Origin of the sequence: Streptomyces sp. NPDC053367 (genome assembly GCF_044545925.1) — a bacterium.
Classification (GTDB): Bacteria; Actinomycetota; Actinomycetes; order Streptomycetales; family Streptomycetaceae; genus Streptomyces.
In genome coordinates this window covers 167,662-222,885 of sequence record NZ_JBITYN010000005.1, presented here as the reverse complement: position 1 = coordinate 222,885, position 55,224 = coordinate 167,662, and the positions used below count along the sequence as shown (strand labels likewise).

Annotated in this window: 51 protein-coding genes, 1 tRNA gene, 1 pseudogene and 1 riboswitch (2 of these 54 cut by a window edge); of the genes and pseudogenes, 30 read left to right on the top strand and 23 right to left on the bottom strand. The window is 71.8% G+C overall.

The genetic code is table 11. From position 1 onward, the window contains the following. Both ACIGXJ_RS16415 and ACIGXJ_RS16410 read left to right on the top strand, forming a co-directional pair. On the top strand, positions 1-1,736 hold the 3' portion of the coding sequence (locus ACIGXJ_RS16415; RefSeq protein ID WP_399645259.1) for a tetratricopeptide repeat protein. It extends 163 nt beyond the left edge of the window; the window shows 1,736 of its 1,899 coding nt (coding positions 164-1,899); its start codon lies beyond the left edge, outside the window; the stop codon is at positions 1,734-1,736. 447 nt (positions 1,737-2,183) lie between these two features. Then, positions 2,184-2,257: transfer RNA gene (locus tag ACIGXJ_RS16410), tRNA-Met, on the top strand. Between the two features lie 128 nt (positions 2,258-2,385). Here ACIGXJ_RS16410 and ACIGXJ_RS16405 read toward each other — a convergent pair. After that, positions 2,386-2,802, bottom strand: coding sequence for a Fur family transcriptional regulator (locus ACIGXJ_RS16405; protein ID WP_399645257.1), 417 nt, complete (start codon positions 2,800-2,802; stop codon positions 2,386-2,388). Between the two features lie 144 nt (positions 2,803-2,946). Here ACIGXJ_RS16405 and ACIGXJ_RS16400 point away from each other — a divergent pair, with 144 nt between their 5' ends. Continuing rightward, complete coding sequence (locus tag ACIGXJ_RS16400) at positions 2,947-4,398, top strand: catalase (protein WP_399645255.1); 1,452 nt, start codon at positions 2,947-2,949, stop codon at positions 4,396-4,398. Between the two features lie 82 nt (positions 4,399-4,480). Here the strand turns inward: ACIGXJ_RS16400 and ACIGXJ_RS16395 are convergent, their stop codons facing one another. Next, positions 4,481-4,873 (bottom strand): cyclic nucleotide-binding/CBS domain-containing protein, encoded by a 393-nt coding sequence (locus ACIGXJ_RS16395; RefSeq protein WP_399645253.1) that lies wholly within the window; start codon positions 4,871-4,873, stop codon positions 4,481-4,483. Between the two features lie 152 nt (positions 4,874-5,025). Continuing rightward, positions 5,026-5,826, bottom strand: coding sequence for a histidinol-phosphatase (gene hisN / locus ACIGXJ_RS16390; protein ID WP_399645251.1), 801 nt, complete (start codon positions 5,824-5,826; stop codon positions 5,026-5,028). Between the two features lie 285 nt (positions 5,827-6,111). On the opposite strand from hisN, the gene ACIGXJ_RS16385 reads away from it, so the two are divergent. After that, entirely contained in the window at positions 6,112-6,753 is a 642-nt protein-coding gene (locus tag ACIGXJ_RS16385; protein WP_399645249.1) for a TetR/AcrR family transcriptional regulator, read from the top strand. Here the strand turns inward: ACIGXJ_RS16385 and ACIGXJ_RS16380 are convergent. From ACIGXJ_RS16380 to ACIGXJ_RS16365, 4 genes are all read right to left on the bottom strand, one after another. After that, complete coding sequence (locus tag ACIGXJ_RS16380) at positions 6,719-7,042, bottom strand: DMT family transporter (protein WP_399645247.1); 324 nt, start codon at positions 7,040-7,042, stop codon at positions 6,719-6,721. The two genes, ACIGXJ_RS16385 and ACIGXJ_RS16380, sit on opposite strands and share 35 nt — an antisense overlap. A 130-nt stretch (positions 7,043-7,172) precedes the next feature. After that, positions 7,173-8,183 (bottom strand): ribosome small subunit-dependent GTPase A, encoded by a 1,011-nt coding sequence (gene rsgA, locus ACIGXJ_RS16375; protein WP_399645245.1) that lies wholly within the window; start codon positions 8,181-8,183, stop codon positions 7,173-7,175. A 17-nt stretch (positions 8,184-8,200) separates the two neighbouring features. Then, a complete protein-coding gene (gene aroA / locus ACIGXJ_RS16370; protein ID WP_399645243.1) occupies positions 8,201-9,517 on the bottom strand; it encodes a 3-phosphoshikimate 1-carboxyvinyltransferase in 1,317 nt (438 codons plus the stop codon). Between the two features lie 103 nt (positions 9,518-9,620). After that, complete coding sequence (locus ACIGXJ_RS16365) at positions 9,621-10,328, bottom strand: M50 family metallopeptidase (protein WP_399645241.1); 708 nt, start codon at positions 10,326-10,328, stop codon at positions 9,621-9,623. Between the two features lie 50 nt (positions 10,329-10,378). Between ACIGXJ_RS16365 and ACIGXJ_RS16360 the strand changes: the two genes are divergently transcribed. The 10 genes from ACIGXJ_RS16360 (at position 10,379) to ACIGXJ_RS16315 (ending at position 20,335) form a co-directional block, all read left to right on the top strand. Next, positions 10,379-11,194 carry an SOS response-associated peptidase gene (locus ACIGXJ_RS16360; protein WP_399645239.1) on the top strand — a complete coding sequence of 272 codons (816 nt, stop codon included), beginning with the start codon at positions 10,379-10,381 and terminating at the stop codon, positions 11,192-11,194. Between the two features lies 1 nt (position 11,195). Next, positions 11,196-11,837, top strand: coding sequence for an alpha/beta family hydrolase (locus tag ACIGXJ_RS16355; RefSeq protein ID WP_399645237.1), 642 nt, complete (start codon positions 11,196-11,198; stop codon positions 11,835-11,837). 262 nt (positions 11,838-12,099) lie between these two features. Further along, a complete protein-coding gene (gene sigR / locus ACIGXJ_RS16350) occupies positions 12,100-12,795 on the top strand; it encodes an RNA polymerase sigma factor SigR (RefSeq protein WP_399645235.1) in 696 nt (231 codons plus the stop codon). After that, complete coding sequence (gene rsrA / locus ACIGXJ_RS16345) at positions 12,792-13,094, top strand: mycothiol system anti-sigma-R factor (protein WP_399645233.1); 303 nt, start codon at positions 12,792-12,794, stop codon at positions 13,092-13,094. Before sigR ends, rsrA begins: the two co-directional genes overlap by 4 nt. Before the next feature lie 126 nt (positions 13,095-13,220). Continuing rightward, positions 13,221-14,525, top strand: a complete 1,305-nt coding sequence (locus tag ACIGXJ_RS16340; protein WP_399645230.1) for an HD-GYP domain-containing protein — start codon at positions 13,221-13,223, stop codon at positions 14,523-14,525. Beyond that, positions 14,522-15,778 (top strand): HD-GYP domain-containing protein, encoded by a 1,257-nt coding sequence (locus ACIGXJ_RS16335; protein ID WP_399645228.1) that lies wholly within the window; start codon positions 14,522-14,524, stop codon positions 15,776-15,778. Before ACIGXJ_RS16340 ends, ACIGXJ_RS16335 begins: the two co-directional genes overlap by 4 nt. Positions 15,779-15,885: 107 nt before the next feature. Further along, on the top strand, positions 15,886-16,866 hold the full coding sequence (locus ACIGXJ_RS16330) for a tetratricopeptide repeat protein (protein ID WP_399645974.1): 981 nt from the start codon (positions 15,886-15,888) through the stop codon (positions 16,864-16,866). A 71-nt stretch (positions 16,867-16,937) separates the two neighbouring features. Continuing rightward, positions 16,938-17,588 carry a peptide deformylase gene (gene def, locus ACIGXJ_RS16325; protein ID WP_399645226.1) on the top strand — a complete coding sequence of 217 codons (651 nt, stop codon included), beginning with the start codon at positions 16,938-16,940 and terminating at the stop codon, positions 17,586-17,588. 294 nt (positions 17,589-17,882) lie between these two features. After that, positions 17,883-18,965: an epi-isozizaene synthase gene (cyc1, locus tag ACIGXJ_RS16320; RefSeq protein ID WP_399645224.1), complete on the top strand. Its 1,083-nt coding sequence runs from the start codon at positions 17,883-17,885 to the stop codon at positions 18,963-18,965. After that, positions 18,962-20,335: a cytochrome P450 gene (locus tag ACIGXJ_RS16315; protein ID WP_399645221.1), complete on the top strand. Its 1,374-nt coding sequence runs from the start codon at positions 18,962-18,964 to the stop codon at positions 20,333-20,335. The genes cyc1 and ACIGXJ_RS16315 overlap by 4 nt, the downstream gene beginning before the upstream one ends. A 12-nt stretch (positions 20,336-20,347) precedes the next feature. Here the strand turns inward: ACIGXJ_RS16315 and ACIGXJ_RS16310 are convergent, their stop codons facing one another. From ACIGXJ_RS16310 to ACIGXJ_RS16295, 4 genes and pseudogenes are all read right to left on the bottom strand, one after another. Beyond that, complete coding sequence (locus tag ACIGXJ_RS16310; RefSeq protein WP_399645219.1) at positions 20,348-21,313, bottom strand: GlxA family transcriptional regulator; 966 nt, start codon at positions 21,311-21,313, stop codon at positions 20,348-20,350. A gap of 226 nt (positions 21,314-21,539) precedes the next feature. Beyond that, on the bottom strand, positions 21,540-22,553 hold the full coding sequence (locus ACIGXJ_RS16305; protein ID WP_399645217.1) for a ribonucleotide-diphosphate reductase subunit beta: 1,014 nt from the start codon (positions 22,551-22,553) through the stop codon (positions 21,540-21,542). Then, positions 22,553-24,904, bottom strand: coding sequence for a ribonucleoside-diphosphate reductase subunit alpha (locus ACIGXJ_RS16300; RefSeq protein WP_399645215.1), 2,352 nt, complete (start codon positions 24,902-24,904; stop codon positions 22,553-22,555). Before ACIGXJ_RS16300 ends, ACIGXJ_RS16305 begins: the two co-directional genes overlap by 1 nt. Before the next feature lie 121 nt (positions 24,905-25,025). Then, positions 25,026-25,182: riboswitch (cobalamin riboswitch) on the bottom strand. Positions 25,183-25,206: 24 nt separating this feature from the next. Continuing rightward, positions 25,207-25,734, bottom strand: a pseudogene (locus tag ACIGXJ_RS16295) (GNAT family N-acetyltransferase). A gap of 126 nt (positions 25,735-25,860) precedes the next feature. On the opposite strand from ACIGXJ_RS16295, the gene ACIGXJ_RS16290 reads away from it, so the two are divergent. After that, positions 25,861-29,481: an NACHT domain-containing protein gene (locus tag ACIGXJ_RS16290; RefSeq protein WP_399645213.1), complete on the top strand. Its 3,621-nt coding sequence runs from the start codon at positions 25,861-25,863 to the stop codon at positions 29,479-29,481. 110 nt (positions 29,482-29,591) lie between these two features. Here the strand turns inward: ACIGXJ_RS16290 and mctP are convergent, their stop codons facing one another. From mctP to ACIGXJ_RS16275, 3 genes are all read right to left on the bottom strand, one after another. Further along, positions 29,592-31,208 (bottom strand): monocarboxylate uptake permease MctP, encoded by a 1,617-nt coding sequence (gene mctP / locus ACIGXJ_RS16285; protein WP_399645211.1) that lies wholly within the window; start codon positions 31,206-31,208, stop codon positions 29,592-29,594. Beyond that, complete coding sequence (locus ACIGXJ_RS16280) at positions 31,205-31,459, bottom strand: DUF3311 domain-containing protein (RefSeq protein WP_399645209.1); 255 nt, start codon at positions 31,457-31,459, stop codon at positions 31,205-31,207. The genes mctP and ACIGXJ_RS16280 overlap by 4 nt, the downstream gene beginning before the upstream one ends. A gap of 136 nt (positions 31,460-31,595) precedes the next feature. Continuing rightward, positions 31,596-32,360, bottom strand: coding sequence for a GntR family transcriptional regulator (locus ACIGXJ_RS16275; RefSeq protein WP_399645207.1), 765 nt, complete (start codon positions 32,358-32,360; stop codon positions 31,596-31,598). Positions 32,361-32,783: 423 nt separating this feature from the next. On the opposite strand from ACIGXJ_RS16275, the gene ACIGXJ_RS16270 reads away from it, so the two are divergent. From ACIGXJ_RS16270 to ACIGXJ_RS16255, 4 genes are all read left to right on the top strand, one after another. Beyond that, positions 32,784-34,070: an extracellular solute-binding protein gene (locus ACIGXJ_RS16270; RefSeq protein WP_399645205.1), complete on the top strand. Its 1,287-nt coding sequence runs from the start codon at positions 32,784-32,786 to the stop codon at positions 34,068-34,070. Positions 34,071-34,210: 140 nt separating this feature from the next. Next, the gene (locus ACIGXJ_RS16265) at positions 34,211-35,194 is read left to right on the top strand and encodes a carbohydrate ABC transporter permease (RefSeq protein ID WP_399645203.1); all 984 of its coding nucleotides are present in this window, start codon (positions 34,211-34,213) and stop codon (positions 35,192-35,194) included. Beyond that, positions 35,191-36,057, top strand: a complete 867-nt coding sequence (locus ACIGXJ_RS16260) for a carbohydrate ABC transporter permease (RefSeq protein WP_399645201.1) — start codon at positions 35,191-35,193, stop codon at positions 36,055-36,057. Before ACIGXJ_RS16265 ends, ACIGXJ_RS16260 begins: the two co-directional genes overlap by 4 nt. A gap of 9 nt (positions 36,058-36,066) precedes the next feature. Then, entirely contained in the window at positions 36,067-37,569 is a 1,503-nt protein-coding gene (locus ACIGXJ_RS16255) for a glycoside hydrolase family 3 protein (RefSeq protein ID WP_399645198.1), read from the top strand. A 76-nt stretch (positions 37,570-37,645) separates the two neighbouring features. Here the strand turns inward: ACIGXJ_RS16255 and nagB are convergent, their stop codons facing one another. Together nagB and ACIGXJ_RS16245 are read right to left on the bottom strand one after the other, a co-directional pair. Beyond that, a complete protein-coding gene (gene nagB, locus ACIGXJ_RS16250; RefSeq protein WP_399645196.1) occupies positions 37,646-38,431 on the bottom strand; it encodes a glucosamine-6-phosphate deaminase in 786 nt (261 codons plus the stop codon). A 168-nt stretch (positions 38,432-38,599) separates the two neighbouring features. After that, positions 38,600-39,352, bottom strand: coding sequence for an SDR family oxidoreductase (locus tag ACIGXJ_RS16245; RefSeq protein WP_399645194.1), 753 nt, complete (start codon positions 39,350-39,352; stop codon positions 38,600-38,602). Between the two features lie 104 nt (positions 39,353-39,456). Between ACIGXJ_RS16245 and ACIGXJ_RS16240 the strand changes: the two genes are divergently transcribed. Then, complete coding sequence (locus tag ACIGXJ_RS16240; RefSeq protein ID WP_399645192.1) at positions 39,457-40,077, top strand: TetR/AcrR family transcriptional regulator; 621 nt, start codon at positions 39,457-39,459, stop codon at positions 40,075-40,077. A gap of 334 nt (positions 40,078-40,411) precedes the next feature. Next, on the top strand, positions 40,412-41,887 hold the full coding sequence (locus ACIGXJ_RS16235) for a PAS domain-containing sensor histidine kinase (RefSeq protein ID WP_399645190.1): 1,476 nt from the start codon (positions 40,412-40,414) through the stop codon (positions 41,885-41,887). Positions 41,888-42,066: 179 nt separating this feature from the next. Here ACIGXJ_RS16235 and ACIGXJ_RS16230 read toward each other — a convergent pair whose 3' ends face one another. Then, complete coding sequence (locus tag ACIGXJ_RS16230) at positions 42,067-42,324, bottom strand: WhiB family transcriptional regulator (protein ID WP_003992873.1); 258 nt, start codon at positions 42,322-42,324, stop codon at positions 42,067-42,069. Positions 42,325-42,643: 319 nt separating this feature from the next. After that, the gene (locus ACIGXJ_RS16225) at positions 42,644-43,612 is read right to left on the bottom strand and encodes a diacylglycerol/lipid kinase family protein (RefSeq protein ID WP_399645972.1); all 969 of its coding nucleotides are present in this window, start codon (positions 43,610-43,612) and stop codon (positions 42,644-42,646) included. A gap of 195 nt (positions 43,613-43,807) precedes the next feature. On the opposite strand from ACIGXJ_RS16225, the gene ACIGXJ_RS16220 reads away from it, so the two are divergent. Then, a complete protein-coding gene (locus tag ACIGXJ_RS16220) occupies positions 43,808-44,245 on the top strand; it encodes a hypothetical protein (RefSeq protein ID WP_399645188.1) in 438 nt (145 codons plus the stop codon). A gap of 39 nt (positions 44,246-44,284) precedes the next feature. Here the strand turns inward: ACIGXJ_RS16220 and ACIGXJ_RS16215 are convergent, their stop codons facing one another. The 3 genes from ACIGXJ_RS16215 to ACIGXJ_RS16205 all read right to left on the bottom strand — a co-directional run bounded on the left by ACIGXJ_RS16215 (position 44,285) and on the right by ACIGXJ_RS16205 (position 46,503). Next, entirely contained in the window at positions 44,285-45,541 is a 1,257-nt protein-coding gene (locus ACIGXJ_RS16215) for an RNA polymerase sigma factor SigF (protein ID WP_399645970.1), read from the bottom strand. A gap of 17 nt (positions 45,542-45,558) precedes the next feature. Further along, complete coding sequence (locus tag ACIGXJ_RS16210; protein ID WP_006136266.1) at positions 45,559-45,972, bottom strand: anti-sigma factor; 414 nt, start codon at positions 45,970-45,972, stop codon at positions 45,559-45,561. A gap of 270 nt (positions 45,973-46,242) precedes the next feature. Beyond that, entirely contained in the window at positions 46,243-46,503 is a 261-nt protein-coding gene (locus tag ACIGXJ_RS16205) for a UBP-type zinc finger domain-containing protein (protein WP_399645186.1), read from the bottom strand. Between the two features lie 57 nt (positions 46,504-46,560). Here ACIGXJ_RS16205 and ACIGXJ_RS16200 point away from each other — a divergent pair, with 57 nt between their 5' ends. Beyond that, positions 46,561-48,156: a Na+/H+ antiporter gene (locus tag ACIGXJ_RS16200; RefSeq protein WP_399645184.1), complete on the top strand. Its 1,596-nt coding sequence runs from the start codon at positions 46,561-46,563 to the stop codon at positions 48,154-48,156. A gap of 21 nt (positions 48,157-48,177) precedes the next feature. Here the strand turns inward: ACIGXJ_RS16200 and ACIGXJ_RS16195 are convergent, their stop codons facing one another. Then, positions 48,178-49,077 (bottom strand): 1-aminocyclopropane-1-carboxylate deaminase/D-cysteine desulfhydrase, encoded by a 900-nt coding sequence (locus tag ACIGXJ_RS16195; RefSeq protein WP_399645182.1) that lies wholly within the window; start codon positions 49,075-49,077, stop codon positions 48,178-48,180. Between the two features lie 195 nt (positions 49,078-49,272). On the opposite strand from ACIGXJ_RS16195, the gene ACIGXJ_RS16190 reads away from it, so the two are divergent. The 7 genes from ACIGXJ_RS16190 (at position 49,273) to ACIGXJ_RS16160 (ending at position 54,686) form a co-directional block, all read left to right on the top strand. After that, on the top strand, positions 49,273-50,679 hold the full coding sequence (locus ACIGXJ_RS16190) for a family 2B encapsulin nanocompartment shell protein (protein WP_399645180.1): 1,407 nt from the start codon (positions 49,273-49,275) through the stop codon (positions 50,677-50,679). 97 nt (positions 50,680-50,776) lie between these two features. Continuing rightward, positions 50,777-52,126: a family 2 encapsulin nanocompartment cargo protein polyprenyl transferase gene (locus ACIGXJ_RS16185; protein WP_399645968.1), complete on the top strand. Its 1,350-nt coding sequence runs from the start codon at positions 50,777-50,779 to the stop codon at positions 52,124-52,126. A gap of 289 nt (positions 52,127-52,415) precedes the next feature. Beyond that, on the top strand, positions 52,416-53,024 hold the full coding sequence (locus ACIGXJ_RS16180; RefSeq protein WP_399645178.1) for a GNAT family N-acetyltransferase: 609 nt from the start codon (positions 52,416-52,418) through the stop codon (positions 53,022-53,024). 86 nt (positions 53,025-53,110) lie between these two features. Further along, positions 53,111-53,695, top strand: coding sequence for a dihydrofolate reductase family protein (locus ACIGXJ_RS16175; RefSeq protein WP_399645176.1), 585 nt, complete (start codon positions 53,111-53,113; stop codon positions 53,693-53,695). A 26-nt stretch (positions 53,696-53,721) separates the two neighbouring features. Beyond that, on the top strand, positions 53,722-53,952 hold the full coding sequence (locus ACIGXJ_RS16170; RefSeq protein ID WP_399645174.1) for a hypothetical protein: 231 nt from the start codon (positions 53,722-53,724) through the stop codon (positions 53,950-53,952). Between the two features lie 192 nt (positions 53,953-54,144). After that, the gene (locus tag ACIGXJ_RS16165; protein ID WP_399645172.1) at positions 54,145-54,477 is read left to right on the top strand and encodes a DUF952 domain-containing protein; all 333 of its coding nucleotides are present in this window, start codon (positions 54,145-54,147) and stop codon (positions 54,475-54,477) included. Beyond that, the gene (locus tag ACIGXJ_RS16160; protein WP_399645170.1) at positions 54,474-54,686 is read left to right on the top strand and encodes a hypothetical protein; all 213 of its coding nucleotides are present in this window, start codon (positions 54,474-54,476) and stop codon (positions 54,684-54,686) included. Before ACIGXJ_RS16165 ends, ACIGXJ_RS16160 begins: the two co-directional genes overlap by 4 nt. 19 nt (positions 54,687-54,705) lie before the next feature. On the opposite strand, the gene ACIGXJ_RS16155 is transcribed toward ACIGXJ_RS16160, so the two are convergent. Continuing rightward, positions 54,706-55,224, bottom strand: partial view of a VOC family protein gene (locus tag ACIGXJ_RS16155; RefSeq protein WP_399645168.1) — the 3' portion only. 219 nt of this gene lie beyond the right edge of the window; the window shows 519 of its 738 coding nt (coding positions 220-738); the start codon falls outside the window, past its right edge — the gene reads right to left on this strand; its stop codon occupies positions 54,706-54,708.

The window sequence follows — 55,224 nt, the reverse complement described above, 5'->3', positions numbered from 1 at the left end:
TCCTCGGGGCCATGCTGCTGCGCCGCGGTGATCTCGACGGAGCCGAGCCCCATCTGCGCGCCGCCACCGCCGCGGGCGACCGGGCCGCCGCCAACAACCTGGGAGTCCTCCTCCACCAGCGCGGTTACGCGGACGAGGCCGCCGGGTGGTGGCGGATCGCCGCCGTCGCCGGGTCCGCGCCCGCCGCGCACGCGCTGGGCCGGCACCACCGGGAGCGCGGGGACGAGCCCGCCGCCGAGTACTGGCTGCGCCAGGCCGCCGAACAGGGCCACACCCTGGGCGCGTACGCGCTCGCCGATCTGCTGGAGCACCGCGGGGACGCCGGCGCCGAGAAATGGATGCGGGTGGCGGCCGACCGCGGACACCGGGAGGCCGCGTACCGGCTGGCCAGAGCGCTTGACCGCAAGAGCGCGCCCGAGGGGGAGGCCGGGGCGGACAACGGTGTCACGACGGGCAGTTTCCGTACGGACACGATCGAGGGCACCGCCGCGGCCTCGTGCGGTGTCCCGGCGGACTCCTCCGTGGGCGCCTCCGCGGAGGCCGAGCAGTGGTACCGGCAGGCCGCCGCGCGCGGGCACCGGCGGGCCGCGCTGCACCTCGGCGCGATCCTGGAGCGGCGGGGCGAGCTCAAGGAGGCGGGGCGCTGGTACCTGACCTCCGCCAAGGACGGCGAGCCGCGGGCCGCCTGCGCGCTCGGCTTCCTGCTGCGGGACGCCGGGGACACCGAGAGCGCCGCCGTGTGGTGGCTGCGGGCCGCGCAGGACGGCGACGGCAACGCGGCCAACGCGCTGGGCGCGCTGCACGCCGAGCGCGGCGAGACACAGACGGCCGAGCGGTGGTACCGGGCCGCGATGGACGCGGGCGATGTGAACGGGGCGTACAACCTCGGGCTGCTCTGCGCCGAGCAGGGCAGGATCGCGCAGGCCGAGCAGTGGTACCGGCGCGCGGCGTACGCCGGGCACCGGGAGGCGGCGAACGCGCTGGCCGTCCTGCTGCTCCAGGGCAGCGACCCCACGGGGGCGGAGCCGTGGTTCTCCAAGGCCGCGGAGGCCGGGAGCGTGGACGCCGCGTTCAATCTCGGCATCCTGTACGCCGGGCGCGGCGAGGAGGAGACGGCGCTGCGCTGGTACGAGCGGGCCGCGGCCGCCGGGCACACCGAGGCGGCGCTGCAGGTCGGGATCGCCCGGCTGCGGGAGGGCGACGAGCAGGAGGCCGAGCGGCATCTGCGGTGCGCGGCGGGCGGGGGCAGTGCGGAGGGCGCCTACCGGCTGGCCACGCTGCTGGACGCGCGGCGGCCGCCGGTCGCCACGCATGAGCTGGGCGAGCCGGTGCGGGAGCGGACCGAGTGCGAGGAGTGGTACGAGCGGGCCGCCATCCAGGGGCATCGGCGGGCTCAGGTGCGGGTCGGGATGCTGGCGGCCTCGCGGGGCGATGTCGTCGAGGCGGCGCGCTGGTACCGGGCGGCCGCGGAGGCCGGGTCGCGGAACGGGGCGTTCAATCTCGGGCTGCTGCTGGCCCGGGAGGGGAGCGAGCCGGAGGCCGCCGTGTGGTGGACGCGGGCGGCTGACGCCGGGCATGGTCGGGCGGCGTTGCGGCTCGCCCTTGTCTACGCGCGTCGCGGGGAGCTTGCGGAGGGGCAGCGGTGGGCCGACCGGGCGGTGTCCCTGGGGCCGGCGGAGGTCGCGGAGCGGGCGGCGCGGCTGAGGGACGCGCTGCGGGAGGAGCTGTCCGCGTGAGCGGGGGCCGGTGAGTGGCTGGGCTGAGCTGGGCCAAAGCTGGCCGAGCAGGGCAGGGCTGCGTTGAGCAGGGCAGGGCTGCGTTGAGCTGGACAGGGCTGCGTTGAGCTGGGCAGGGCTGCGTTGAGCTGGGCCCCGCTGTCAGGTGGGGCTTGGCGCGGCTGAGGGCGGGGCGTGGGCGCGACTCGGCGCTACGAGGCGCCTCCCCCAGAGGGGGGACCCCCAGCCCACCCGTGCCGCCCCGGCGGCACGATCGCCCGCAGCTGGGGCGGCGTGGCGGGTGTGCCCGCAGCCGAGGCGCGGTGCTGGGGCGGCAGGTGTGCCCCGGCGAAGGCGCAGGTGTTGCGGTCGCGGGCGCCCGCGGCTGGAGCGGCAGGGCGTCCGCAGGCCGGTCATGTAATGGATTTGCCTCCGTACGCCGTCTTGACGTAGTGTTCCATTCATCGACGCGGGGTGGAGCAGCTCGGTAGCTCGCTGGGCTCATAACCCAGAGGTCGCAGGTTCAAATCCTGTCCCCGCTACTGAAGGCCGAGGGCCGGAATCCGGAAGGGTTCCGACCCTCGGCCGTTCGTGTGCCCAGGCGCGGCGACCGGCATGAAGAAGGCCCTGGCCGGATGGCCAGGGCCTTTCTGTGTTCATGTGCCGCGGGTCACGCCTTGGCGCAGTCCGGGCAGAGGCCCCGGTAGGTGACCTCGACGTCCGAGACCGTGAAGCCGAAGCGTTCGGAGTCGGGGAGGTCGGCGAGGGGATTGCCGGCGGGGTGGACGTCGCGGATGGCGCCGCACTGGGCGCAGACCAGGTGGTGGTGCGGGCGGTGGGCGTTCGGGTCGTAGCGCTTGGCGCGCTTGTCCGTGGACACCTCCAGCACCTCGCCGAGGGAGACCAGCTCGCCGAGGGTGTTGTAGACGGTCGCGCGGGAGATCTCCGGCAGCCGCGTCACCGCGCGCGCATGGACCTCGTCGGCCGTCAGATGGACGTGTTCGCCGTCCAGGACCTCGGCCACGACACGACGCTGCGCGGTCATCCGCCAACCGCGTCCGCGCAGCCGCTCAAGAAGGTCACTCATGGCACCAGCCTAACAGGGAGCCGGACCAGGCCACGACCCGGTGTGAAGTTAGATCCTTATTTGACCTAGACCTTGTCCAATGTAGGATCGGGAACGGCTTTGACCGAGGGACAGGACAGGCAGGAAATGGCGCAGGAGACCCACGTGACTCAGGGACCGCTTACGACGGAGGCCGGTGCTCCGGTCGCCGACAACCAGAACAGCGAGACGGCGGGTGCCGGGGGCCCGGTCCTCGTGCAGGACCAGCTCCTGCTGGAGAAGCTCGCGCACTTCAACCGCGAGCGCATCCCGGAGCGGGTGGTGCACGCCCGGGGCGCGGGAGCGTACGGCACCTTCACCGTGACCGCCGACGTCACGCCGTACACGCGGGCCGCCTTCCTCTCCGAGGTCGGCAAGCAGACCGAGGTGTTCCTGCGCTTCTCGACCGTGGCCGGCAACCTCGGCGCGGCGGACGCGGTGCGCGACCCGCGCGGCTTCGCGGTGAAGTTCTACACCGAGGAGGGCAACTACGACCTCGTCGGCAACAACACCCCGGTGTTCTTCATCAAGGACGCCATCAAGTTCCCCGACTTCATCCACACCCAGAAGCGCGACCCGTACACGGGCAGCCAGGAGGCGGACAACGTCTGGGACTTCTGGAGCCTGAGCCCCGAGTCCACGCACCAGGTGACCTGGCTGTTCGGCGACCGCGGCATCCCGGCGTCGTACCGGCACATGGACGGTTTCGGCTCGCACACCTTCCAGTGGAACAACGAGGCCGGCGAGGTCTTCTGGGTCAAGTACCACTTCAAGACCGACCAGGGCATCAAGAACCTGACCGCCGAGGAGGCCGAGGTCCTCGCGGGCAAGGACCCCGACTCGCACCAGCGCGACCTGCGCGAGGCCATCGAGCGGGGCGAGTTCCCGAGCTGGACCGTGGGTGTGCAGATCATGCCGGCCGCGGACGCGGCGACGTACCGCTTCAACCCGTTCGACCTGACCAAGGTGTGGCCGCACGCGGACTACCCGGTCGTCGAGATCGGCAGGCTGGAGCTCAACCGCAATCCGCGCAACATCTTCGCCGAGGTCGAGCAGTCCGTCTTCTCGCCCGCGCACTTCGTGCCCGGCATCGGCCCGTCGCCCGACAAGATGCTCCAGGGGCGGCTGTTCGCGTACGGCGACGCGCACCGCTACCGCGTCGGCATCAACGCCGACCACCTGCCGGTGAACCGTCCGCACGCCACCGAGGCGCGCACCAACTCCCGTGACGGCCACCTGTACGACGGCCGGCACGGCGGCGCCAAGAACTACGAGCCCAACAGCTTCGGCGGTCCGCAGCAGACCGGTCGCCCGCTGTGGGCGCCGCTCTCCGTCGGCGGGGTCACCGGTGACCACGTCGCGCCCGTGCACGCCGAGGACGACGACTTCGTCCAGGCGGGCAACCTCTACCGACTGATGGCCGAGGACGAGAAGGAGCGCCTGGTCGCCAACCTCGCGGGGGCTATGGCCGGGGTCTCGCGCGACGACATCGTCGAGCGGGCGATCGGCAACTTCCGCAACGCGGACGAGGACTTCGGCAAGCGGCTGGAGGCCGCGGTCCAGGCCCTGCGCGGCTGACACCGGCACTGGATCGCCTGCCGAGGAGCGGGCCGGACCCCCGACAGGGAGGCCCGGCCCGCTCGCGTGTGCCGGGGTCGGGTCAGGCGGGCACCTGCTGTCGCGCCGGTACCCAGCAGCGGATGATGTCGCGGACCGAGACGACCCCCGCGGGGCCGCCCTCGTCCAGCACGATCAGATGCCGGAAGCCGCCGTGCGTCATGGCGCCCGCCGCCTCCTCCAGCGTCCAGGACGGCGTGGCGAACACGACGTCGGTGGTGGTGTGGTCGTGGGCGCGTTCGGCGTCGGGGTCCTGCCCGAGGCCGAGGGAGTTGAGGATGTCGCGTTCGGTGAGGATGCCGAGTCCGCCGGCGTCGGGGTCGAGGACCACGGCCGCGCCCACCCGGCGGGCGGACATGAGGGCGGCGGCCTGACGAAGGGTGTGGTTGGGGCCGATGGTGAGGACCATCGTGCTCATGGCGTCACGGACGAGCATGGGCTGAGCCACCTCCTGGGAGTGTCCCGCCCCCCTTGTTCATGGATTCACAAGTTCACAAGTGGGGGGACTCTCAGAGTGGCAGGCAAAGAACGGGTCAACAAGGGGGCGCGTGCCGTCCTTTGACGGCGCGTGAGGCAGTACGGCGTGTTTCAGGTGCGCCGGTCGAGGTGGTCGAGCAGTTCGTCGTGGAGGAGGCCGTTCGACGCGGCCGCGTTGCCGCTGTGCGGGCCCGGGCGGCCGTCGAGGCCGGTGAACGTGCCGCCCGCCTCGGTCACGACGATCGCGTTGGCCGCCATGTCCCACAGGGACAGCTCCGGCTCCGCGCAGATGTCCACGGAGCCCTCGGCGACCATCATGTACGGCCAGAAGTCACCGTACGCGCGCGTGCGCCAGACCTCGCGGGTCAGGTCCAGGAACCCGGCCAGGCGGCCCTGCTCCTCCCAGCCGGAGAGCGAGGAGTACGCGAAAGAGGCGTCGGAGAGCTCGGAGACGCCCGAGACGTGGATACGGGTCGCGCTCGACAGGCTGCGGCCGGTGTACGAGCCGTGGCCCTTCGCGGCCCACCAGCGGCGGCCGAGCGCCGGGGCGGAGACGAGGCCGACGACGGGCTGGTAGCCGCCCTCGCCGGCCTCCATCAGGGAGATGAGCGTGGCCCAGACCGGGACGCCGCGGACGTAGTTCTTCGTGCCGTCGATCGGGTCGATCACCCAGCGGCGGGGACCCGTGCCCTCGATGCCGTACTCCTCGCCGAGGATCGCGTCCCTCGGGCGGGCCCGCTGCAGCTGGCCGCGGATCAGTTCCTCCGCCGCCTTGTCCGCCTCGCTCACCGGGGTCATGTCCGGCTTCGTCTCGACCTTGAGGTCGAGGGCCTTGAAGCGGGCCATGGTCGCGGCGTCTGCCGCGTCCGCGAGGACGTGGGCGAGGCGGAGGTCGTCGAGGTAGTCCGGCATGGACGAACCGTATCCGGCGCGGTCCGTACGGTGCCAGCGGGGCCGGAGTGTGGACAGGGGGCCGGAGTACGGACAGGGGGAGGGGGCCGGGCCGGAGGCGGCGCACACGGGCGCGGGGGAACCGCGCGACCAGCCGACGACCAGCCGACGACCAGCCGGCGACCGGTCGGCGACGGTCCGCGGACGGACGGCGAAGGCGAGCACCGCGTACCCCTGCCGCACCCCCTTGACAGTGCCCCCGTCCCCGTCAACTCTGAACCGCAGAGCCGGTCTCCCCGGGAGGCGATGATGCCTGCAGCGCGGGAATCTCTGCTGGACGCCGCTTTCGCGGCGCTGGCCCGCAGGCCGTGGGCCGCGGTGCGGATGGTGGACGTGGCGGCGGCCGCCGGGGTGTCCCGGCAGACGCTGTACAACGAGTTCGGCAGCAAGGACGGCCTGGCCCGGGCGCTGGTGCGCAGGGAGGCCGACGGTTATCTCGCGGGAGTCGACCGCGCCCTCGCCACGGCGCAGGACCCCCGCGGCAAGCTCACCGCGGCCGCGGAGTGGACCACCGCGCTCGCCCGGGAGAACGCGCTGGTACGCGCCATGCTCACCGGATGCTGGAGCGAGCGGCTGCCCGCGCCCGCGACCGCCGCGCTCGCCTCCTCCTCGGCCGTGCCCGCCCAGCGCAGGGCGGACCGGCCGCTGCCCGCGCCCGCCGACTTCGTCGCCCTCGTCCGCGACCGGGCGGTGGCCGCCCTCGACGCCGAGGAGTCCCCCGACGTGGCCCGCTCCTGCGAGCTCGCCGTCCGGCTCGCCCTGTCCTGCGTCGCCGCCCCGCCCGGGGACGGCGGGGTCGCCGATCTCGTACGCGGCGTCCTGGACACCGTACGAGCGGGAGGGGGGAAGCCGCCTAGTGCGCCGAACCCGACAGCTGCAGACCGATGACCCCCGCGATCACCAGGCAGATCGACACGATCTTCAGGGTGGAGACCACGTCGCCGAGGAAGACCATGCCGTAGATCGCGGTGCCCGCCGCGCCGATGCCGGTCCACACCGCGTACGCCGGGCCCACGTCGAGCTTGCGCAGGGAGAGGGTGAGCAGGCCGAAGCTGCCGAGGGCGAAGACGGCGAAGGCGATGGTCGGCCAGAGCCGGGTGAAGCCGTGGGACAGCTTCAGACAGACGGCGAAGCCGGTTTCGAGCAGCCCTGCCACGACGACCAGCAGCCACGCCATGTGCCCGTCCTCCCGTAACTCCACGCACTGTGGTGCTCAGTGACCGCTTGTCAGGCTTTACCCGCTCTTGGGACCCGGCTTTTGTGATTATGCCCCTACCGTGCCCACGGGGCGCCGAACAACGCGGGAGTCAGTCGCCTTCCGTGCGTTCCCGGGTGGCGAGCAGCCGGCGCAGGGAGTACAGCCGGGCCGGGTCGGCGTGGCCCTCGGCGACCCACTGGTCCAGCGCGCAGTCCGGCTCGTCGTGGCTGCACGCGCGAGGGCAGCCCTCCGTGCCGCCCTCCAGGTCGGGGAAGGCGTGGATGACCCGGGACGGGTCGACGTGGGCGAGGCCGAAGGACCGTACGCCGGGGGTGTCGATCACCCAGCCGTCCGCGTCGGCGAGCGGCAGGGCGAGCGCCGAGGTGGTGGTGTGGCGGCCGCGGCCCGTCACCGCGTTGACATGCCCGGTCAGGCGCCTGCGCTCCTGCGGGACCAGCGCGTTCACCAGGGTCGTCTTGCCCACGCCCGAGTGGCCGACGAAGGCCGTCGCCTTGCCGGCCAGGTGCTCGCGCACCCGGTCCGCCGCGCCACCCGTCTCCAGCTCCTCGCGGCTGGTGACGACGTACGGGATGTCGAGCGCGCCGTAGAGCTCGAGCAGCTTGTCCGGCGGGGCGAGGTCCGACTTGGTCATCACCAGCAGCGGGGTGAGACCGCCGTCGAACGCCGCGACGAGACAGCGGTCGATCAGCCGCGGGCGGGGTTCCGGGTCGGCCAGGGCCGTGACGATCGCCAGCTGGTCGGCGTTGGCGACGACCACCCGCTCGAACGGGTCGTCGTCGTCGGCGGTGCGGCGCAGCACCGAGGAGCGCTCCTCGATGCGGACGATCCGCGCGAGCGTGTCCTTCTTGCCGGACAGGTCGCCGACCAGCGCGACCCGGTCGCCGACCACGGCGGCCTTGCGGCCCAGTTCGCGGGCCTTCATGGCGGTCACGGGCCGGTCGTCGACCAGGCAGGTCAGCCGGCCCCGGTCGACGGTGAGGACCATGCCCTCGGCGGCGTCCTCGTGCTTGGGCCGGATGCTGGTCCGCGGCCGGTTGCCCTTGCGGTTGGGACGCTGGCGGATGTCGTCCTCGTCGGTGTGCTTGCCGTAGCGGCGCATGGTGTTTTCCCGCGTCCCTACGCCCCGAGCATCCCGGTCCACAGTTCGGGGAAGTCCGGCATGGTCTTCGCCGTCGTCGCCACGTTCTCGATCTGTACGCCCTCGACCGCGAGGCCGATGATCGCGCCGGCCGTCGCCATGCGGTGGTCCTCGTAGGTGTGGAAGACGCCGCCGTGCAGGGGGCGCGGGCGGATGTGCAGGCCGTCGGCGGTCTCGGTGACGTCACCGCCGAGTTCGTTGATCTCCTTGGTGAGCGCGGCCAGCCGGTCCGTCTCGTGCAGCCGCAGATGGGCCACACCCCGCAGCGTCGAGGGGGAGTCGGCCAGGGCCGCGACCGCGGCGATGCCGGGGGTCAGCTCGCCGACCTCGGAGAGGTCCACATCGATACCGTGGATCGCACCCGAACCGGTGAACACCAGACCGTAGTCGGTGAGCTCGCAGGAGCCGCCCATCTCGGTGAAGATCTCCCGCAGCCGGTCACCCGGCTGGGTGGTGCGGGCCGGCCAGTCCGGGATCAGCACCTTGCCGCCCGTCACCAGCGCCGCGGCCAGGAACGGCTGGGCGTTGGACAGGTCCGGCTCGATCACCAGGTCCCGGCCGAGCAGCGCGCCCGGCGTGACCCGCCAGACGTTCGGCTCGCCGCCGGACTCCGGGGTGTCCACCTGGGCGCCGACCGCGCGCAGCATGTCCACCGTCATCCGGATGTGCGGCATCGACGGCAGGCTGGAGCCGGTGTGCCGGACCTCCACGCCCTGGTTGAAGCGCGGTCCGGAGAGCAGCAGGGCACTCACGAACTGCGACGACGAGGACGCGTCGATCTCCACCGGGCCGCCGTCCAGGGCCCCGCCGCCGTGCACGGTCAGCGGCAGCGCGCCCCGCCCGTCGTCGTCGATCCGGGCGCCCAGCACCCGCAGCGCGTCGATGACGCCGTTCAGGGGACGCTCGTACGACCTCGGGTCGCCGTCGAAGCGGATCGGGCCGTCGGCGAGCGCCGCGACCGGCGGCAGGAACCGCATGACCGTGCCCGCGTTGCCGACGTCGACCGTGACCGGGCCGTGCAGCGCGGCCGGGATGACCCGCCAGAACTCACCGGTGCCGTCGGGGCCCACGCCCTCCTCGATGCCGACGCCCATCGCCCGCAGGGCACCCGCCATCAGCAGGGTGTCGCGGGAGCGCAGTGGGCGGCGCAGCCAGCCCGGTTCCCCGGCGAGGGCGGCGAGGACGAGAGCGCGGTTCGTGACCGACTTGGACCCCGGCACATGGACCGTCGCGTTGACGGCTCCGCGTGCGTGGGGGGCCGGCCAGAGGGCGGTTTCCGCGGGGGTTCGGGACATGGTCCCACTCTATAAGGCAGGGGTTGCGGGGGTCGTCCGTCGGGTGCGGCGCCGTTGCGGTCGCTCGCGCCCGCAACGGCGGAGCCGCACATCGACGCCACTTTCAGAAGAGCCACCTGGCGCCGCCCGCCAGCGACGTCAGGGACACCACGTGGAACAGGAAGAACCACAACCCCGCCGGGGTGTGCGTCAGCCTCGCCAGCTGGTCCGCGTCGGAGTCCCCCGCCCCTCCCCGGCGGCGCTTCGCCTGGAGCTCGAAGGCCGGGCGCACCCCGCCCAGCAGCAGGAACCACACCACCGCGTACGCGAAGGCCGCCTGCACCTGAGGTCCCGTCAGCCAGGAGACCAGGAGGAAGAGGCCCCCCGTGAGCACCACCGTGAGGACGCCGTACGCGTTGCGGATCATGACCAGCATCGCCAGCAGCAGCGCTGTCGCCAGCCACAGCAGCAGCGTGATGCGGCCCTCGGCCAGCAGGGCCGCGCCGCCGAGGCCCAGCAGGGGAGGTGCCGTGTAGCCGGCCGCCGCCGTGAGGATCATGCCGAGGCCGTACGGCTTGCCGCGGCTGACGGTCAGGCCGCTGGTGTCGGAGTGCAGGCGTATGCCGGTCAGCTGCCGGCCGGTGAGCAGCGCGACCAGGCCGTGGCCGCCCTCGTGGGCGATGGTGATCGCGTTGCGGGCGATCCGCCACACCGTGTGCGGGACGACCACCGCCAGGGCCGCGACCCCGGTCGCGATCACCACCCACCGGTCCGGGTCGGACTGGGTGCCGACGAGCTCGTCCCAGAGGGAGGTCGCTGTGCTGGTGTCCATGTTTCCGGGCTGCTCCCTGTGTTCCGGCGAAGTCTGGCAGTGTGGCACGTATGTGCGGACGGTATGCGGCGAGTCGTAGGCCCGAGGATCTGGCCGGGATCTTCGAGGTCGAGAAGTGGGAGCCCGAGGAGACGCTGGTGCCCGACTACAACGTGGCGCCGACGAAGGAGGTCTACGCCGTCCTCGACCGTCCGCTGAAAGACGCGGAGGACCCTCGCCCGGTTCGCCAGCTGCGCAAGCTGAAGTGGGGGCTCGTGCCGTCCTGGGCCAGGACGCCCGAGGGCGGGGCCCGGATGATCAACGCGCGCGCGGAGACCGTGCACGAGAAGCCCGCCTACCGCCGCGCCTTCGCCGCCCGGCGCTGCATCCTGCCCGCCGACGGCTACTACGAGTGGGTCACCGGCAAGCAGGAGCGCGACCTGGAGGTCGAGGGCAGGAAGAAGCGGCCCCGCAAGCAGCCGTACTTCGTGCTCCCCGCCGACGGCTCGGTGTTCGCGATGGCCGGGCTGTACGAGTTCTGGCGCGACCGCACCCTGCCCGACGACCATCCGCGGGCCTGGTGGGTGACCTGCTCGGTGATCACCACCGAGGCCGAGACGAGCCCGCTGGCCGTCGCCCCCGCCGAGGGCCCCCACGCGCTGGCCGACATCCACCCGCGGATGCCGCTGATGCTCACCCCGGACCGCTGGGACGCCTGGCTGGACCCGGCCCGCACCGACCCCGACGGCCTGCGCGAGCTGCTCGCCCCGCCGCCGGCCGGGCTGATGCGGGCGTACCCCGTCACCACGGCGGTCAGCAACGTCCGCAACAACGGCCCGGAGCTGCTGAAGGAGCTGGAGGGGCCCGAAGAGGGCACACTCTTCTGACGTGACCCAAGAGATCACCGAGACCATCGGCACGGACGCGGGGGACGCCCGCGTCACCTGGCACAGGGCCACCCGCAAGGCCCGGCTCGTGCTCGCCGTCAGCCATGGCGCGGGCGGCGGCATCGAGGCCCGTGACCTCCAGGCGCTGGCCGCCGTCCTGCCCGCGCACGGGGTGAGCGTCGCCCTGGTGGAGCAGCCCTGGCGGGTGGCCGGCAAGAAGGTCGCGCCCGCGCCGAAGACCCTCGACACCGGCTGGCGGGGCGTGTGGCCCGCGGTGACCGCACCCGGGCTCCCCGTCGTCTCCGGCGGGCGCTCCGCCGGTGCCCGCGTCGCCTGCCGTACGGCGACGGAACTCGGGGCCGCCGCGGTCCTCGCGCTCGGCTTCCCGCTGCACCCGCCCGGCAAGCCCGAGAAGTCCCGCGCCGACGAACTGCTCGGCGCGGGGGTGCCCACGCTCGTCGTGCAGGGCGGCAACGACCCCTTCGGCAAGCCCGAGGAGTTCCCCGAAGGCGCTCATGAACTGGTCGAGGTTCCCTACGGCGACCACGGCTTCGCCGTCCCCAAGCGCGCGGACATCAGCCAGGAGGAGGCCCTGGCGGTCGTCACCGACGCGGTCGTCGAGTGGATCCGGTCACTCGGCTGAGCGGCCGGGGAATGCCGAGGCCCCGACCTCTGTTGAGGCGGACAGATGTGCCGAGAGCCACCGGCACTTCACCGTCGTAGGAGAGGAAGTCCGCCGCATGGGTTCGACCTACTGCCCGAGCCGCAGCAGCCGCGCCGACCTGGACTGGACGGTGCTGCACGCGGCGAAGACCGCCCCTATTCGGGCGGCGGCAGGCGGGGACAGTCGTCTATTCTCCGATTCCAGTGGGACCGATCTCGGTCCCGCCCGGGATCTTGAGGAGGTGGGTCCGGTCACTGGGACCGACGCAGGGACCGACAACGGCCAGGCGGAGCTGCCCGAGGGCCAGGGCATGGGCGCGGACACGAGGGACGAGTCGGCCGCGGAGCGCACCGCGCGCTTCGAGCGGGACGCGCTCGAGTTCCTCGACCAGATGTACTCGGCCGCGCTGCGCATGACGCGCAACCCGGCCGACGCCGAGGACCTGGTGCAGGAGACGTACGCCAAGGCGTACGCGTCCTTCCACCAGTTCCGCGAGGGCACCAACCTCAAGGCGTGGCTGTACCGGATCCTCACCAACACCTTCATCAACTCGTACCGCAAGAAGCAGCGCGAACCGCAGCGCAGCGCGGCCGAGGAGATCGAGGACTGGCAGCTCGCGCGCGCCGAGTCGCACATGTCGACGGGTCTGCGCTCCGCGGAGTCGCAGGCGCTCGACCACCTGCCCGACTCGGACGTGAAGGAAGCACTTCAGGCGATCCCCGAGGAATTCCGCATCGCCGTCTATCTCGCGGACGTCGAGGGCTTTGCGTACAAGGAGATCGCGGACATCATGGGGACACCCATCGGAACGGTGATGTCCCGGCTGCACCGGGGCCGCCGCCAGCTGCGCGGCATGCTCGAGGACTACGCCCGTGAGCGCGGACTGGTCCCGGCCGGCGCCGGAGAGTCGAACGAAGCGAAAGGCTCGGGCTCATGAGCTGCGGAGAGCCGCACGAGACGGACTGCAGTGAGGTCCTCGATCATCTCTACGAGTTCCTCGACAGTGAGATGCCGGACGTCGATCGCGACAAGTTCAAGCAGCACTTCCAGGAGTGCTCGCCGTGCCTGGAGAAGTACGGCCTGGAGCAGGCCGTGAAGAAGCTGGTCAAGCGCTGCTGCGGACATGACGACGTGCCCACCGACCTGCGCGCCAAGGTGCTCGGACGACTCGATCTGATCCGCTCCGGGCAGGCCGTGCCCGAGCACGACGTCACCGCCGCACCGCAGGAGTCCTGACTCCCGGAAGACCCCTTCGGGTCACCCGAATGTGCTAATCCGCGGGCTTTCCGCCCGCGGACGCCTCCCTCCCCGCCCTAGGCTCCGAGCCCGGACAGGCACGGGCGTGCCCGGGGAGGGGCGGTCATGGAGGCGATACCGGGACGGGCGCGGGCGTACGTCGCCTGTGTCGCCCTCGTCGCCCTGTGCGGGCTGTTCCCGCTGCCCGGCGTGCACGCGCCCTGGGGGGCGGTGGCCCTCCTCGCCGGTCTGTACGCCGCGGGGGAGCGGATCGCGCGCCGCTGGTTCGCCGGCACCTTCTACCCCGTGCTGCTCGCCGGGGCCTTTCTGCTGCCGCCGCCCGCCGCCGCGCTCGTCGCGCTGCCCGGGGCGCTGCTGTCCGGTGCCGACCGGCGGCCCCTCCTGCCGCGCCGGATCTGGCGGGCCGCCCAGCTCTCGCTCGCCGTGTGGGCCGCCTCCTGGACGCACCGGTGGCTGGACGGCCGGGACGCCGTCGCCACCTCCGACCTGCCGTACGCGCTGCTGCCCGCGGGCGCCGCGGTCGTCGCGTTCTGCCTGGCGCTGACCCTGCTGGACGGCGGCATCCTCGCGCTCGCCGAGCATGTTCCGGTACGACGGGCCTGGCGCGGTCTGTTCCGGCGCTCGCTCGGGCCGCTGGCGGTGCACGGGCTCGCCGGGCTGATGATGGCCGTGCTGTGGCGCAGCCCCTACGGGCCGGTCGCCGCGCTGCTGGTGCTGCTGCCGATGTGTGTGTCCTGGTGGGTGTTCGCCCAGTACCACCGCGAGCGCGCCGCCCACCAGGCGACCATCCGCGCGCTCGTGCAGGCCGTGGACATCAAGGACGGCTACACCCGCGGGCACAGCGAGCGGGTCGGACAGGCGTCGATGCTCATCGCCCGCGAGCTGGGCATGGACGAGGAGCGCGTCGAGCTGGTCCGCTTCGCCGGCATCCTGCACGACGTCGGCAAGCTCGGCGTGCCCACCCGGCTGCTGCGCAAGGACGGGCCGCTGACGCCGGAGGAGCGGCGGGTGATCGAACTGCATCCCGAGTACGGCCACGAGATCGTGCGCGGCATCTCCTTCCTCGGCGAGGCCCGCGCCGCCGTGCTGCACCACCACGAACGCCTCGACGGCAGCGGCTACCCCTACGGGCTCGTCGGCGACCAGATCCCCGAACCGGCGCGGGTCGTGGCCGTCGCGGACGCCTTCGACGCGATGACCTCCACCCGCTCCTACAGCCGGGCCCGCCCGGTGGAGGCGGCCCTCGCCGAGCTGGAGCGGTGCGCCGGCGCGCAGTTCGACCCCCGGATGGTCACGGCCCTGTGCCGGGTGCTGCGCCGCGAGGGCTGGCATCCGGCGGTCACCTCGGACGAGCCCCACCCGCCCCGGCCCCGCGCGCCCGCCGGGGGGCGGACGGGGGCGCGTCGGTGACCGCCCCGAGGCACCCGCCGCTCCTCGTGCTCGTGCACGGCGGCGCCGCCCTCGTGGCCGTCGTCTCGCTCGGCGTCACCCTGGACACCGGGCTGGTGGAGCGGCAGGCCGCCGTGGCCTTCGGCGTGCTCGTCGCGGTGGGGGAGCTGGCCCGGTGGACGGGCGCCCAGGTGCGGGAGGCGGCGCCGCTGGGGGGCGCGGGGGCGCTGGCGTACGCGCTGCTCGGGGAGCACGCGGGCCGGAACAGCGAGCACGGTGTCGCGCAGGTCGTCGGTGTGGTGCTCGCGGGCATGCTGGCCGGCAGCGTGCCGCACACGGCGTGCGGGCGCGGGCCGAGCGCCGACCAGCTGGCCCGGCGGGTGCTCACCGTCGGGTTCGCCGCGGTGTGCTTCCAGCCCCTCTACAACCAGGGCGTGTTCGACACCTGGAGCGGTCCCGCCTACGCCCTGCTGCTGGTGGCGCTGCTCGCCCTGACCGCGCTGTGCGACGCCGTGCTCGCCGCGGCGCTCGCGCGCTCCCGTACCGGCTGGCCGTTCGCCCCGCTGCTGCGGGAGGAACTGCGGGCCATGCCGGGCATCGGCACCGCCGTCGTCGCCACCGGTGTGGTGATGGCCCTCGCGGTCGCCGTCGTCGGGCTGTGGGCGCTGCCGGTGTTCAGCCTGCCCCTGCTGCTCACCCAGCTGTCCCTGCGCCGGTACGCCGCCGTGCGCACCACCTACCGGCAGACCATCGCCTCCCTCGCCCGGGCCACCGAGATCGCCGGATACACCCCCGTGGGCCACGCCCGTCGCGTCGCCGCGCTCAGCCTCGCCGTCGGCCGGGACCTGGGGCTGTCCGGGCCCGAGCTGACCGTCCTGGAGCACGCCGCCCTGATGCACGACATCGGCCAGCTCAGCCTGGTCGACCCGGTCCCGGACGGCGCCACCGCGGGCCTGCCCCCGGACGAGCAGAGGCGCATCGCGCTGCTCGGCGGGGCCGTCGTACGGCGGACCGGGGTGGACGCGGCGGTCGCCGTGGTCGTCGAGCGGCAGGCCGACCCCTACCGGGAGCAGCCGCTCGCCGCGCGGATCGTGCGGGCGGTCAACGCCTACGAGGAGAAGGCGCACGGCGCCGGGCCGTCCGGGCCGCTGAAGGCCCTGGAGGCGTTGGAGGAGCTGCGCCTCGGGACGGCCGGGGACTATGCGCCGGACGTGGTGGAAGCGCTGGCACGCGTGCTGGCCAGGGACTGTCTGACCCTGCCCCTGACTGGGTAACCCATGGGTAATGAGCGCCCTTCCGGCCGTACGTGGTTGGATGCGAAGGAGAGAGAGTGTCCGGGGGCACTGGCCAGCCCACTCCACGGAACTGGCAGGCGGGAATCGTGAGGATCTTCGGCAAGGGACGGCACCGGCCCTCCGCCTCCTGGCGGCAGGCCACGGACCGCGCGTTCACGCTGATCGGCGACGGCCGCTACGAGGACGCGGGCGCGCTGCTGACACGGGCGGCCGACCTGGAGCCCTGGCTGTCGGAGTCCTGGTTCAACCTCGCCCTGCTGCACAAGTTCCGGCACGACTGGGAGCAGGCCCGCACGGCCGGGCTGCGCGCGGTCGCCCTGCTGGACCGGGACGCCGGCGCACCCGACTGGTGGAACGTCGGCATCGCCGCGACCGCCCTGCAGGACTGGCCGCTGGCCCGGCGCGCCTGGCAGGCGTACGGGCTGCCCGTGCCGGGCGGCGCGGCCGACTCCGGCGAACCCGTCGGGATGGACCTGGGCAGCGCCGCGGTACGGCTGTCGCCGGAGGGCGAGGCCGAGGTGGTGTGGGGGCGGCGGCTGGACCCGGCCCGTATCGAGGTGCTGTCGATCCCGCTGCCGTCGTCGGGGCGCCGCTGGGGCGAGGTCGTCCTGCACGACGGCGTGCCCCACGGCGAGCGGACCACCTCCGCCGGGCACGCCTACCCGGTCTTCGACGAGATAGAGCTGTGGGCGCCGTCGCCGGTGCCGACCTGGGTCGTGCTGCTGGAGGCCGCGACCGAGGCGGACCGGGACGCGCTGGAGCAGCTCGCCGCCGACGCCGGGTTCGCCGCGGAGGACTGGTCGTCGTCGGTGCGGCTGCTGTGCCGGATGTGCTCCGAGTCGCGGATGCCGGCCGACGAGGGCGACGGGGAGCATCTCGACCCGCACGACCACAGCGAGCCGGGGCATCCCGGGCCGCTCGGGCACCGGACCGACGGGCAGCTGTGGGTGCCGGAGCGCGAGTGCGGTGTGGCCGCGCCGGCCTCGCTGGTGAGGGGTCTGCTGGACGGATGGGTCGCGGACAGCCCTGACTCCCGGGACTGGCGGGATCTCGAAGAGGTTTGCTGAGGGAGCCGGACAGCACCTTTAGGCTGTACTCGCATCGATTTCTCCAGCTTGCAGGAAGGCATACGTCGGTCATGGCGCAGCAGGACACCGATCAGCAGCACGCGGGCGTGCTCCCCGTGGACGACGAGGGCTTCGTCATCGACACCGAGGACACCGAGGGGCGGGAGCAGGCGTGGCGTGAGGCGGGCACCTCGCGGCCGATCACGGTCGTGGGCAACCCGGTGCTGCACAAGGAGTGCCAGGACGTCACCGACTTCGGCGAGGAGCTCCAGCAGCTCGTCGCGGACATGTTCGCCAGCCAGCGCACCGCCGAGGGCGTGGGCCTGGCCGCCAACCAGATCGGCGTGGACAAGAAGGTCTTCGTCTACGACTGCCCGGACGACGAGGGCGTCCGGCACGTCGGCGTCGTCTGCAACCCGAAGCTGGTCGAACTGCCCGCGGACCGGCGCCGGCTGGACGACAGCAACGAGGGCTGCCTGTCCGTGCCGACGGCGTACATGCCGCTCGCCCGCCCCGACTACGCCGAGGTGACCGGGCAGGACGAGAAGGGCAACCCCATCAAGGTGCGCGGCACGGGGTACTTCGCCCGGTGCCTGCAGCACGAGACGGACCACCTGTACGGGTACCTCTACATCGACCGGCTCTCCAAGCGCGACCGCAAGGACGCGCTGCGGCAGATGGCCGAGAACGAGCCCCGCTACCCGGTCGTCGCCAACGACTGACCCCTTGCCGAGCGCCGACGGACGGCGCCCCTCCGGGACTTGACCCCGGGCGGGCGCCGTCCGTCTTCTCCCGTTCGCCTGTCCGTCGCACGTTCGCTCCCATAGCACCCCGAGGCTGCTCACAACAGTCACACAAGGGGTGCTTCTCAGCATGCCGGGGTAGTGAATGGAGCAAATCCGTTCCCAGAACGGTCAGTTGTGGTGCTGAATGGGAAGTGCGGGGATACGCAACGGCGCACGCCCGGCACAGCGGGAGGGGTGTGCGCACTCTGGTCGGCTGAGAGGGGTTTGTTCGTGTCTTCTTTCCCACACGGCACCACATCGACGACGGCGCTCGCGGTCCCACCATCACTCTCTCTGCCGGTGATCGAGGCGGCGTTTCCCCGGCGACTGCACCCGTATTGGCCGCGGCTCCAGGAGAAGACCCGCACCTGGCTGCTGGAAAAACGGCTCATGCCCGCGGACAAGGTGGAGGAATATGCCGACGGCCTGTGCTACACCGACCTCATGGCGGGGTACTACATCGGTGCCCCCGACGCGGTCCTGCAGGCGATAGCGGACTACAGCGCGTGGTTCTTCGTCTGGGACGACCGTCACGACCGCGACATCGTGCACGGCAGATCCGCGGCCTGGGGACGGCTGCGGCAGCGCCTGCACGTGGCTCTGGACTCTCCGGCGTCCCATCTGCACCACCCCGACCCGCTGGTGTCGGGGTTCGCCGACAGCGTCCAGCGGCTGTACGCCTTCCTGCCCGGCACCTGGAACGCGCGCTTCGCCCGGCACTTCCACGAGGTGATCGAGGCCTACGACCGTGAATTCCGCAACCGCACGGAAGGGTACGTCCCCACGGTCGAGGAATACCTCGCCCTGCGCCGGCTGACCTTCGCGCACTGGATCTGGACCGACCTGCTGGAGCCGAGCGCGGAACTCGAACTCCCGGACACCGTGAGAAAACACCCCGCATATCGGCGGTCCGCCCTGCTGAGCCAGGAATTCGCCGCCTGGTACAACGACCTCTGCTCACTTCCCAAGGAAATCGCGGGCGACGAGGTCCACAATCTCGGAATCAGCCTCATCACCCATGAGGGGCTGACGCTCGAAGAGGCGATCGTGGAACTGCGCCGACGCGTACAGGAATGCATAGACGAATTCCTCGTGGCCGAGCGGGAGGCGCTGCACTTCGCGGACGGCCTCGCCGACGGAACCGTACGGGGAAAGGAACTGAGCACTGCCGTACGCGCTTGCCTGGGAAATATGCGGAACTGGTTCAGTTCCGTGTACTGGTTCCACCACGAGTCCGGCCGTTACCGGGTCGACAGCTGGGACGACCGCGCCACACCCCCGTACGTCAACAACGAAGCGGCAGGTGAGAAATGACCGTCGAGTCCGTCAAGCCCGCGCAGGCCGAAAATCGCGCACTGCGCGAGCCGCCCCTGGCCGGTGGCGGGGTCCCGCTCCTCGGCCACGGCTGGAAGCTGGCCCGCGACCCCCTGAGCTTCATGTCCCGGCTGCGCGAGCACGGCGACGTCGTCCGCCTCAGGCTCGGCCCCAAGACGGTCTACGCCGTCACCACCCCGGACCTGACCGGAGCACTCGCCCTCAGCCCCGACTTCAAGATCGACGGCCCGCTGTGGGAGTCGCTGGAGGGCCTGCTCGGCAAGGAGGGCGTGGCCACCGCCAACGGGCCGCGCCACCGCCGGCAGCGGCGCACCATCCAGCCCGCGTTCCGGCTGGACGCGATCCCGAACTACGGCCCGATCATGGAGGAGGAGGCGCACGCCCTCACCGAGCGCTGGCAGCCCGGCCGGACCGTCGACTGCACCTACGAGTCGTTCCGGGTCGCGGTGCGCATCGCCGCCCGCTGCCTGCTGCGCGGCGAGTACATGGACGAGCGCGCCGAGCGGCTGTGCAACGCGCTCGCCGTCGTCTTCCAGGGCATGTACCGGCGGATGGTGGTGCCGCTCGGCCCGCTGTACCGGCTGCCGCTTCCGGCCAACCGGGAATTCAACCGGGCCCTGGCCGATCTGCATCTCCTCGTCGACGAGATCGTCGCCGAGCGGCGCGCCTCCGGGCAAAGGCCCGACGATTTGCTGACGGCATTGCTGGAGGCGAAGGACGAGAATGGCGACCCCATCGGGGAACAGGAGATCCACGACCAGGTGGTCGCCATACTCACCCCCGGAAGCGAAACCGTCGCGTCCACGATCATGTGGCTGCTGCAGGTGCTCGCGGAACATCCCGAGCATGCCGACAAGGTGCAGCGAGAAGTTGAATCCGTGACGGGTGGCACTCGTCCCGTCGCATTCGGCGACGTCCGCGGGCTCACGCACACCAACAATGTCGTCGTCGAGGCGATGCGATTGCGACCGGCGGTGTGGATATTGACCCGGCGGGCGGTCACCGACACCGAACTCGGCGGCTATCGCATTCCGGCCGGGGCCGACATCGTCTACAGCCCGTACGCGATCCAGCGCGACTCGCGTTCATACGCGCACAACCTGGAGTTCGACCCCGACCGCTGGCTTCCGGAACGCGCCAAGGACGTGCCGAAATACGCCATGAGCCCGTTCAGCGTGGGCAATCGGAAGTGCCCGAGCGACCACTTCTCGATGGCCCAGCTGACGCTGATCACGGCGGCGCTGGCCGCCAAGTACCGCTTCGAGCAGGTGCCCGGCTCCGACGACGCCACCCGGGTCGGCATCACCCTGCGCCCGCAGAAGCTGTTGCTCAGGCCCGTCCCGCGGTGAGACCTCCGGCCCTCAGGCCGCCTCGGGCCCCCGGAAGGTGCGCCGGTAGGCCTGCGGGGTGACCCCCACCGTGCGGACGAACTGGTGCCGCAGCGCGGCCGCGTTGCCGAAGCCGGTCCGGCCCGCGATCGCGTCGACCGTCTCGTCCGTCGCCTCCAGCAGCCGCTGGGCCAGCAGCACCCGCTGGCGCAGGATCCAGCGGTACGGAGTCGTGCCCGTCTCCTGCTGGAAGCGGCGGGCGAAGGTGCGCGGGGACATGTGCGCGCGCTCGGCGAGCTGCTCGACGGTGACCTCCTCGTGGAGGTTGCGCTCCATCCAGGCGAGCACCTCGCCGACCGTGTCGCACGGCGCGGCGGGCAGCGGCCGGTCCACGAACTGCGCCTGCCCGCCGTCCCGGTGCGGCGGCACCACCATGCGGCGGGCGATGGCGTTGGCGACCTCGGGCCCCTGCTCCTTGCGCACCAGGTGCAGACAGGCGTCGATGCCGGCGGCCGTGCCGGCCGAGGTGATCACCGGGTCCTCGTCGACGTACAGCACATCGGGCTCGACCGTCGCGCGGGGGAAGCGCCGGGTCAGCTCCTCCGCGTGCTGCCAGTGTCCGGCGCACCGGCGCCCGTCGAGCAGCCCGGCCGCGCCGAGCACGAAGACGCCGGAGCACACGCTGAGCACCCTCGCGCCCCGCTCCACGGCCCTGACCAGGGCGTCCAGCAACGCGGGCGGATACTCCCGGACCGAGAAGTCACTCCCGGCGGGCAGGGCGATCAGATCGGCCTCCTCCAGCCGGTCCAGACCGTACGGCGTGGAGAGGGACAGGCCCGGGACGTGGGTGGTGAGCGAGCGGCCCTCGGCCGACACCACCGCGAAGTCGTAGACCGGAAGGCCTGCGTCGCTGCGGTCCAGGCCGAAGACCTCGCAGACGACACCCAGTTCGAAGGGGTGCACGCCGTCGAGCAGGACGGCGGCCACGTTGTGCAGCATGCCCCCAGTGTGCCGCGCGAGTGGCAGGAAATCGAGGGTGTGCGGCAGTCCTGCCACTGTCAGGTGTGTTCATGGCGGACGACACTGACGACATGAACGCATTCATGGAATACCTCGGAGTCGTCCTGCTCTTCCTCGTCCTCGGCGGGCCGGCGCTCGTGGGGGCGGTCCACGAGCGCCGGATCGACCGTCAGCTCAACGAGGCGTCCGCGCGCGAGACGCGGACTCAGAAGTCCTCGTCGAGGTCGACCGTGCCCTCCACGGCGACCTGGTACGCCGAGGGGCGCCGCTCGAAGAAGTTGGTCAGTTCCTGAACGCCCTGGAGCTCCATGAAGGAGAACGGGTTCTCCGAGCCGTACACCGGCGCGAAGCCCAGCCGGACCAGCCGCTGGTCGGCGACGCACTCCAGGTACTGCCGCATCGACTCGGTGTTCATGCCGGGCAGGCCGTCCCCGCACAGGTCGCGGGCGAACTGCAGCTCGGCCTCCACCGCCTCCCGCAGCATGTCGGTGACCTGCTGCTGGAGCTGGTCGTCGAAGAGGTCCGGCTCCTCCTTGCGGACGGTGTCGACCACGTCGAACGCGAAGGACATGTGCATCGTCTCGTCGCGGAACACCCAGTTGGTGCCCGTGGCGAGACCGTGCAGCAGGCCCCGGCTGCGGAACCAGTAGACGTACGCGAAGGCGCCGTAGAAGAACAGGCCCTCGATGCACGCGGCGAAGCAGATCAGGTTCAGCAGGAAGCGGCGGCGGTCGGCCTTGGTCTCCAGCCGCTCCAGCTTCTCCACCTCGTTGATCCACTTGAAGCAGAACCCGGCCTTCTCGCGGATGGAGGGGATGTTCTCCACCGCGTCGAAGGCTGCCGCGCGGTCGTCCGGGTCGGGCAGATAGGTGTCCAGCAGCGTCAGATAGAACTGGACGTGCACGGCCTCCTCGAACAGCTGACGGCTCAGATAGAGCCGCGCCTCGGGGGAGTTGATGTGCTTGTACAGCGTCAGCACCAGATTGTTCGCCACGATCGAGTCGCCCGTCGCGAAGAACGCGACCAGACGGCCGATCAGATGCTGCTCCGCCGGCGTCAGCTTCGCGAGGTCCGCGACGTCCGAGTGGAGGTCGACCTCCTCGACGGTCCAGGTGTTCTTGATCGCGTCCCGGTAGCGCTCGTAGAAGTCGGGGTAGCGCATGGGGCGCAGGGTCAGCTCGAAGCCCGGGTCGAGGAGATTGGTGTTGCGGTCGGACATCACTGGCAGGCCTCGCAGGACTCGGGGTTCTCAAGGGAGCAGGCGACCGCTTCGGGGTCGGCGGCCTGCTGGACGGGGACGGTCGCCTGCGCGGCGCGGGCGATCCGGGTCGCCGGGCGCGAGCGCAGGTAGTACGTCGTCTTCAGCCCGGACTTCCAGGCGTACGCGTACATCGAGGAGAGCTTGCCGATGGTCGGCGTCTCCAGGAACAGGTTCAGGGACTGCGCCTGGTCCAGGAACGGGGTACGGGCCGCCGCCATGTCGATCAGGCCGCGCTGCGGGATCTCCCACGCCGTGCGGTACAGCGCCCGCACCTCCTCGGGGATCCACGCGAAGCCCTGCACCGATCCGTTGGACTCGCGCAGCGCCTCCCGCGTGCGGGCGTCCCACACGCCCAGGTCCTTGAGGTCCTGCACCAGGTAGGAGTTGACCTGGAGGAACTCGCCCGACAGCGTCTCGCGCTTGAACAGGTTGGACACCTGCGGCTCGATGCACTCGTACACGCCCGCGATGGAGGCGATGGTCGCGGTCGGGGCGATCGCGAGGAGCAGGCTGTTGCGCATGCCGACCTCGGCGATCCGGGACCGCAGCGCCGCCCAGCGCTCCGGCCAGGTCAGCTCCACGTCGTAGTGGTCGGGGTGCAGCACGCCCCGCGCCGTGCGGGTCTTCTCCCAGGCCGGCAGCGGGCCGTTGCGCTCGGCGAGGTCCGCGGACGCCTCGTACGCGGCGAGCATGATCCGCTCGGCGATCCGCGTGGACAGGGCCTTCGCCCCGGGCGAGTCGAAGGGCAGGCGCAGTCTGAAGAAGACGTCCTGCAGGCCCATCGCGCCGAGGCCCACCGGGCGCCACTTGGCGTTGGAGCGGCCCGCCTGCTCGGTCGGGTAGAAGTTGATGTCGACGACCCGGTCGAGGAAGGTGACGGCCGTGCGGACGGTGGCGTCCAGCCGCTCCCAGTCGATGTCACCGTCGATCACGAACGCCCCCAGGTTCACCGAACCCAGGTTGCACACCGCCGTCTCGCCGTCGTCGGTGACCTCCAGGATCTCCGTGCAGAGGTTGGAGGAGTGGACGACATGGCCGGGCAGCGCCGTCTGGTTGGCGGTCCGGTTGGCGGCGTCCTTGAAGGTCATCCAGCCGTTGCCGGTCTGCGCGAGGGTGCGCATCATACGGCCGTAGAGGTCACGGGCGGGGATGGTCTTCTTCGCGAGGCCCGCTTCCTCGGCCTTGCGGTAGGCGGCGTCGAACTCCTCGCCCCACAGGTCGACCAGCTCGGGCACGTCGGCGGGGGAGAACAGCGACCACTGCTCGTCGGCGTTGACCCGGCGCATGAACTCGTCCGGGATCCAGTGCGCGAGGTTCAGGTTGTGCGTACGGCGGGCGTCCTCGCCGGTGTTGTCGCGCAGCTCCAGGAACTCCTCGATGTCGGAGTGCCAGGTCTCCAGGTACACCGCGGCGGCGCCCTTGCGGCGGCCGCCCTGGTTCACGGCGGCGACCGAGGCGTCGAGGGTCTTCAGGAACGGCACGATGCCGTTGGAGTGGCCGTTGGTGCCGCGGATCAGCGAACCCCGGCTGCGGACACGGGAGTACGACAGACCGATGCCGCCGGCGTGCTTGGACAGGCGGGCGACCTGGTGGTAGCGGTCGTAGATGGAGTCCAGCTCGTCCAGCGGGGAGTCGAGGAGGTAGCAGGACGACATCTGGGGGTGCCGCGTGCCGGAGTTGAACAGCGTGGGGGAGGACGGGAGGTAGTCGAGCCGGCTCATGAGCCCGTAGAGCGCGGCGACTTCGTCGACGGAGCGGACCGTGTCGTCCTCGGCCAGGCCGCAGGCCACACGCAGCAGGAAGTGCTGCGGCGTCTCGACGACCTTGCGGGTGTGCGGGTGCCGCAGGAGGTAGCGGCTGTGCAGGGTGCGCAGGCCGAAGTAGCCGAAGCGGTCGTCGGCCGCCGGGTCGGCCAGCGCGTCCAGCCGCTCGGCGTGCAGTCGTACGAACTCGGCGGTGCGGTCCGCGATGAGACCCTCGCGATGACCGACGGCCACGGACCCGGTGAAGGAGGTGACCCCCTGGGAGGCGGCCTCGGCGGCGATGGAGACCGTCAGCAGCCTGGCGGCCAGCCGGGAGTAGGCCGGGTCCTCGGAGATCAGCCCGGCCGCCGCCTCGGTGGCCAGCTCGCGCAGCTCCGCCTCGTCGGCCCGGGCGGACCGGCCCCGCAGCGCGGCGGCGGCCACCCGGCCGGGGTCGGCGTCGGGCAGGTCGGCGGTCAGCTCGGTCAGGGTCCGCAGCAAGGCCGTTCCCGGAGTGTCCTCGTCGGTCGGGACGGCTGAGGCCGGGTCTGCTGGCGCGATGGTCACGTGGGGGCTCTCCCTCGCTCGGCACGGGGCCCGCGCGAGGGGCATGGCGGCACACGAGCGCACGCGGCGCCGCGTCCACCGGCCCATTCCGCGAGGCCCGGACGTCGGGGCACCCGACCGGTCGGCCGGGGCCACTGTCGGCAGGTCCTCGGACTGACGCCTGTGCACGAACGCGCACAAGGCACACCGTTGCGGGACAGTTCCGGATTCACACCGGATTCCCCTGCGACGACAGCGAGCATGAGCATACATCTAGTGCCGGGTGCGGGTGACACCCCCATATGTTGTGTCGCCGCGTGACTTCAGAGCGTCAACTCGTAGGTGAGCAGAGTGAAGTCGCTGCCCGGGACAGGCCGCCAGCCGCGCTCGGGGCACGCACGAAACCGACGCGTTCGCAGAGGCGGCGGGCCGCGCCCATGGCGGGCTGGGTCGACAGGACGACCGCCGTGCACCCCGCATGGCCCTCGCGCGGGCGGCACAGGCCCGGACGAGGGCCTCGCCGACTCCCCGGCCCCGGGCGGCGTGGGCGACCGCGAGCATGCGGATCTCGGCCTCCCCTGGGCCGGCCGGATGGCCAGAGGACCGGCCGACGGCACGAAGGTGACGCAGCCGAGCGGCTTGTCGCCCACCACCGCGACCAGGACGTCCGCGGCGGCCCGCTTCGCGACGTCCCTGAGCTCGCCGAGCTACCAGTCGCTCCCGCCGAAGGTGAGGAGGCCGTCCTGGCGATACGCCTCGGCGGTGACCTCGCCGGCCACCCCGCACTCCGCGGGGTCCACGGGCCTGATCGGTATGTCCCGGCGCCCTGGTGTGCCCGACGGGCCCGGCACCGCGGCGGCCTTCCCTGGCCTCCCGCGGCCGAGTTGCGCGACCACCCTGGAGTGCTTCCATGGAAATGGGTGTCGACGTCCATGGTGATCCTCCGTCCAGGAACGCTCTTCCGGAGGGAGCACGCAATGACGAGGGTCGTCCGTCACCCTCCCGGCAAAGTGCGGCCCCCCGACGCGCCGATGGCCACGCTGGAGCTGAGACGCGCGGCGAGCAGGATCAGACACGCACTGCTGCGCGACTGGCACGCCCTGACGATCCGGCTCGAGGCCCGCCGCGGCACCACGCGCCCGAGGAAGTGGCGCAGATGGCTGTCCTACACCAACGCGACGCGCGTGGTCTGGCTGATCGCCCTGTTCGCGGTGCTCGCCTGGTGCGCGGAGGGCGTGTACATCCTCGTCTCCCAGCACACCACCGCCTTCGAGACCTGGAACGACAACGACGGCTTCGACACCATCGTCCGCTTCGTCGGCCCCGTCCTCACCGCCTCCATCGCCGCCGCCCTCTTCCTGTTCTGGTGGTACCGCTGGACCAAGCGGCGCTACCTCACCAAGGCCCGTGAGCAGCCGCGCAGACTCGTGCCCACCGCGGGCCCGGACAGCGAGCGGATCGTCGGCCGCGAGCAGATCGCCGAGGTCATCGCGGAACGGCTGCGGGAGCGCGACACACGGCGGCCCTATCTGCTCGTCGGCGGCGTCGGCGTGGGCAAGACCGCCGTCCTGGTACGGCTCACCGAGATGCTCGCCCGGCAGCACGCCGTGCCGGTGCCGATCCGGCTGCGGGACTCTCTCGACGGGGCCGAGCTGAACTTCGAGCAGCTGGCCCGGCGCCGCTTCGCCGAGGAGGCGCCGCACGGCGTGCTGGCCCGCACCAAGACCGACCGGGTCTGGCAGCAGCTGCTCGCCGACGACAAGCTCGTCGTCATCGCCGACGGACTGGAGGAGGCCCTCCTCGACGACGACCTCCAGCAGAACCGGGACAACGTCATCCGCCGGGCCATCGAGCGCGCCCACCGGGAGAAACTGCCCCTGGTCATCGCCTCCCGGCCGCACAGCCCGCTGGAGAGCACCTCCGCCGCGATCGTGGAGCTGGAGCCGCTCAGTGAGGAGGAGGCGCTGCTCTTCGTCGATGCGGACATCCCGGAGACGGACGCGCGGCGGCTGGACTGGATCGTGGAGACGGCCGAGATGACGGAGTCGCCGATCTACCTCCAGATCGCCCGCGAACTGCACCGCCACGGCGCCCTGGAACGCGACCGCCCGCGCAACGACCCCGACCGGCTGGACACCCGCAGCTGGGACCGCAGCATGCTGCGCCTGTGGCTGCTCCAGACCTGGGAGCACACCCTGTGCGAGGGCAGACTGCGTCAGGACGTCGCCCTCTCCCCGCACGAGCGCCGGGACACCGTGGAGGTGGTCTCCGCCCTGGCCTGCCTCGGCCTGCTCCAGGACAAGCTGGAGGTCGGCCTCGCCGAGCTGATCGACCGCAACGCCCACCTCGGCACCGGCCGCCGCGCGCGGGCCCAGGCCGAGCGGATGTGGAACGGGCGGCACAGGTTCGACCGGTACGGCAGCAACGGCAACGTCTTCACCGAGTGGCACCGGCAGCGCATCTGGGACGCGCTGTGCGAGCGGCTCAGCGACGAGAACGCCAGACGGCTGCGCGAGGGGGACGTGAACCAGTGCCGGGCGCTGCTCGCCCGCCTGACCGGCGACGCGATCAGGCTCCGGCTGGTGGAGGGCTTCGAGCGCAAGGTGCGCTTCCCGCACAGCATCATGCAGGCCTACTTCGGCTACCGCGTCCTCAACCACCTCGGCGAGCGCGGCGCCGCCCGGCTGGCCGAGCAGGCGCTGCAGCCGCCCGGCCCCAGCCGTGAGCTGCTCATCGCGCTGGTGCTCCAGTCCCGGCGGCGGGCGGCGGACCTGTCGGTCGAGGGCGGCAGTGTGCGCGCCGAGGCGAAGAAGCGGATGAAGGAACAGGTGCGGCAGGCGCCGGTGACCCCGCGCACCCTCACCCAGCGCCTGTGCGCCGCCGCCGACCGGCGCACCGACGACCCCAAGTCCCTCGACCTGTACGCGGCGGCCCTGGAGATCGAGAGCGTGGAGGACGACCCCGCCCTGCTGAAGGACATCGTCGGCAAGGTCCGCAAGCACTGGAGCGGCATCAGGGGCGACCAGCGCACCCTGGAGGAGGCGAAACGGGCCGTCATCAAACAGCTCGGCGCGGCCCTGCGGGCCACCGGCGACCGGATCGACACCACGCCGCTGTACGAGCGGCTCTTCGAGATCGGCGTCTCGGAACCCTCGTACTCCATCAGGATGTCCGCCGCCCAGGAGTTCGGCGCCGGCGGCAACGCGGCGTTCGCCGTGATCCGCAGCCGGGTCGGCCTGCGGAGCGACCCCGTCCAGGAGTACGCCGCGCGGGTCGCCGGGCTGAAGGCGCGCAAGCGTCAGGACTTCGAGGTGTGGGTGCGGGAGATGGCGCGGGCGCGAGCCCTGCGCACCACCTCGCCGGCGGCCTCCTGCGAGCGCATCGCCGAGCTCCAGCGCGCACGTCAGCGGCTCACCCGCCGCCACCGGCAGCAACGGGTCGAACTGCTCCGCGAGTTCGTGATGCGCGCGTGGATGGTCCCGATGCTGCTGGGCTCCGTCGACGACTCCCACCGCGACGAGGCCCGGGAGCGTCTGACCCGATGGCTGCGCCACCTCGACCCGAACGCCACCGGCGGCACCCCCGATCTGCCGCTCGCCCTGGAATCCGCGCTGGCACAGGGGTTCAAGTACGCGGCGAACCGGCGCAAACGCCACCCGGCCACCTACCCGGGCGCCCGGGCCGACCTGATCCGCACGGCCGAGACCGTGCTCCAGCAGTCCCGGTGCTGGTACGCGCAGCTCAGCCTGCTCCAGGCGCTGTGCCTGTGGGAGCTGCCGGACAGCGTCGGCCGCCATGAGCGCGGGCGCGCGTCCTCGGCGGGGCCGGGCGAGGACGGGGACGGCATGTCCGAGGCGCCCCGGGCGATCGGCGACACACACGCCGTCCAGACCGTGAAGCGCTGGCTGTCCATGGCGGGCACGGTGAACCGGCCGCCCGGCAGGGCCGGGCCGGACGACGACGCGCACCGGCGTCACCTGCACCCGTTCGTGGCCGAGGCGGGCGATCTGGTGGCCCTCGCGCTGGAGACCGGCCAGCCCGAGCGGTTTGTGTGGATCGACGAGAAGGGGGTCGCCGACACCATCGGCTCCCGCATCGACGACCGCGGGGCCTACCGCAAGCACTCCCTGTGGATTCCGCCCTCGGTCGGCTGGAGCACCCTGGACCCGCGCGCCCAGCGGCTCGTCGCCGACGTACTGGTGATGCTGAACCTCGTGGAGCGGGACGGGACGCCCGACGAGGTCGAGGAGCGGATGGCCCGTGCCGAGCAGCCGGGGATGCCCCTGCCGCCGTGCATCCGCACCAACCGCTCGCCGCTGCGGCCGGATCTTCGGGTGGGCACCGCAGTCCCGCCCGCGCCGGGCAGCGCGTGCCTGCCCGACTGCAAGTTCCAGCTCTGCCCGTATCCGCCGCGGGGCGGGGTGCCCCGGGGGGAGATCCGTGAGCCGTTCTGCCGGCAGCAGCAGGCGCTGCTGCCGGGGCGGGTGCGGCGGTACCTGCCGCGGGCGTTCCGGCGCAAGACGCCGGCCTGGGTGGGGATGCGGGTGGGGGAGCTGGACCGGTTCTGGGACGCGATGGCCCTGCGGACACGCGACTAGCGGGCCGCCGTTGCGCTGAGGCCGGCGGCCCGCTGTCCGATGTCCGTTGTCCGATGTCCGTTGTCCGTTGTGCTGCTCGTGCGGTTCCCGCGCCCCTTCGGGGCGCGCCCTCAGTGGGCGTCGAGCGGCAGTTCCTGCTTCACGCCCGGGTCGCCGGCGTCGGCCGTGTAGTCCCCCGGGCGGGTCTCGTCGATGCCCTCGGGGGCCTTCGCCGCCTTCAGCACGAAGGTGAGGATCACCGTGACGGCCACGTTGAGCACGAACGCCGTCAGGCCGATGTAGCCGATCTCGCCGATCCCCGGGATCTCCTTCGCCGAGCCGCCGAAGTGCTTCTGGGTCGGGGAGGCGACGCCGTACGCGGCGACGGTGCCGTAGAGCATGCCGACCGCCCAGCCGGCCAGGAGCGCCCAGCGGTGGAACCAGCGGGTGAAGAGGCCGCCGACCAGGGCGGGGAAGGTCTGCAGGATCCAGATGCCGCCCAGCAGCTGGAAGTTGATCGCCACCGTCTTGTCCATGGTGAGGACGAAGACCAGGGCACCCACCTTCACCAGCAGGGACACCAGCTTGGACACGCGCGTCTCGTCGGCGGCCGTCGCGTCCGGCTTGATGAAGTCCTTGTAGATGTTGCGGGTGAACAGGTTCGCCGCCGCGATGGACATGATCGCCGCGGGGACCAGGGCGCCGATGCCGATCGCCGCGAAGGCGATGCCCGCGAACCAGTCGGGGAACATGTCCTCGAACAGCTGCGGGATGGCCAGCTGGCCGTTCTGCACCTTGACGCCGGCCGCGATCGCCATGAACCCGAGGAGCGCCAGCAGGCCCAGCATCAGGGAGTACAGCGGCAGGATCGTGGTGTTGCGGCGGATCACGTCACGGCTCTTGGAGGAGAGCGTCGCGGTGATCGAGTGCGGGTACATGAACAGGGCGAGCGCGGAGCCCAACGCCAGCGTCGCGTACGTCCATTGGCCCGCCTCGGCCGGCACCAGCGCGCCGCGTGGCTTGCCGGTGGCCGGGTTGGTCTGGCCGAACGCCTCGGAGGCCTTGGTGAAGATGTCGTCGAAGCCGCCCAGCTTGATCGGGATGTAGATGATCGCCACCGCGATGACGAGGTAGATCAGCGTGTCCTTGACGAACGCGATCAGGGCCGGGGCGCGCAGACCCGAGGAGTAGGTGTACGCCGCCAGCACGCCGAAGGCGATCAGCAGCGGCAGGTCCTTGACGAACCAGTTGGTGTCCTCACCGCCGCCCACGCCCATCACGTCCAGCACCGCCTGGATGCCGACGAGCTGGAGCGCGATGTACGGCATGGTCGCGAGGATGCCGGTGACCGCGACGGCCAGCGACAGGCCCTTGGAGCCGAAGCGGCCGCGCACGAAGTCGGAGGTCGTCACATAGCCGTGCTTGTGGGACACCGACCACAGGCGGGGCAGGAAGGTGAAGATCAGCGGGTAGACCAGGATGGTGTACGGCACCGCGAAGAAGCCGGCCGCGCCGGCCGCGTAGATCGCCGCCGGCACCGCCACGAACGTATAGGCCGTGTAGAGGTCGCCGCCGAGCAGGAACCAGGTGATCCAGGTGCCGAAGGACCGGCCGCCCAGGCCCCATTCGTCCAGGCTGTGCTCGTTCTCGGCCTTGCGCCAGCGCGCGGCCAGGAAGCCCATGACCGTGACGGCCAGGAAGAAGAAGATGAAGACGGCGAGCGCGACGCCGTTGACCCCGTCGTTCACCTGGAGCCTCCCCGGCGGGCGCGCTGGTCACGCTGCCACAGCTTGTACGCGATCATCGTCAGCGCGGTCGAGATGACGACCCAGGCCATCTGGTACCAGTAGAAGAACGGGATGCCCGCGAAGGACGGGTCGGTCTTTGCGTACGAGCCGACCCACAGCATCGCGACGAACGGTGCGACGAGGCAGAGGCCGATGACGACGCGCACAGGCGTCACCACCGGCCCTCTGTCCACTTCAGGAGCTTGCGACATCGGCGACTCCGTCCCCTCACTGATCACCTGCGTAATGGGCTGGCAATCTAGGTCACGGTGTCGCGCGTGCGGAACCCCTCGTCCGTATATCGGCACCGGCTTTACAAAGTCGCTACCCGGCGGGGTGCTCGGACCGCTATTCGGCGGGGCGCTTCAGCCTGGCCACGAACTTGTAGCGGTCGCCCCGGTACACCGAGCGCACCCACTCCACCGGCTTGCCCTCGCGGTCCAGGGAGTGCCGGGACAGCATCAGCATCGGCAGGCCCACGTCGGTGCCGAGCAGGCCCGCCTCGCGCGGCGTGGCCAGCGAGGTCTCGATGGTCTCCTCGGCCTCGGCGAGATGGACGTCGTACACCTCGGCGAGGGCGGTGTAGAGGGACGTGTACTTGACCAGCGAGCGGCGCAGGGCGGGGAAGCGCTTTGCGGACAGATGCGTGGTCTCGATGGCCATGGGCTCGCCGTTGGCCATGCGCAGCCGCTCGATGCGCAGCACCCGGCCGCCCGCGGTGATGTCGAGCAGGTCGGCGAGCCGGTCGTCGGCGGTGATGTAGCCGATGTCGAGCAGCTGGGAGGTGGGCTCCAGGCCCTGGGCGCGCATGTCCTCGGTGTAGGAGGTCAGTTGCAGCGCCTGGGAGACCTTGGGCTTGGCGACGAACGTGCCCTTGCCCTGGATGCGTTCCAGCCGGCCCTCGACGACCAGTTCCTGAAGGGCCTGGCGCACGGTGGTGCGGGAGGTGTCGAACTCGGCGGCCAGCGTGCGCTCGGGCGGGACGGGCGTGCCGGGCGGCAGCGTCTCCGTCATGTCGAGCAGGTGCTTCTTCAGGCGGTAGTACTTGGGCACGCGCGCGGTACGGACGGTCGCCCCACCCTCGTTCTCCGCACTGCTGACGTCGGTGCTCATGCTCTGCCTTCCCGGCTCCGGGTGCCGAAGCGACCGACATCCCATCGGCCGCGGCTCACATCGTGGCACGGCTTCGTGGGTGGGTGACCTGTGTGGGTGTCCTCCGCACGCTCCGTGATCTCTCTGTATACCGGCGGGGCCCCCGTTGGTCTAGTCCAGCGCGCCGCTCGGGGGCGGTGGTCCAGTGGCAGTGGTCCGTCCGTTTGGTCGCTTGCGGAATGAAAGGTCCCTGCATATCTCGGTCCCATCACGGACGCCAACAGCCCGCTTGAACACCCTTGACAGCCCTATTGGTCTGGGCCAAGCTCCCCGTACTGGTCTACACCATTGGTCCAGGTCCCGGCCCCACGGACGATTCGCACGGCGTTGACGCCAACACCCGGGGGGACGAGGGGGGTTTGTGGCATCCCTGAGGAGGGTGGCGTGAAGCGCAAGCTGGTAGCCGCGATCGGTATCGCGGGCATGATGTTCTCCATCGCGGCGTGCGGGGACAGCGACGACAAGGGCAGCGACGGCGGCAAGGGCGGGGACGTCAAGGAGCTGACCGTCTGGCTGACCGTCGACGCGCAGAACAACTGGCCCGAGCTGGTGAAGGCCGCCGACGACGCGGTCGCCGAGAAGCACCCCGGCATCAAGATCAAGCACGAGTACTACGGCTGGCCGGACAAGAACGCCAAGCTCGACGCCGTCCTCGCCACGGACAAGGCCCCCGACGTCGTCGAGATGGGCAACACCGAGATGCTCCCGTACGTCGTCAAGGGCGCGTTCGCCCCGGTCGACCCGGCGAAGTTCGACCAGTCCGACGCCTGGCTCGACGGCCTCAAGGACTCGGTGACGTACGAGGGCAAGACCTACGGCGTGCCGTACTACGCGGGCACCCGCGTCGGCAACTACCGCAAGGACGTCTTCGCCGAGGTCGGCGTCAAGGCCGCCCCGAAGACCTACGCCGAGCTCACCGCCGCCCTGGACAAGGTGCAGAAGAAGCAGGGCGACAAGTTCAGCGCCTGGTACCAGCCCTCCCGCGACTGGTATGCGGCCATGTCCTTCGTCTACGACGCCGGCGGCTCCATCGCCAAGGAGGAGGGCGGCCAGTGGAAGGGCAACCTCTCCTCGCCGGAGTCCCTCAAGGGCCTGAACGAGTTCAAGAAGGTCCTCGACACCTACATGCACGGTGACAAGACCAAGGACGAGGCCGACCGTTACATCGTCTACGGCCAGGGCAAGTCCGGCATGATCTTCGCCCCGGCGTGGGAGGGCGGCAGCGCCGCGGACCCGAAGAACGACAAGACCGGCAAGCTCAAGGGCAACGTCGAGAACTTCGTCATGCCCGGCCCGTCCGGCAAGAACCTCCCGGTCTTCCTGGGCGGTTCGGACCTCGCCGTCCCGGTGAAGTCCGACGCGCAGGACGTCGCCGCCGAGTGGATCAACGCCTTCACCGGCACCACCGGCCAGAAGGGCCTGGTGGCCAAGGGCAACCTGCCCAACAACAAGAACGACCTCGCCCCCCTGAAGAACGACCCGGCGACCGCCGTCCCGGCCACCGCCGCCGAGTCCAACTGGTTCGTCCCCATGGCCCCCGGCTGGGGCCAGGTCGAGAAGGCCCAGGTCCTGCAGACCATGCTGCAGTCCATCGGCACCGGCAAGAAGTCGGTCGAGGCCGCCGCGAAGGACGCGGACGCCGCGATCGACAAGGTCATCAACACCAAGTGACCTGAGGCGGGGCTCCGTTGCAGGCGGAGCCCCGCCGTCTTTCCGTACGCCACGTACGCCACGTACGCCACGTACGCCACGTAGGCCATGTGCACCCCGTACGACCGGTACGACCTGAGGGACCCGCTGAGGAGCGCGCGATGAGTGCCGACACGACCACCCCTGCCAAGGTGCCGCCGCCGCGGCAGGCACCGCCGCCGGCCGCGCCCGACCGGCCCCGCGCGAAACGGACGTACGGCCCGGCCGCCACCGCCTGGCTGCTGCTCGCGCCCTGCCTGCTGATCCTCGCCCTGGTCATGGGCTATCCGCTGGTCCGCCTGGTCACCCTCTCCTTCCAGAAGTTCGGCCAGCCCCAGCTGTGGGGCTTCCAGCCCGCCGAGTCGGTCGGCTTCGAGAACTTCACCAAGGTCCTCGGCGACAGCGAGTTCTGGACCGTCGTCCTGCGCACGGTGCTCTTCGCGGCCGGCGCGGTGATCTTCACGATGGTCATCGGCATGCTGATCGCCCTGCTGCTCCAGCGCGTCTCCGGCTGGGTGAAGACCCTCATCAACATCGCGCTCGTGGCCAGCTGGGGCATGCCCGTCATCGTCGCGACCACCGTCTTCAAGTGGCTCTTCGACGCCGACTACGGCATCCTCAACGCCGTCCTGAGCAAGCTGCCCGGCGTCGACCTGATCGGCCACAACTGGTTCGCCAGCGGCACCCAGGGCCTCACCGTGATCATGCTCCTGGTCGTCTGGGGCGCCGTGCCCTTCGTGGTGATCACCCTCAGCGCCGGACTCACCCAGGTCCCCAAGGAGCTGGAGGAGGCCGCCCGTCTCGACGGAGCCGGCGCCTGGGGCGTCTTCCGGTACGTCACCCTGCCCATCCTCAAGCCGATCATCGTGATGCTCACGACCCTGTCGGTCATCTGGGACATGGGCGTCTTCCCGCAGGTCTTCGTGATGCGCAACGGCCATCCCGAGCCGGAGTTCCAGATCCTCAACACCTACTCCTACGACCGCGCCTTCGTGGTCAACGACTACGCCCAGGGCGCGGCGATCGCCCTGATCACCGTGGTGCTGCTGCTGGGTGTGGTGGCCGTGTACATGCGTCAGATGCTGAAGATCGGAGAGGTCGAATGAGCGCGACCGCTGTGAAGGGCCCCTCGAAGTCCGAGGGCCGCCGCCCGGGGCGCTCCAAGCTCGGCTGGAACCTCGTCGGCCTGTTCGTCTTCGCCGTCACCGGCTTCCCCGTCTACTGGATGCTCAACACGGCGTTCAAGCCCGCCAAGGACGCCATCGACCCCGACCCGAGCCTGTTCCCTACGGGCCTGACGCTGTCCAACTTCGACCGCGCCCTGGACATCGCCGACTTCTGGGGCCCGGTCGGGCGCAGCCTCGTGGTCTCCGTGGTCGTGGTCCTGATCGGCATCGCGATCGGCCTGCTCGCCGCGCTGGCCATCTCGCGGTTCGCCTTCCGCGGCCGCAAGATCGTGATCGTCGGCATCCTCGCGGTGCAGATGGTCCCGCTGGTCGCCATGATCATCCCGGTCTTCCTGCTGCTGAACGACCTGGGCCAGTACGACAAGCTCACCGGCCTGATCATCACCTATCTGACCTTCGTCCTCCCGTTCACGGTGTGGACCCTGCGCGGCTTCATCGTCAACATCCCCAAGGAGCTGGAGGAGGCCGCGATGGTCGACGGCTGCTCCCGCACCGGCGCCTTCGTCCGCGTCGTCTTCCCGCTCCTCGCCCCGGGCCTGGTCGCCACCTCCGTCTACGGCTTCATCCAGGCCTGGAACGAGTACCTCTACGCCCTGATGCTGCTCAGCCAGCAGAACCAGACCGCGACCGTCTGGCTCGGCAACTTCACCACCAAGCACGGCACCGAGTACGCCCCGATGATGGCCGGCGCCACCCTCATGGCCGTGCCGATCGTCGTCCTCTTCCTCCTCGTCCAGCGCAAGATGGCCGCGGGCCTGACCGCCGGCGCCGTGAAGGGATAACGCCATCCGATGACGACATTCGCCAGCGGCACACCCGCGTCCCACGCGAGAGACGGCCTGACCCGGGACGCGCTGACCGTCCTCCAGCCCGGCTTCCCCGGCACCACCGCCCCCGACTGGCTGCTGCGCCGCCTCGGCGAGGGCCTCGCCTCCGTCGGCCTGTTCGGCCGCAACATCGCCTCGCCCGAGCAACTGGCCGCGCTCACCGCCCAGCTGCGCGCCGAGCGGGACGACGTGCTCGTCGCGATCGACGAGGAGGGCGGTGACGTGACCCGCCTCGAGGTGCGGACGGGGTCCAGCTTCCCCGGCAACAACGCCCTCGGCGCCGTGGACGACGTCGCCCTCACCCGCGAGGTCGCCCACGAGCTGGGCCGCCGCCTCGCCGCCTGCGGGGTCAACTTCGACTGGGCCCCGTCCGCCGATGTCAACTCCAACGCCGACAACCCGGTGATCGGCGTCCGCTCCTTCGGCGCCGACCCGGCCCTGGTCGCCCGGCACACCGCCGCCTACGTCGAGGGCCTGCAGTCGGCCGGGGTCGCCGCCTGCACCAAGCACTTCCCCGGGCACGGCGACACCAACGTCGACTCCCACCACGCCCTGCCCCGCATCGACGTGGACGCCGACGTCCTGGCCGAGCGCGAACTCGCCCCGTTCCGCGCGGCGATCGCCGCCGGCACCCGCGCGGTGATGAGCGCCCACATCCTGGTCCCCGCCCTGGACCCGGAGCACCCGGCGACCCTCTCCCACCGCATCCTCACCGGCCTGCTGCGCGGCGAGCTCGGCTACGACGGCCTCATCGTCACCGACGGCATGGAGATGCAGGCCATCGCCTCCACCTACGGCATCGAACGCGGCAGCGTCCTCGCCCTCGCCGCCGGCGCCGACGCCATCTGCGTGGGCGGCGGCCTCAACGACGACGAGACCGTCCGCCGGCTGCGCGACGCCCTCGTCAGTGCCGTCCGCGCCGGCGAACTCCCCGAGGAACGCCTCGCCGACGCGGCCGAGCGCGTACGGAAGCTGGCCCGCTGGACGGCGGCGGGCGCCGGCGGGGCCGCCGCGGGCGCCGACCCCGAGGTCGGACTGCGCGCCGCCCGCCGCGCCCTGCGCGTCACCGGCACGGCCGGCTTCACGCCCCTCACACAGGCGCCCTACGTCGCCACCCTCACCCCCGTCGCCAACATCGCGGTCGGTGACGAGACCCCCTGGGGCGTGGCCGCGGAACTCTCCGCCCTCCTGCCCGGCACCGGGCAGGGCACCCACACCGGTGACGACGCGGGCCGTGCCGCCCTGGAGGCGGCGGGGGAGCGGCGGATCGTCGCCGTGGTCCGCGACGAGCACCGGCACCCGTGGATGGGCGCCGCCCTCGACACCCTCCTGCGGGAACGCCCCGACACGATCGTGGTCGAGATGGGCCTGCCCCAGGCCCCCGCCCGGGGCGCCCTGCACATCGCCACCCACGGTGCGGCCCGCGTCTGCGGCAGGGCGGCGGCGGAGGTCATCGCGGGGGCATAGACCCTATGACGTGAAAGGCGCCGGTCTCCAAGGAGACCGGCGCCTTCGTGTGCCCCGAACCCGGCGGACGAGACGGCTAGATCCCCTGCCACTCCGGCTTGTCGGCGAACGTGTGCCGGAAGTAGTCCGCCAGCTTCAGCTTGGCAGCGGCGGCCTCGTCGACGACCACCGTGGCATGCGGATGCAACTGCAGCGCGGAAGCCGGGCACACCGCGGCGACAGGCCCCTCCACGGTCGCCGCGACGGCATCGGCCTTGCCCTCCCCGGTGGCCAGCAGGACGAGGTGCCGGGCCTCCAGGATCGTGCCGATCCCCTGCGTGATCACGTGGTGCGGCACCTGCTCGATGTCCCCGTCGAAGAAGCGCGCGTTGTCCACCCGCGTCTGCTCGGTCAGCGTCTTGATCCGGGTCCGCGAGGCCAGCGAGGAGCACGGCTCGTTGAAGCCGATGTGCCCGTCCGTGCCGATCCCGAGCAGCTGGAGGTCGACCCCGCCGGCCTCGGCGAGCGCGCGGTCGTACGCCTCGCAGGCCGCCTGGACGTCCGACGCCGTGCCGTCCGGGCCCATGAAGGCGTCCATGGGGACGCCCAGCGGCTCCAGCACCTCGCGGCGCAGCACCGAGCGGTAGGACTCGGGGTGGTCGGCGGGCAGCCCGACGTACTCGTCGAGCTGGGCGATCCTCGCCCGGGAGGCGTCCACGGCGCCGGAGCGGACCTTCGCGGTGAGCGCCTGGTAGATGGGCAGCGGGGTCGAGCCGGTCGCCACGCCCAGCAGGGCGTCGGGCTTGCGGCGCAGCAGCTGCGCCATGGCCTCGGCTATGAGTTCGCCGCCGGCCTCGGCATCCGGAACGATGACAACTTCCACGCTGGGCCTGCCGTTCTGGAGAGGGGACTCGAAGGCACCCGGAGGGGCATGTGGTTTAGACCAATCTAACAGAGCGGGGCCTTCCCTCTCCATGAAAAGCCCTGGGTCACCGGCGCGCGTGCCGACGCCGATCCGGGCCGTCGCCCCCCGGTTCCGGGCCGCCTCGCGTCACGGCATCGAGCCTCCCGTGGCGTCCAGCCAGTGCCCCGTCACCCAGCGGCCGTCGTCCGAGACGAGGAAGGCCACCGCGTCGGCGATGTCCGCGGGCGTGCCGACCCGGCCCAGCGCCGAGAACGCGGCGGCGCCCTGCCGCGCCTCGTCGCTCGCGCGCAGCCAGCCGGCGTTGACGTCGGTGTCGACGATGCCGGGTGCGACGGAGTTCACGGTGATGCCGCGGGGGCCCAGCACCTTCGCGAGGTCCCGGGTGAAGACGTCGAGCGCGCCCTTGGTCATGGCGTAGGCCATCACCTGCGGCATCAGGGCCGTCCGGGACAGGCCGGAGGATATGTTCACGATCCGCCCGCCGTCCCGCAGCCGGGTCAGGCCCTGCTGGACGAGGAAGTGCGGCGCCCGCACATTGACCGCGAAGAGGCGGTCGAACTCCGCCTCGTCGACCTCCTCGAAGGGGCGCGCCGTGCCGATCCCGGCGTTGTTCACCAGGATGTCCAGCCCGTCCGCGTGCCGGTCGAACTCCTGCCACAGCGCCGCCGCGTCCCCGGGCCGGCCCAGCTCGGCGCCGATCGCGAAGGCCGAGCCGCCGGCCTCCTCGATCGCGGCGACCGTCTCCTCGGCCGCCGTCTCGTTGCTGCCGTAGTGCACGGCGACCCGTGCCCCGTCGCGTGCCAGGCGCTCGGCGACGCCCCGTCCGATCCCCCTGCTCGCCCCCGTGACGAGTGCGGTCCTGCCCGCGAGCACGCCCATGAGCGCGCCCCCTTTCGTGAGCCCGATTAATCTAACGGTCGCTACAGAAAAACCGTACAGCACGGCAGCGACATTTCTCTAGCTCGCGCTATAAAATCCACCCCATGGTGAGCAACCCCGGGTCCGCCCCGGCGCCCCGGCCCCGCGGGCGCCCTCGCTCCTTCGACCGTGAGACGGCCCTGGAGAAGGCGATCATGGCCTTCTGGGAGCACGGCTACGAGGCCACGTCCGTCTCCGACCTCACCCGCACCATGGGTATCGGCGCACCCAGCCTCTACGCGGCCTTCGGGGACAAGCGGGCCCTGTTCGCCGAGGTCGTGCAGGAGTACGGCAGGAGCTTCGGCGCCTTCCCCGAGCGGGCCCTCGCCGAGGAGCCCACCGCCCGGGCCGGCGTCGAGCGGGTCCTGCGCGAGGCCGCCGTCGAGTTCACCGCCCCCGGCCGCCCGCACGGCTGCCTCGTCATCCACGCGGCGATCAACTGCACCACCCCCGAGGTCGAGCAGTCCCTGCGGGACCGGCGCAACGCCAACATCGCCGCCATCGAGGACCGCATAAGGGCCGACATCGCCGCGGGGGAGCTGCCCGCCGGCACCGACGCCGCCACCCTCGCCCGCTACACCGGCGCGGTGTTCCAGGGCATGTCCCAACAGGCGCGCGACGGCGCGAGCCGGGAGGAACTGGAGGCGCTCGCCGAAATTGCCATGTCCATCTGGCCCCGTACCTGACCCGGGCGGGTTAGGCTGCCGCCGACAACAAAACACGTTCCTGCGCATGGACACACCGAATGGTCTAGTCCACAATGCCTACAGGAACCGAACACAAAGCCTCCGTCTTCCCCGCACAGGAGGACGGAACGAGGAACCGGCGGCTCTCTGCCCTGACTGCCCCCGGCTCCTCACCTTCGGCCGACGGGACCGCACACCCCCCGGCCGTTGCTGCTCCGGGCTGCGGTGCCGGGAGGGTTGAGGGTCCCTCTCAGGCGCCGCGGCCCGCGGGTGTCCCAGGGGGCGGGAGCCGCACATTTCAGCGCCGTACAAACCCCCAGGTACGCTCGCAGACGTGCCCTCCATGAACGAACTGGTCCGCCAGCACACCGCCCTCGACGACTCCGACCTCGAGTGGCTCCATCTGCTGGTCTCGGAGTGGCAGCTGCTCTCCGACCTGTCCTTCGCCGACCTGGTCCTGTGGGTCCCCACCCGCGACGGCACCCGCTATGTCTCCGTCGCCCAGATGCGGCCCAACACCGGCCCCACCTCCTACCAGGACGACATGGTCGGCCACCTCGTCCCGCGCGGGCGCCGCCCGATGCTGGACGCCGCCCTCGACGAGGGCCGGATCGTGCGCGAGGGCGACCCGGAGTGGCGCGAGGAGGTCCCGGTCAGGGTCGAGTCGATCCCCGTACGACGGGACGGACGGGTCCTCGGCGTCATCGCGCGCAACACCAACCTGCTCACCGTGCGCACCCCGAGCCGACTGGAGCTCACCTACCTCCAGTCGGCCTCCGACCTCGCGCAGATGATCGCGGCCGGCTCCTTCCCCTTCCCCAACCAGCAGGTCGACATGGACGCCTCGCCCCGCGTGGGCGACGGCCTGATCCGGCTCGACGCCGAAGGCATCGTCCAGTACGCCTCCCCGAACGCCCTGTCCGCGTACCACCGGCTCGGCCTCGCCGCCGACCTGGTCGGCCAGGACCTCGGCCAGACCACCGCCGAGCTCGCCCCCACCCGCGGCCCGGTCGACGAGGCGCTCGCCAAGGTCGCCAGCGGCTGGGCCCCGCGCGAGTTCGAGATCGAGTCGGCCGACGGCGTCATCCAGTTCCGGGCCATCCCGCTCAAGCCCAAGGGCACCCGCATCGGCTCACTCGTGCTGCTCCGGGACGTCACCGAACTGCGCCGCCGCGAGCGCGAGTTGATCACCAAGGACGCGACCATCCGGGAGATCCACCACCGGGTGAAGAACAACCTCCAGACGGTCGCCGCGCTGCTGCGCCTCCAGGCCCGCCGCATCGAGTCCGAGCGCGGCCGCGCGGCCCTCGAAGAGGCCGTGCGCCGGGTCGGCTCGATCGCGATCGTGCACGAGACGCTGTCCCAGAACCTGGACGAGCGCGTCGAGTTCGACGAGATCGCCGACCGGGTGCTCGCCATGGTCGCAGAGATCTCGCCCGGCAAGGTCACCGGCCGCCGCACCGGCCGCTTCGGCATCCTGGACGCCGAGGTCGCCACCCCGCTGTCGATGGTCCTCACCGAAGTGCTGCAGAACGCACTGGAACACGGATTCCGCGAGGGCGACACCGGCACGGTCGAGGTCTCGGCGGTCCGCGGCGGCACGACCAAGGAGGCCCGTCTCCTCGTCACCGTGCAGGACGACGGTGTCGGTCTCCCGCCCGGCTTCGACGCGCGCACCGCCGGGAACCTGGGGCTGCAGATCGTACGGACTCTGGTGGAAGGCGAGTTGGGCGGCAGCTTCGACATGGTGCCGGCGCCGGAGCGGGGGTGCCAGGTGATCCTGGACATCCCGGTGCGGGCGCAGAAGTAGCCCGGGCCGGCGCGGGACCGGGCACAGCAAAGAGCCCCGGACCATCCAGTGGTCCGAGGCTCGTGCTCGTTGCTGCTGTTTAGCGCATCGGGGTACTGCGCGCTGCGTGCTCGGGGGGCGGGAGTTGCGTACTCGCTGTACGCGCCGCCGACCTCAGGCTGTCAGCAGGGGTGGGTATGTCAGGCGGAGGCCTGACGGGCCCGGTTGCGGGCGGCGCGGCGCTTCATGGCGCGGCGCTCGTCCTCGCTGAGACCACCCCAGACGCCGGAGTCCTGGCCGGACTCGAGCGCCCACTGCAGACACTGCTCGATCACCGGGCAGCGACGGCAGACGGCCTTGGCTTCCTCGATCTGCAGCAGCGCAGGACCGGTGTTGCCGATGGGGAAGAAGAGCTCGGGGTCTTCCTCGCGGCAAACGGCGTTGTGACGCCAGTCCATGGCTGCTACCTCTCCTTGGTATGACTGTGCAGGGTTGCTTGTGAATGTGAACGCTTTCACGAATCCCTCAACAAGTGAAGGGCCGACCGCCAGGTTCCCTGGCGTGGTCCTTGGTTGGTGAGGGGTTCCGGTGATCTGTGCTAGCCGGTGTTGCGGGCTGTCCCGATCGCCACGTAGAGACTCGCAAACCTCAGCGGCGGATACAACCCCTTCCGGAAAGTTTTTTTTGATTCCTCGGTGTCGACTAGGTCACAGCCGTACTTCCATGGGGTGGATCCTGGCCTAAACGTTCGAGTGAAAGGACTTCAGCCCTTTCTGCTCACACAATCACACGCAGTGCACGGCGTACGCCTGTGAACGTCACGCTGGTGCGCAGCCCCAGGTGGTCACCGTCCATCTGAAGGGGCAGAGGGACCTTCGAATGCAAGGTGAACTCACTCAGATCGTGCAGCGAGACGGCGTGTTTTCCCTGAGGTCCGCGCTCGGGGGACGAAGTGAGCAACTGGGTCGCATACCGGGCAACCGAGGCCGTGGAGAGCCGGCTGAGGCCGAGCACGTCGAGGCCGGTATCGAACGACGCCTTAGGCGACGCGTACACCGGACGATTGCCCAGATAGGTCCACGGGGCGGTGTTGCAGACTATGGACAGCACCAGCTCGGTCACCGGGTCCTGACCCGGCGCCTCCAGCGTGATCGTGCCGTGTCTGCGGTGCGGCTCGCCCAGGAACTGGCGCAGGGCCTGCCGTACGTACAGCGCGTGCGTCGACTTCTTGCCGCGCTCGCGATGCTGTTCGACCCGCCCGACCACGCCCGCGTCGAAGCCGAGTCCGGCGTTGAAGGTGAACCAGCGCGCCGGGACGGCCTCGTCGTCCGTGCCGGGCGTGCCGGAGGTCAGACCCAGGCCGACGGTGCGCTCGCTGCCTTCCCGCAGGGCGTCGAGGAGGGCTCCGGTCGCCTCCACGGCGTCGTTCGGCAGGCCGAGCGCCCGCGCGAAGACATTGGTGGAGCCGCCGGGCACCACCGCGAGGCCGGGCAGGTGCTCCGGGTCGGGCCCGGCGTGCAGCAGTCCATTGACCACCTCGTTGACGGTGCCGTCGCCGCCGAGCGCCACGACCAGGTCGATGTCGTCGCTCTCCGCCGCCTGCCGGCCCAGGTCGCGCGCGTGCCCGCGGTACTCGGTGGTCACCGCCTCCAGCTTCATCTCGCTGGCGAGCGCGTGGATCAGGACATCGCGCGTACGTGCGCTTGTGGTGGTTGCCGCCGGATTGACCACGAGAAGTGCACGCATGCGTTGCACATTACCTACTGGGCGGTACCGATCCCAGACCGAGGCGGGGATCAGATCAGACAAACGGGCGTGAACATCGACACGAGCGCCCGCCCCGCACAGCCCCGGACCGGGTGAGGCGGCCCGCTCTGCCGGCCCTCCGGGCCTGCCCCGCCTTGCCGCTCCGCCCCGAAGCCCTGCGGCTACCCTTCTGGTGTGAGCAGTGAGCAGAGCCCCAGCACCCCGGATGTCACCGGACCCCGCCCCCGTCGGCTGACGTACGCCGCCGTACTCGCCTCGCTGGAGGGGTTCGCGCTGGTGGTCGGGGGCGTCTGGATCCTCGTCCTCGGGCTGACCGGCGGCCCCGACGACCGGCAGCAGGCCGTCACCGGCGGGATCACCCTGGTCGTGCTGGCGCTGCTGCCGCTGCTCGCCGCGCGCGGTCTGCTCGGGCGGCGCGGCTGGAGCCGGGGACCCGCGATCATCACGCAGGTCATCGCGCTGCCGGTCGCCTACAACCTGCTGACGTCCGACGGCCCGGCCATCCCGGCCGGCATGGCGCTCGCGGCCGTCGCGGTGACGGCGCTGGTGCTCCTCGTGAACGCCGAGACGACCGAGGCGCTGGGCATCCGCGGCCCGGGCCGCGCCGAGTAGCGGGAAGGGGGCCGCCGCGCAGCCCCCGACGGACCTCGCTCACTCCTCCACGAGGAGCTTCTCCCGCAGCTGGGCCAGGGTGCGGGCCAGCAGGCGCGAGACGTGCATCTGGGAGATGCCGACCTCCTGCGCGATCTGCGACTGGGTCATGTTGCCGAAGAAGCGCAGCAGCAGGATCCGCTTCTCGCGCGGCGGCAGATCCTCCAGCAGCGGCTTGAGGGACTCGCGGTACTCGACGCCCTCCAGCGCCTCGTCCTCCGCGCCGAGCGTGTCGGCGACCGCCGGGGACTCGTCGTCGGTGTCGGGGACGTCCAGCGACAGCGTGGAGTAGGCGTTCGCCGACTCCAGGCCCTCCAGGACCTCCTCCTCCGAGATCGCCAGCTTCTCGGCGAGCTCGTGCACCGTGGGGGAGCGGCCGTGCAGCTGGGACAGCTCGGCCGTGGCCGTCGTCAGCGACAGCCGCAGCTCCTGCAGCCTGCGCGGCACGCGGACCGCCCAGCCCTTGTCGCGGAAGTGCCGCTTGATCTCACCGACGACCGTCGGGGTGGCGTACGTCGAGAACTCCACGCCGCGGTCCGGGTCGAACCGGTCGACCGACTTGATCAGGCCGATGGTGGCGACCTGCGTGAGGTCGTCGAGCGGCTCGCCACGGTTGCGGAAGCGGCGCGCGAGGTGCTCGACCAGCGGCAGATGCATCCGGACGAGCCGGTTGCGCAGCTCCGCGTACTCGGGGCTGCCGTCCTCGAGCGTGCGCAGCTCCAGGAACAGCGCGCGGGCCCCGCTGCGGTCCTGCGGGTCATGGTGCGCGCGGCCCGTGCCGGTGCCCGCCGTGGCCGCCGTGCCGGTGGTGGCCGGGGCAACCGGGGCAACCGGGGTGACCGCTGCGCCGCCCGGCGCGTCGTCCTCGGAATATCGCTCGTGCTCGCTCATCGTCCCGCCCGTCGCCCTTCCCCGAGCCTTGGCCTCTCGGACCGGGCGGACCCCGTCGTGCCCTGCCGGAGGCGCGCCCTCGCCGGCGCCGGCCGCCCGGGCACCGGCGCCGCCGGCCCCCTGGGCCGCCGTGGTGCCGTCCCCGCCCTGCCGTCCCGCGCGCGGGACGGCGGTCTCCGGGGAGTCCTCCGGATGCGGCCGGGCCTGCTCGGGGATGCCGTCGATGCCGTCAGCCGTGCGCCGCGAACCGCCCGGAGTGGACCGGCCGGCCTGACCGGCCCGGCCGGGGTTCCCGGCCCCGGACGAGAAGGGGCTGCCCCCGTCCTCGGCCCGCAGCTCCTGTGTGCCGCGCTCTTCGTCCCGCACCGGCCCGTCCCCGTTCTTCACGCCGGCCCGGGTCCCGCGCCGCGCTGTTTGTAGAGGCTGATCGAAACGGTCCTGTCCTCGTCCACCGCTGAGGAGACCTTGCCCGCGAGGGCGGACAGGACGGTCCAGGCGAAGGTGTCCCGCGAGGGGGCGTGGCCGTCCGTGGTCGGCGCCGAGACGGTGACCTCGAGTGAGTCGTCGACGAGCCGGAAGACGCAGCTGAGGACGGAGCCGGGCACGGCCTGCTGGAGCAGGATCGCGCAGGCCTCGTCGACCGCGATGCGCAGGTCCTCGATCTCGTCGAGGGTGAAGTCCAAACGGGCCGCGAGACCGGCCGTGGCCGTCCGCAGCACCGACAGGTAGGCACCCGCAGCCGGCAGCCGGACTTCCACGAAGTCCTGGGTAGCGGGCTCGCCTGCGATCTGGGACACCCTCACCTCCAAGGTGGTACAAGCTGTTCGGAGCCGGGGTCGCCCCCCGGGGTAACGCGATGTGTGGTACAGCGGTGACGCTATCGCGCTCTCGACCGTACTGTCCCCGGGACCCCAACCCCCTGGCGTCACTCACAGTAAACCTGCGGACACGCTCCGTGTCTAGGGGTTCTGCGGGCCCAAATGGGAAGAGCGCGCGCCGGGTTGACGTACCCAGACGTCAGAGAGTCGAACCGTCCCCGTCCAGGGTCACACGAGAAGCGTCCGTGGTCACACGAGTACGTGGTCCACGAAGCACCAGCGCCAGTCCTCCCCCGGCTCGAAAGTGCGCATGACGGGATGTCCCGACTCCTTGTAATGACTGGTGGCGTGCCGCCCCTGCGAGGAGTCGCAGCAGCCGACATGACCGCAGGTGAGGCACAGTCGCAGCTGCACGGGGTGCGTGCCGGCCGCTTCGCACTCCTGACAGGTCTCCGTCAGAGGGGCCGGCAGGGGGTGCGGCAGCTCGTCCACGTGCGTGCACTGTTTCATGATTGCCAGGTTACGACGGGCGTGCGCATGACCGCGCGGAAAAAGGGTGGGCGAGACATGGACGTGATGCCGCTGTTGTTGCTGGTTGCGGGGAGCGCCGCGGTCGCGGGCGCCGCGCGGCGCACTCCCGTGCCGGCGCCGCTGCTGCTGGTGGCCGCCGGACTTGCGCTGTCGTACGCCCCGGGAGTCCCCGACTACCACCTCGACCCGCATGTGGTACTGCCGCTGGTGCTGCCGCCGCTGCTGTACACCGCCGCCGTCGACAGCTCCTACCTCGATCTGCGCGCCCAACTGCGGCCCGTCGCCCTGCTGTCGGTCGGCTACGTGCTCTTCGCGACCTTCGCGGTCGGCTGGGCGGCGTACCTGCTCGTCCCCGACCTGCCGCTGACCGCGGCGCTGGTGCTGGGCGCGGTCGTCGCGCCGCCTGACGCCGTCGCGGCCACCGCGATCGCCCGCCGGGTGGGCCTGCCGTCCCGGATCACGACCATCCTCCAGGGCGAGTCGCTGGTGAACGACGCCACCGCGATCACCGCCTACCGGGTGGCCGTCGCGGCCGCCGTCGGCGAGGGCGCGAGCTGGGCCGGCGGCATCGGCGAGTTCCTGCTCGCGGCGATCGGCGGCATCGGCATCGGCCTGCTGCTGATGGTGCCGATCCACTGGCTGCGCACCCATCTGAAGGAGGCGCTGCTGCAGAACACCCTGTCGCTGCTCATCCCGTTCGTCGCCTACGGCGTCGCCGAGCAGGTCCACGCCTCCGGCGTCCTCGCCGTCGTGGTCGTCGCGCTCTACCTCGGACACCGCGCGTGGGAGGTCGACTTCGCCACCCGCCTCCAGGAGGAGGCGGTGTGGAAGATGGTCGCCTTCGTCCTGGAGTCGTCGGTGTTCGCGCTGATCGGCCTGCAGCTCCCGGTCGTCCTGCGGGGACTCGGGGAGTACGAGGGTGTCGACGCGGCCTGGTACGCGGTGGTGCTGTTCCTCGTCGTGGTGGTGACCCGGTTCGTCTGGGTGTACCCGGCGACCTTCCTGCCCCGGATGCTGTCCGCGCGGATCCGCAAACGCGAGGACAACCCCACCTGGAAGGGCGCGTTCGTCATCTCCTGGGCCGGCATGCGGGGCGTGGTCTCGCTGGCCATCGCCTTCTCCATCCCGGTCACCATGGAGGGCGACGCGCCCTTCCCCGGCCGCAACCTGATCCTCTTCCTCACCTTCACGACCGTCATCGGCACCCTCGTCGTCCAGGGCCTGAGCCTGCCCGCGCTGATCCACGTGCTGAAGCTGCCCGGCCGCGACCAGCAGGCCGAGACCCTCGCCGAGGCCAACGCCCAGGCGCAGGCCTCCCGCGCCGCCGAGCAGCGCCTCGACGAACTGCTCTCCGACGAGCGCAACGCCCTGCCGGGGCCGCTCGCCGACCGGCTGCGCACCGTACTGGAGCGCCGCCGCAACTCCGTCTGGGAACGCCTCGGCCAGCCCAACCCGATCACCGGCGAGACCACCGACGACACCTACCGCCGGCTCTCCCGCGAGATGATCGGCGCCGAGCGCGAGGTCTTCGTCAAGCTCCGTGACATGCGCTACATCGACGACGAGATGCTCCGCACCCTGCTGCGCCGCCTGGACCTGGAGGAGGCGGCGGCCTACCGCGAGACGGCGTAGCCGGCCCGGCGGGGCACCGGCTCACACGGTGAAGGGCGCTCCGGTGACGACCGCCGCGACGGCCGTGCCGCGCGCGAAGACCCCCTCCTCGGTCAGCGTCAGCAGCCCGTGGAGCAGCTTGGCGACGTACAGGCGCTCCACGGGCAGCCCGTGCCGGTCCTCGAAGTCGTCGGCGAACGCGTGCAGCGCGGGGGTCGTACGGGCGTAGCCGCCGCAGTGGAAGCGGTCGTCGAGGGACCAGTCGCCGCGCGGCCCGCCGAACGTCCGCTGCTGAAGGGTGCGTATGTCCTGCGCCAGGAAGCCGCCCTTCAGCACCGGGACCCCGACGGCCCGCTGCCCGGGGTCCAGGCCCGCCGCCAGGCCGGCCAGGGTGCCGCCGGTGCCGCAGGCGACGGCCACGACGTCCGCGTGGCCGCGCAGCTCCTCGCCGAGTGCCGTGCAGCCGCGCACCGCGGCCGCGTTGCTGCCGCCCTCGGGGACGACCCGCGCGTCCTCGGCGCCCGCCGCGCGCAGGATCGCCGCCAGCGTCTCCGGCTCGGTCTTGCGGCGGTACGTCGACCGGTCGACGAAGTGCAGGCGCATGCCGTCGGCGGCGCAGCGGGCGAGCGAGGGGTTCAGGGGGCGGTCGGCCAGTTCGTCGCCGCGGACCACGCCGACCGTGGGCACGCCCAGCAGGCGCCCCGCGGCGGCCGTGGCCCGCAGGTGGTTGGAGTAGGCGCCGCCGAAGGTGACCAGGGGGCGGCCGGCCGCCGCCTCCAGGTTGGGCGCCAGCTTGCGCCACTTGTTTCCGATCAGCTCCGGGTGGATCAGGTCGTCGCGCTTGAGCAGCAGCCGTACGCCGTGACGGGCGAACCGGTCGTCCGCGACCTCCTGCAGCGGCGAGGGCAGGCGGGGCCGGAGCGCGGCGTCGAGGCTGGTCACGCACCCATTGTCGAACACCCGGCCGCGTCCTTCTGGGCGCGCGGAAAACGGGATCCCTGTATCTGCCCAGAGCCGCCGTGATCCATTCCCGCTCTTTCGTGTAATGGCACCGATACGGTGCGTGATGGAAGGCTTTCCCGTGAGATCGGTGCCCACGCAGATCGCTGTCGGGCAGGACCGGGAGGGCAGTTCCTTATGTCGGTAGGCGAAGAGGTCCGCACGGAGCAGGACAAGCCGCAGCAGAGTCTCGGCACCGCGGCTGCGCGGAACCTGGCCACCACCACCAAGTCCGTTCCGCAGATGCAGGAGATCAGCTCCCGCTGGCTGCTGCGCACCCTGCCGTGGGTGGAGGTGCAGGGCGGCACGTACCGCGTCAACCGGCGGCTCACCTACGCCGTCGGGGACGGCCGGGTCACCTTCGTGAAGACCGGCGACCGGGTGGAGGTCATCCCGGCCGAACTGTGCGAACTGCCCGCCCTGCGGTCGTACGAGGACGACGAGGTCCTCGCGGAGCTGGCCCAGCGGTGCCGGCAGCGCGAGTACGCGCCCGGTGAGGTCATCGCCTCCTTCGGCAGCCCGACCGACGAGGTGTACCTGCTGGCGCACGGCCGCGCCGAGAAGGTCGGCGAGGGCCCCTACGGTGACGACGCGGTGATCGGTGTCCTCGCCGACGGCGCCTACTTCGGCGAGGCCGCGCTGCTGGACGCGGACGCGATCTGGGAGAACACCGTCCGCGCGGTCACCTCGTGCACCGTGCTGATCCTGTCCCGCCAGGACGTCGAGCAGATCGCCGAGCGCGCGGACACCCTGCGCGAGCACCTCCAGGAGCAGCGCAGCATCCCGCCGCAGCGCACCAACAAGTACGGCGAGAAGGCCGTCGACCTCGCCGCGGGCCACTCCGGGGAACCCGACATCCCGCACACGTTCGTCGACTACGAGGCCAGGCCGCGCGAGTACGAGCTGAGCATCGCCCAGACCGTGCTGCGCATCCACTCGCGCGTGGCCGACCTCTACAACCAGCCGATGAACCAGACCGAGCAGCAGCTGCGGCTCACCGTCGAGGCGTTGAAGGAGCGCCAGGAGCACGAGCTGGTCAACAACCGCGAGTTCGGTCTGCTGCACAACTGCGAGTACGACCAGCGGATCCAGCCGCACGACGGCGTGCCCAGCCCCGACGACATGGACGAGCTGCTCAGCAGGCGCCGCGGGACCAAGCTGTTCCTCGCCCACCCGCGCGCGATCGCCGCGTTCGGGCGCGAGCTCAACAAGCGGGGGCTGGTGCCGGAGACGATCGACATCGGCGGCAACCGCATCCCCACCTGGCGCGGTGTGCCGATCTACCCCTGCAACAAGATCCCGGTCACCGAGGCCCGCACCACCTCGATCATCGCCATGCGTACCGGTGAGCAGGACCAGGGCGTGATCGGCCTGCGCCAGTCCGGCATCCCGGACGAGATCGAGCCGAGCCTGTCGGTGCGGTTCATGGGCATCAACGAACAGGCGGTCATCAAGTACCTGGTGACGGCCTACTACTCCGCCGCGGTCCTGGTGCCCGACGCCCTCGGCGTGCTGGAGAACGTCGAGATCGGCCGCTGGCGGTGACCCTTCCCGGTCCGTCGGCACCGTGCGTCCGCCTCTCGGGGCGGGCGCACCCGCGTACCCGCCCGGTCTCCGGCAGGGGGCCCGCGTGCCCGAGTTCATGACGGATTCCGGACAGCGGATCGGCGGCGCCCGGCGGGGCGGTCAGGCCCGGGGGGCCATCGGCAGCCAGGCGACGGGCGGTGACGGCGGGGCCGCTCCACTCGGCGCGGACGGCGTCGACGGCGGCGGCAGCGGCGCCCGGCGGGGCACCGAGGAGGGCTCCCTCCCCTCGGAGCCGGCTGACGGGTATGGGCCCGGGCCGGCTGACGGTCCTGAGTCCGGGTCCGCTGACGGGCAGGAGCCCGGCCCGGCCGGCAGGCATGAGCCCGAGCCGGCTGACGCGTCCGGATCCGGCCCGGCTGACGCGTCCGGATCCGGCCCGGCTGACGGGCAGGAGGCCGCGGCGATTCTCGAGGAGGTCCGGCAGGCGGTCGATCCGGCTCTGCGTTCCGCCCTCGGCTCGCTGCCCGGAGCGATGCGCCGGGTCGCGCTCTACCACTTCGGCTGGGAGCACGCGGACGGTACGCCGGCCGCGGGCGACTCCGGCAAGGCGATCCGCCCGGCGCTGGTGCTGACCGCGGCCGCGGCGCTCGGCGGGCCCGCGGCGCGGGCCGCGGCCGTGCGGGCGGCGGCGGCCGTGGAGCTCGTCCACAACTTCACGCTGCTGCACGACGACGTGATGGACCACGACACCACCCGGCGGCACCGGCCCACCGCCTGGACCGTGTTCGGCAGCGCCGACGCGATCCTCGCGGGGGACGCCATGCAGGCCCTCGCCCTGCGGCTGCTCGCCCAGGACCCGCACCCCGCGTCCGCGAGGGCCCTCGCCCGGCTCGCGGCGTGCGTCGTCGAGCTGCGCGAGGGCCAGCAGGTGGACACGGCCATGGAGCGGCGCGCCCCCGCCGAGGTCGGCCTCGGCGAGGTGCTCGCCATGGCGGAGGCCAAGACGGGGGCGCTGCTGGGCTGCGCGTGCGCGGTGGGCGCGCTGTACGCGGGGGCCGCCGAGGAGGACGTCGAGGCGCTGGACGCGTTCGGCCGGGAGGCGGGGCTCGCCTTCCAGCTCATCGACGACGTCATCGGCATCTGGGGCGACCCGGGGCACACCGGCAAGCCGGCCGGCGCGGACCTCGCCGTACGCAAGAAGTCGCTGCCGGTCGTCGCCGCGCTGACCTCCGGTACGACGGCCGCGGCCGAGCTGGCGGCGCTCTACGAACTCCCTTACGCCGAGGGGGACCTGGAGCGCACCGCCCTCGCGGTGGAGCGGGCCGGCGGACGTGACTGGGCCCAGGCCCAGGCGGCCGACCACATGTCCCGGGCCATGTCCGAGCTGGCCCGCGCCGTCCCCGACCCGGAGACGGCGGGTGGCCTCCTGTCCCTCGCCGAGTTCGTCACCCGCCGCACGAGCTAGGGCCTGTCTGACCATTCCCGCCTGCGCCGCGACGCCTGGCGCGCGCTCGCCGCGTTGCCGAACCGCCCACGTGGCTCCGCCACCAGGGCGCTCCGCCGCCTTGCGATCACACGCGCCGGACGCCGCGGCGCCCGCCCTTCGGGCGGACGACGGGAATTGCCGGACACGCCCTGGGACCCTGCCCGCTCGGCCCCGATCGCCCGCCGCCCGGCTCGGCCGTGGTCGTCGCACACCCCCGCCGCTAGGCTCAACCTCCGTACGATCATGGTCGGTTGAGAGGTGTCGCGGCATGGGTGTGGGCATACGGGTGGCTGGGGAGGGCGACCGGGAGGCGGTCGTGGAGCTGCTGGACCGGGCGTTCCAGGACGACCCGGTCAGCGGCTGGGTGTTTCCCGGTGAGGCCTATCGGCGGGCGACGCACCACCGGCTGATGGGGGCCTTCACCGACATCGTGCTCGCCGACGGGTGGATCGACCTCACCGAGGACGGCGCGGCGTGTGCGCTGTGGCTGTCCGTGCCGGCGGGGGCTCATGAGGAGGACGGCGAAGAGGACGGGTTCGCGCAACTGCGGGAGGCCGTCGACCCGGAGAACGAACGCGTCGAGCTCATCGGGCGGCTGACCGCGGGCGTGCACCCTTCGGGCCGCGCCCACGCCTACCTCTGGATGATCGGCGTGGACCCGGCCCAGCAGGGGCGCGGGCTGGGCACGGCCCTGGTCGAGCACGTCCTGGAACGCTGCGACCGCGACGGGCGGCCCGCCTATCTGGAGGCGAGCAACGCCCGCAGCCGCGCGTTGTACGAGCGCCTGGGCTTCGAGGTTCTCGGAGACCCGCTGACGCTGCCCGACGGGCCCCGGATGTGGCCCATGTGGCGGGAGCCGCGAAGAACCCGTGCGTGAAAACCCGTTGAACCACTCCAAGTGAAGTACTACAACTGGAGCGGTCGGGTACGCACCACTGCGGCAACCGACGAGAAGAGACCCGCTTGCGCAAGCTCACCTACCTCATCGCCTGCTCCATCGACGGCTTCATCGGAGACCCGTCCGGCGACGCATCGGCGATGACGGCCCTCCTCGACGAGGAGTTCATCGGCTACCTCGCCGCCGAGCGCCCCGACACCCTGCCCACCCCGGCCCGCGAGGCCCTGGGCGTGGCCGACCGGCCCCTCGAGCGGTTCGACACGGTCATCCAGGGCCGCGGCAGCTACGACGTCGGCCTCAAACAGGGCCTGACCAGCCCATACGGCCATCTGCGCGAGTACGTCGCCTCGCGCAGCCTGGCGGAGTCGCCCGACCCGAACGTCGAGATCGTCTCCGGTGACATCGTCGCGAAGGTCCGGGAACTCAAGGCGGAGGACAGCGAGTTCGACATCTACCTGTGCGGCGGTGCGACGGTCGCGGGTGGACTGCTCGACGAGATCGACGAGCTGATCATCAAGACGTACCCGCTCGTCTACGGCAGCGGCATGCCGATGTTCGCCACCGGGGTGTCCCTCACGCACTTCACGCTCGACTCGGTGCGCACCTTCGGCAGCGGGGCGCTGGTGCGGACGTACAGCAGGAAGCGCTGAGCCCCCGCCCGCCCTACCCTGAAGGCATGGACAGCGCAGATCCGGTCTGTCCCGTCTGCGGACAGCCCGTCGAAACGGTCGTCCGGCGCCACAAGACGCTGGGCGCGTGGGTTCCCAAGTGGGAGCCCGGTCCCTGCCGGAACCCGGAGTGCGCGGCGTACCACGCGGAAGGCGCCGAGCGTCCGCACGGACCCGGCACCGACCCCGTGCAGGAACCCGAGCCGCGGACCGGGCAGCCGGCCCCGGAGAATTCCTGAACCGCCGTACGCGCGCATCCGCAGGAGCGGGCGGGCGGCCGGCGGGCCGCGCGCGGCGCCCGCGGGCCGGCGCCCGCGGGCCGGCGCCCGCGGGCCGGCGGCCGCGGGCCGGCGGCTGCGAAGACCGCCGGTCTGCCCGAGCTGCCCTGTCCGCGGCAGCGGGTGCCACGGCTGAACGGCTAGCGTGGGCGTATGCCCGAACAGCCGTTCATCCTTCACCTCACCGAGCGCTCGCTGTGGGACGCGGCCCGCGAGCGCGGCACCTACGAGATGTCCACACGCGGCCGCACGCTGCGGGAGGAGGGCTTCGTCCACTGCTCGACCCGTGAGCAGCTCCCGCGCGTCGCCGCCTTCCTCTACGGCTCCTACGACGGCCCCGACGAGCTGGTCGTCCTGGTGATCGACCCGGCCCGGCTGCGCTCGCCGCTGAAGTACGAGGCACCCGAGCCCGGCGCCGAGGAGTTCCCGCACGTGTACGGGCCCGTCCCGGTGGACGCCGTGGTCGACGTGGAACCCTGGGGATGAGCCGGCCCTGGCGGCGGGCCGTGCTGTGCTGGGCGGTCCTGGTCGTCGTCGCGGGCGGGCTCACCCTGTGGCTCCAGGACTCGGCGCAGCCGCCGCCGGACGCCCGCTGGGAGGAGTACCGCACCCCGGCGGCCGTGCCGGGCGACTACACCTGCCCCACGCAGGAGGCCGAGTACCTGGTCTGCGCCTACGCCACCCTCGGCGGCTAGTGCCGGACCGCGACAGCTCCTAGCGCCCCGGCAGCGCGCCCGTCTCCGGGTCGCGGCCGGTCAGGCAGTACGTGCCGCCGGCCGGGTCGCGCATCACCGTCCAGTGGCCGCCGCGGGCCACGAGCTCCGCGCCGAGCCGCTCGTGCCGCGCGCGGGTCGCGTCGATGTCCGCGCAGGCGAGGTCGAGGTGGGCGGAGGCGGGCCGCTCGGTGCCCAGGCGCTGCAGCAGCAGCCGTACGGGCAGCCCGTGCGGCGGCTTGAGCACATGGAACTCCGGCCGCGAGCCGGGCAGCGACTGCCAGTCGGCCAACAAACCGCTCCAGAAAGCGACTTCGCCCTCGTACGCGGAGGGCGGGACGTCCAGGGCGAGCTGGTCGAGGCGGCTGCCGTGCGCCACGGGCGGCCGGACCGCCTCGCCCTGCCAGGGCACCGCGCAGAACAACTGCCCGGCGGGGGAGCGCAGTACGGCCCAGTCGCCGTGGTCGGCGACCGGTTCGGCGCCCAGCCCGCGGGCCCGGACGACGAACCCGGTGACGTC

Excerpts from the sequence above, each read along its gene's own strand:
- ACIGXJ_RS16280 (WP_399645209.1), bottom strand. The coding sequence starts at position 31,459 with ATGTCGCAAGCTCCTGAAGTGGACAGAGGGCCGGTGGTGACGCCTGTG.
- ACIGXJ_RS16395 (WP_399645253.1), bottom strand. The coding sequence starts at position 4,873 with ATGCTCGTCCGTGACGCCATGAGCACGATGGTCCTCACCATCGGCCCC.
- ACIGXJ_RS16255 (WP_399645198.1), top strand. The coding sequence starts at position 36,067 with ATGACGACATTCGCCAGCGGCACACCCGCGTCCCACGCGAGAGACGGC.
- ACIGXJ_RS16245 (WP_399645194.1), bottom strand. The coding sequence starts at position 39,352 with ATGGGCGTGCTCGCGGGCAGGACCGCACTCGTCACGGGGGCGAGCAGG.
- ACIGXJ_RS16380 (WP_399645247.1), bottom strand. The coding sequence starts at position 7,042 with ATGGCGTGGCTGCTGGTCGTCGTGGCAGGGCTGCTCGAAACCGGCTTC.
- ACIGXJ_RS16205 (WP_399645186.1), bottom strand. The coding sequence starts at position 46,503 with ATGAAACAGTGCACGCACGTGGACGAGCTGCCGCACCCCCTGCCGGCC.
- ACIGXJ_RS16165 (WP_399645172.1), top strand. The coding sequence starts at position 54,145 with ATGCCCGAACAGCCGTTCATCCTTCACCTCACCGAGCGCTCGCTGTGG.
- ACIGXJ_RS16405 (WP_399645257.1), bottom strand. The coding sequence starts at position 2,802 with ATGAGTGACCTTCTTGAGCGGCTGCGCGGACGCGGTTGGCGGATGACC.
- ACIGXJ_RS16160 (WP_399645170.1), top strand. The coding sequence starts at position 54,474 with ATGAGCCGGCCCTGGCGGCGGGCCGTGCTGTGCTGGGCGGTCCTGGTC.
- ACIGXJ_RS16340 (WP_399645230.1), top strand. The coding sequence starts at position 13,221 with ATGGAGGCGATACCGGGACGGGCGCGGGCGTACGTCGCCTGTGTCGCC.
- ACIGXJ_RS16275 (WP_399645207.1), bottom strand. The coding sequence starts at position 32,360 with ATGAGCACCGACGTCAGCAGTGCGGAGAACGAGGGTGGGGCGACCGTC.
- rsgA (WP_399645245.1), bottom strand. The coding sequence starts at position 8,183 with ATGCGCCGCTACGGCAAGCACACCGACGAGGACGACATCCGCCAGCGT.
- ACIGXJ_RS16260 (WP_399645201.1), top strand. The coding sequence starts at position 35,191 with ATGAGCGCGACCGCTGTGAAGGGCCCCTCGAAGTCCGAGGGCCGCCGC.
- hisN (WP_399645251.1), bottom strand. The coding sequence starts at position 5,826 with ATGCCGGACTACCTCGACGACCTCCGCCTCGCCCACGTCCTCGCGGAC.
- ACIGXJ_RS16200 (WP_399645184.1), top strand. The coding sequence starts at position 46,561 with ATGGACGTGATGCCGCTGTTGTTGCTGGTTGCGGGGAGCGCCGCGGTC.
- ACIGXJ_RS16180 (WP_399645178.1), top strand. The coding sequence starts at position 52,416 with ATGGGTGTGGGCATACGGGTGGCTGGGGAGGGCGACCGGGAGGCGGTC.
- ACIGXJ_RS16305 (WP_399645217.1), bottom strand. The coding sequence starts at position 22,553 with ATGTCCGACCGCAACACCAATCTCCTCGACCCGGGCTTCGAGCTGACC.
- ACIGXJ_RS16265 (WP_399645203.1), top strand. The coding sequence starts at position 34,211 with ATGAGTGCCGACACGACCACCCCTGCCAAGGTGCCGCCGCCGCGGCAG.
- ACIGXJ_RS16290 (WP_399645213.1), top strand. The coding sequence starts at position 25,861 with ATGACGAGGGTCGTCCGTCACCCTCCCGGCAAAGTGCGGCCCCCCGAC.
- ACIGXJ_RS16360 (WP_399645239.1), top strand. The coding sequence starts at position 10,379 with ATGTGCGGACGGTATGCGGCGAGTCGTAGGCCCGAGGATCTGGCCGGG.
- ACIGXJ_RS16315 (WP_399645221.1), top strand. The coding sequence starts at position 18,962 with ATGACCGTCGAGTCCGTCAAGCCCGCGCAGGCCGAAAATCGCGCACTG.
- ACIGXJ_RS16365 (WP_399645241.1), bottom strand. The coding sequence starts at position 10,328 with ATGGACACCAGCACAGCGACCTCCCTCTGGGACGAGCTCGTCGGCACC.
- ACIGXJ_RS16170 (WP_399645174.1), top strand. The coding sequence starts at position 53,722 with ATGGACAGCGCAGATCCGGTCTGTCCCGTCTGCGGACAGCCCGTCGAA.
- rsrA (WP_399645233.1), top strand. The coding sequence starts at position 12,792 with ATGAGCTGCGGAGAGCCGCACGAGACGGACTGCAGTGAGGTCCTCGAT.
- ACIGXJ_RS16240 (WP_399645192.1), top strand. The coding sequence starts at position 39,457 with ATGGTGAGCAACCCCGGGTCCGCCCCGGCGCCCCGGCCCCGCGGGCGC.
- ACIGXJ_RS16190 (WP_399645180.1), top strand. The coding sequence starts at position 49,273 with ATGTCGGTAGGCGAAGAGGTCCGCACGGAGCAGGACAAGCCGCAGCAG.
- ACIGXJ_RS16185 (WP_399645968.1), top strand. The coding sequence starts at position 50,777 with ATGACGGATTCCGGACAGCGGATCGGCGGCGCCCGGCGGGGCGGTCAG.
- def (WP_399645226.1), top strand. The coding sequence starts at position 16,938 with ATGGCGCAGCAGGACACCGATCAGCAGCACGCGGGCGTGCTCCCCGTG.
- ACIGXJ_RS16385 (WP_399645249.1), top strand. The coding sequence starts at position 6,112 with ATGATGCCTGCAGCGCGGGAATCTCTGCTGGACGCCGCTTTCGCGGCG.
- aroA (WP_399645243.1), bottom strand. The coding sequence starts at position 9,517 with ATGTCCCGAACCCCCGCGGAAACCGCCCTCTGGCCGGCCCCCCACGCA.
- ACIGXJ_RS16230 (WP_003992873.1), bottom strand. The coding sequence starts at position 42,324 with ATGGACTGGCGTCACAACGCCGTTTGCCGCGAGGAAGACCCCGAGCTC.
- ACIGXJ_RS16225 (WP_399645972.1), bottom strand. The coding sequence starts at position 43,612 with ATGCGTGCACTTCTCGTGGTCAATCCGGCGGCAACCACCACAAGCGCA.
- ACIGXJ_RS16310 (WP_399645219.1), bottom strand. The coding sequence starts at position 21,313 with ATGCTGCACAACGTGGCCGCCGTCCTGCTCGACGGCGTGCACCCCTTC.